Annotated in this window: 50 protein-coding genes and 1 pseudogene (2 of these 51 cut by a window edge); 21 read left to right on the top strand and 30 right to left on the bottom strand. The window is 66.9% G+C overall.

Features of this window, described 5'->3' with window-relative positions:
* On the bottom strand, nt 1-53 hold the beginning of the coding sequence (locus tag D9V34_RS18210) for an RNA polymerase sigma factor (RefSeq protein ID WP_245992067.1). The gene continues 1,255 nt to the left of window position 1, outside the view; only the first 53 of its 1,308 coding nucleotides appear in the window; the start codon lies at nt 51-53; its stop codon lies off the left edge, out of view.
* Between the two features lie 250 nt (nt 54-303).
* Here D9V34_RS18210 and D9V34_RS16655 point away from each other — a divergent pair, with 250 nt between their 5' ends.
* Entirely contained in the window at nt 304-3,618 is a 3,315-nt protein-coding gene (locus tag D9V34_RS16655; protein WP_147441720.1) for a DUF7507 domain-containing protein, read from the top strand.
* On the opposite strand, the gene D9V34_RS16650 is transcribed toward D9V34_RS16655, so the two are convergent.
* From D9V34_RS16650 to D9V34_RS16635, 4 genes are all read right to left on the bottom strand, one after another.
* Nucleotides 3,615-4,364, bottom strand: a complete 750-nt coding sequence (locus D9V34_RS16650) for an MBL fold metallo-hydrolase (protein WP_121689569.1) — start codon at nt 4,362-4,364, stop codon at nt 3,615-3,617. The genes D9V34_RS16655 and D9V34_RS16650 overlap by 4 nt on opposite strands.
* A gap of 59 nt (nt 4,365-4,423) precedes the next feature.
* On the bottom strand, nt 4,424-4,684 hold the full coding sequence (locus D9V34_RS16645) for a helix-turn-helix domain-containing protein (RefSeq protein ID WP_121689568.1): 261 nt from the start codon (nt 4,682-4,684) through the stop codon (nt 4,424-4,426).
* A 56-nt stretch (nt 4,685-4,740) separates the two neighbouring features.
* Nucleotides 4,741-5,475: a FadR/GntR family transcriptional regulator gene (locus tag D9V34_RS16640; protein ID WP_121689567.1), complete on the bottom strand. Its 735-nt coding sequence runs from the start codon at nt 5,473-5,475 to the stop codon at nt 4,741-4,743.
* A 128-nt stretch (nt 5,476-5,603) separates the two neighbouring features.
* Nucleotides 5,604-6,530, bottom strand: coding sequence for an NAD(P)-dependent oxidoreductase (locus D9V34_RS16635; protein WP_121689566.1), 927 nt, complete (start codon nt 6,528-6,530; stop codon nt 5,604-5,606).
* A 116-nt stretch (nt 6,531-6,646) separates the two neighbouring features.
* Between D9V34_RS16635 and D9V34_RS16630 the strand changes: the two genes are divergently transcribed.
* The gene (locus D9V34_RS16630) at nt 6,647-7,597 is read left to right on the top strand and encodes an aldo/keto reductase (protein WP_121689565.1); all 951 of its coding nucleotides are present in this window, start codon (nt 6,647-6,649) and stop codon (nt 7,595-7,597) included.
* Nucleotides 7,598-7,712: 115 nt separating this feature from the next.
* On the opposite strand, the gene D9V34_RS16625 is transcribed toward D9V34_RS16630, so the two are convergent.
* Both D9V34_RS16625 and D9V34_RS16620 read right to left on the bottom strand, forming a co-directional pair.
* Complete coding sequence (locus D9V34_RS16625) at nt 7,713-9,080, bottom strand: MFS transporter (protein ID WP_183092022.1); 1,368 nt, start codon at nt 9,078-9,080, stop codon at nt 7,713-7,715.
* A gap of 5 nt (nt 9,081-9,085) precedes the next feature.
* A complete protein-coding gene (locus D9V34_RS16620) occupies nt 9,086-9,511 on the bottom strand; it encodes a MarR family winged helix-turn-helix transcriptional regulator (RefSeq protein WP_030149344.1) in 426 nt (141 codons plus the stop codon).
* A gap of 78 nt (nt 9,512-9,589) precedes the next feature.
* Here D9V34_RS16620 and D9V34_RS16615 point away from each other — a divergent pair, with 78 nt between their 5' ends.
* Nucleotides 9,590-10,468 (top strand): alpha/beta hydrolase, encoded by an 879-nt coding sequence (locus tag D9V34_RS16615; protein WP_121689563.1) that lies wholly within the window; start codon nt 9,590-9,592, stop codon nt 10,466-10,468.
* Nucleotides 10,469-10,549: 81 nt separating this feature from the next.
* On the opposite strand, the gene D9V34_RS16610 is transcribed toward D9V34_RS16615, so the two are convergent.
* Genes D9V34_RS16610 through D9V34_RS16600 form a run of 3 tightly spaced genes read right to left on the bottom strand, consistent with a single transcriptional unit; the run spans nt 10,550 to nt 11,819 of the window.
* The gene (locus D9V34_RS16610; protein ID WP_030149346.1) at nt 10,550-10,855 is read right to left on the bottom strand and encodes a DUF427 domain-containing protein; all 306 of its coding nucleotides are present in this window, start codon (nt 10,853-10,855) and stop codon (nt 10,550-10,552) included.
* 20 nt (nt 10,856-10,875) lie between these two features.
* A complete protein-coding gene (locus tag D9V34_RS16605; RefSeq protein ID WP_121689562.1) occupies nt 10,876-11,199 on the bottom strand; it encodes a hypothetical protein in 324 nt (107 codons plus the stop codon).
* Nucleotides 11,196-11,819, bottom strand: a complete 624-nt coding sequence (locus tag D9V34_RS16600; RefSeq protein WP_121689561.1) for a histidine phosphatase family protein — start codon at nt 11,817-11,819, stop codon at nt 11,196-11,198. Before D9V34_RS16600 ends, D9V34_RS16605 begins: the two co-directional genes overlap by 4 nt.
* A 66-nt stretch (nt 11,820-11,885) precedes the next feature.
* Here D9V34_RS16600 and lplAB point away from each other — a divergent pair, with 66 nt between their 5' ends.
* The 5 genes and pseudogenes from lplAB (at nt 11,886) to D9V34_RS17915 (ending at nt 17,449) form a co-directional block, all read left to right on the top strand.
* On the top strand, nt 11,886-12,935 hold the full coding sequence (lplAB, locus tag D9V34_RS16595) for a lipoate-protein ligase LplAB (protein WP_121689560.1): 1,050 nt from the start codon (nt 11,886-11,888) through the stop codon (nt 12,933-12,935).
* Between the two features lie 2 nt (nt 12,936-12,937).
* Nucleotides 12,938-13,768, top strand: a pseudogene (locus D9V34_RS18205) (DNA-methyltransferase); the annotation flags it as partial.
* Nucleotides 13,769-14,514: 746 nt separating this feature from the next.
* Nucleotides 14,515-15,891, top strand: coding sequence for an LLM class flavin-dependent oxidoreductase (locus tag D9V34_RS16585; protein ID WP_030149350.1), 1,377 nt, complete (start codon nt 14,515-14,517; stop codon nt 15,889-15,891).
* A gap of 57 nt (nt 15,892-15,948) precedes the next feature.
* A complete protein-coding gene (locus D9V34_RS16580; protein ID WP_121689558.1) occupies nt 15,949-17,100 on the top strand; it encodes an acyl-CoA dehydrogenase family protein in 1,152 nt (383 codons plus the stop codon).
* Between the two features lie 196 nt (nt 17,101-17,296).
* Complete coding sequence (locus D9V34_RS17915) at nt 17,297-17,449, top strand: hypothetical protein (RefSeq protein WP_183092017.1); 153 nt, start codon at nt 17,297-17,299, stop codon at nt 17,447-17,449.
* Between the two features lie 71 nt (nt 17,450-17,520).
* Here D9V34_RS17915 and D9V34_RS16575 read toward each other — a convergent pair whose 3' ends face one another.
* From D9V34_RS16575 to D9V34_RS16560, 4 genes are all read right to left on the bottom strand, one after another.
* Entirely contained in the window at nt 17,521-18,615 is a 1,095-nt protein-coding gene (locus D9V34_RS16575; RefSeq protein ID WP_121689557.1) for an ABC transporter ATP-binding protein, read from the bottom strand.
* An 82-nt stretch (nt 18,616-18,697) separates the two neighbouring features.
* Nucleotides 18,698-19,537, bottom strand: a complete 840-nt coding sequence (locus tag D9V34_RS16570) for an ABC transporter permease subunit (RefSeq protein WP_121689556.1) — start codon at nt 19,535-19,537, stop codon at nt 18,698-18,700.
* Nucleotides 19,534-20,472, bottom strand: a complete 939-nt coding sequence (locus tag D9V34_RS16565) for an ABC transporter permease (protein ID WP_245992064.1) — start codon at nt 20,470-20,472, stop codon at nt 19,534-19,536. Before D9V34_RS16565 ends, D9V34_RS16570 begins: the two co-directional genes overlap by 4 nt.
* A gap of 4 nt (nt 20,473-20,476) precedes the next feature.
* Complete coding sequence (locus tag D9V34_RS16560; RefSeq protein WP_030149357.1) at nt 20,477-21,598, bottom strand: ABC transporter substrate-binding protein; 1,122 nt, start codon at nt 21,596-21,598, stop codon at nt 20,477-20,479.
* Between the two features lie 212 nt (nt 21,599-21,810).
* Here D9V34_RS16560 and D9V34_RS16555 point away from each other — a divergent pair, with 212 nt between their 5' ends.
* Complete coding sequence (locus D9V34_RS16555) at nt 21,811-22,113, top strand: hypothetical protein (protein WP_121689555.1); 303 nt, start codon at nt 21,811-21,813, stop codon at nt 22,111-22,113.
* A gap of 49 nt (nt 22,114-22,162) precedes the next feature.
* Here the strand turns inward: D9V34_RS16555 and D9V34_RS16550 are convergent, their stop codons facing one another.
* Together D9V34_RS16550 and D9V34_RS16545 are read right to left on the bottom strand one after the other, a co-directional pair.
* Nucleotides 22,163-23,824 carry an N-acyl-D-amino-acid deacylase family protein gene (locus D9V34_RS16550; protein WP_121689554.1) on the bottom strand — a complete coding sequence of 554 codons (1,662 nt, stop codon included), beginning with the start codon at nt 23,822-23,824 and terminating at the stop codon, nt 22,163-22,165.
* Nucleotides 23,825-23,832: 8 nt separating this feature from the next.
* The gene (locus D9V34_RS16545; protein WP_245992063.1) at nt 23,833-25,092 is read right to left on the bottom strand and encodes an alanine racemase; all 1,260 of its coding nucleotides are present in this window, start codon (nt 25,090-25,092) and stop codon (nt 23,833-23,835) included.
* Nucleotides 25,093-25,320: 228 nt separating this feature from the next.
* Between D9V34_RS16545 and D9V34_RS16540 the strand changes: the two genes are divergently transcribed.
* The 3 genes from D9V34_RS16540 to D9V34_RS16530 all read left to right on the top strand — a co-directional run bounded on the left by D9V34_RS16540 (nt 25,321) and on the right by D9V34_RS16530 (nt 27,874).
* Nucleotides 25,321-25,737, top strand: a complete 417-nt coding sequence (locus D9V34_RS16540; RefSeq protein ID WP_121689552.1) for a RidA family protein — start codon at nt 25,321-25,323, stop codon at nt 25,735-25,737.
* Nucleotides 25,738-25,973: 236 nt separating this feature from the next.
* Nucleotides 25,974-26,990 carry an SIS domain-containing protein gene (locus tag D9V34_RS16535; protein WP_121689551.1) on the top strand — a complete coding sequence of 339 codons (1,017 nt, stop codon included), beginning with the start codon at nt 25,974-25,976 and terminating at the stop codon, nt 26,988-26,990.
* Complete coding sequence (locus tag D9V34_RS16530; RefSeq protein ID WP_121689550.1) at nt 26,987-27,874, top strand: N-acetylglucosamine kinase; 888 nt, start codon at nt 26,987-26,989, stop codon at nt 27,872-27,874. The genes D9V34_RS16535 and D9V34_RS16530 overlap by 4 nt, the downstream gene beginning before the upstream one ends.
* Nucleotides 27,875-28,125: 251 nt before the next feature.
* Here D9V34_RS16530 and D9V34_RS16525 read toward each other — a convergent pair whose 3' ends face one another.
* Entirely contained in the window at nt 28,126-28,887 is a 762-nt protein-coding gene (locus tag D9V34_RS16525) for a GntR family transcriptional regulator (protein WP_121689549.1), read from the bottom strand.
* A 167-nt stretch (nt 28,888-29,054) separates the two neighbouring features.
* Between D9V34_RS16525 and D9V34_RS16520 the strand changes: the two genes are divergently transcribed.
* Nucleotides 29,055-30,911, top strand: a complete 1,857-nt coding sequence (locus tag D9V34_RS16520) for a glycoside hydrolase family 9 protein (RefSeq protein WP_220700615.1) — start codon at nt 29,055-29,057, stop codon at nt 30,909-30,911.
* A gap of 46 nt (nt 30,912-30,957) precedes the next feature.
* Here D9V34_RS16520 and D9V34_RS16515 read toward each other — a convergent pair whose 3' ends face one another.
* From D9V34_RS16515 to D9V34_RS16480, 8 genes are all read right to left on the bottom strand, one after another.
* The gene (locus D9V34_RS16515) at nt 30,958-31,440 is read right to left on the bottom strand and encodes a DUF4411 family protein (RefSeq protein WP_121689548.1); all 483 of its coding nucleotides are present in this window, start codon (nt 31,438-31,440) and stop codon (nt 30,958-30,960) included.
* Nucleotides 31,441-32,601: an ImmA/IrrE family metallo-endopeptidase gene (locus D9V34_RS16510; protein ID WP_121689547.1), complete on the bottom strand. Its 1,161-nt coding sequence runs from the start codon at nt 32,599-32,601 to the stop codon at nt 31,441-31,443. It abuts the gene before it with no gap.
* A 197-nt stretch (nt 32,602-32,798) separates the two neighbouring features.
* A complete protein-coding gene (locus tag D9V34_RS16505; RefSeq protein WP_121689546.1) occupies nt 32,799-34,565 on the bottom strand; it encodes a glycoside hydrolase family 9 protein in 1,767 nt (588 codons plus the stop codon).
* A 33-nt stretch (nt 34,566-34,598) separates the two neighbouring features.
* Nucleotides 34,599-35,504, bottom strand: coding sequence for a carbohydrate ABC transporter permease (locus D9V34_RS16500; protein ID WP_121689545.1), 906 nt, complete (start codon nt 35,502-35,504; stop codon nt 34,599-34,601).
* Complete coding sequence (locus D9V34_RS16495; protein ID WP_121689544.1) at nt 35,501-36,451, bottom strand: carbohydrate ABC transporter permease; 951 nt, start codon at nt 36,449-36,451, stop codon at nt 35,501-35,503. The genes D9V34_RS16500 and D9V34_RS16495 overlap by 4 nt, the downstream gene beginning before the upstream one ends.
* An 84-nt stretch (nt 36,452-36,535) precedes the next feature.
* A complete protein-coding gene (locus tag D9V34_RS16490) occupies nt 36,536-37,816 on the bottom strand; it encodes an ABC transporter substrate-binding protein (RefSeq protein WP_183092016.1) in 1,281 nt (426 codons plus the stop codon).
* A 244-nt stretch (nt 37,817-38,060) separates the two neighbouring features.
* Nucleotides 38,061-39,308 (bottom strand): acyl-CoA dehydrogenase family protein, encoded by a 1,248-nt coding sequence (locus tag D9V34_RS16485; protein ID WP_121689542.1) that lies wholly within the window; start codon nt 39,306-39,308, stop codon nt 38,061-38,063.
* Nucleotides 39,305-40,759: an LLM class flavin-dependent oxidoreductase gene (locus tag D9V34_RS16480; protein WP_121689541.1), complete on the bottom strand. Its 1,455-nt coding sequence runs from the start codon at nt 40,757-40,759 to the stop codon at nt 39,305-39,307. Before D9V34_RS16480 ends, D9V34_RS16485 begins: the two co-directional genes overlap by 4 nt.
* A 293-nt stretch (nt 40,760-41,052) precedes the next feature.
* Between D9V34_RS16480 and D9V34_RS16475 the strand changes: the two genes are divergently transcribed.
* From D9V34_RS16475 to D9V34_RS16465, 3 genes are read left to right on the top strand one after another with little or no spacing between them, the layout of a single operon-like run.
* Complete coding sequence (locus D9V34_RS16475; RefSeq protein WP_121689540.1) at nt 41,053-42,387, top strand: ABC transporter substrate-binding protein; 1,335 nt, start codon at nt 41,053-41,055, stop codon at nt 42,385-42,387.
* On the top strand, nt 42,377-43,513 hold the full coding sequence (locus D9V34_RS16470; protein WP_245992062.1) for a carbohydrate ABC transporter permease: 1,137 nt from the start codon (nt 42,377-42,379) through the stop codon (nt 43,511-43,513). Before D9V34_RS16475 ends, D9V34_RS16470 begins: the two co-directional genes overlap by 11 nt.
* The gene (locus tag D9V34_RS16465; protein WP_121689538.1) at nt 43,506-44,399 is read left to right on the top strand and encodes a carbohydrate ABC transporter permease; all 894 of its coding nucleotides are present in this window, start codon (nt 43,506-43,508) and stop codon (nt 44,397-44,399) included. Before D9V34_RS16470 ends, D9V34_RS16465 begins: the two co-directional genes overlap by 8 nt.
* Nucleotides 44,400-44,403: 4 nt before the next feature.
* Here the strand turns inward: D9V34_RS16465 and D9V34_RS16460 are convergent, their stop codons facing one another.
* On the bottom strand, nt 44,404-45,453 hold the full coding sequence (locus D9V34_RS16460) for a Gfo/Idh/MocA family protein (RefSeq protein ID WP_121689537.1): 1,050 nt from the start codon (nt 45,451-45,453) through the stop codon (nt 44,404-44,406).
* A gap of 148 nt (nt 45,454-45,601) precedes the next feature.
* On the opposite strand from D9V34_RS16460, the gene D9V34_RS16455 reads away from it, so the two are divergent.
* Both D9V34_RS16455 and D9V34_RS16450 read left to right on the top strand, forming a co-directional pair.
* Entirely contained in the window at nt 45,602-45,847 is a 246-nt protein-coding gene (locus D9V34_RS16455) for a type II toxin-antitoxin system Phd/YefM family antitoxin (RefSeq protein WP_121689604.1), read from the top strand.
* A 9-nt stretch (nt 45,848-45,856) separates the two neighbouring features.
* On the top strand, nt 45,857-46,120 hold the full coding sequence (locus tag D9V34_RS16450; protein ID WP_121689536.1) for a type II toxin-antitoxin system RelE family toxin: 264 nt from the start codon (nt 45,857-45,859) through the stop codon (nt 46,118-46,120).
* A 91-nt stretch (nt 46,121-46,211) separates the two neighbouring features.
* On the opposite strand, the gene D9V34_RS16445 is transcribed toward D9V34_RS16450, so the two are convergent.
* The 3 genes from D9V34_RS16445 to D9V34_RS16435 form a co-directional block, all read right to left on the bottom strand.
* The gene (locus D9V34_RS16445) at nt 46,212-46,649 is read right to left on the bottom strand and encodes a DoxX family protein (protein ID WP_121689535.1); all 438 of its coding nucleotides are present in this window, start codon (nt 46,647-46,649) and stop codon (nt 46,212-46,214) included.
* A 155-nt stretch (nt 46,650-46,804) separates the two neighbouring features.
* Nucleotides 46,805-47,257 carry a Fe-S cluster assembly sulfur transfer protein SufU gene (gene sufU / locus D9V34_RS16440; RefSeq protein ID WP_030149378.1) on the bottom strand — a complete coding sequence of 151 codons (453 nt, stop codon included), beginning with the start codon at nt 47,255-47,257 and terminating at the stop codon, nt 46,805-46,807.
* 45 nt (nt 47,258-47,302) lie between these two features.
* Complete coding sequence (locus D9V34_RS16435; protein ID WP_121689534.1) at nt 47,303-48,592, bottom strand: aminotransferase class V-fold PLP-dependent enzyme; 1,290 nt, start codon at nt 48,590-48,592, stop codon at nt 47,303-47,305.
* A gap of 252 nt (nt 48,593-48,844) precedes the next feature.
* Between D9V34_RS16435 and D9V34_RS16430 the strand changes: the two genes are divergently transcribed.
* Complete coding sequence (locus tag D9V34_RS16430; protein WP_121689533.1) at nt 48,845-49,762, top strand: amidase domain-containing protein; 918 nt, start codon at nt 48,845-48,847, stop codon at nt 49,760-49,762.
* Between the two features lie 241 nt (nt 49,763-50,003).
* Entirely contained in the window at nt 50,004-51,422 is a 1,419-nt protein-coding gene (gene thrC, locus D9V34_RS16425) for a threonine synthase (RefSeq protein WP_183092015.1), read from the top strand.
* A gap of 148 nt (nt 51,423-51,570) precedes the next feature.
* On the opposite strand, the gene D9V34_RS16420 is transcribed toward thrC, so the two are convergent.
* A complete protein-coding gene (locus tag D9V34_RS16420; protein WP_220700614.1) occupies nt 51,571-52,590 on the bottom strand; it encodes a LacI family DNA-binding transcriptional regulator in 1,020 nt (339 codons plus the stop codon).
* Between the two features lie 280 nt (nt 52,591-52,870).
* Here D9V34_RS16420 and D9V34_RS16415 point away from each other — a divergent pair, with 280 nt between their 5' ends.
* On the top strand, nt 52,871-56,900 hold the 5' portion of the coding sequence (locus D9V34_RS16415) for a GH92 family glycosyl hydrolase (RefSeq protein ID WP_121689602.1). It continues 1,916 nt past the right edge of the window; 4,030 of the gene's 5,946 nt are visible here — the first part of the coding sequence; its start codon is at nt 52,871-52,873; its stop codon lies beyond the right edge, outside the window.

Below are 56,900 nucleotides of genomic sequence, written 5' to 3'. Positions count from 1 at the left end.
CGTTCCCACTGGCGGGTGGCGCGAAGGAGGGCGGGGAAGTGGCGTCGATACAGTTCGTCGGTGGCTCCGCGGTCGCCGAGGCGCGCCTGCTCCAGCAGGTGCTGATCGGACGTGTCGAGAATCGCCGTTTCCCATCTAAGTCTGATGCCGGGTTCGACGCTGGCCGGCTCGCATGAGGGCGTCCCGCCTCGCTGAACTAATCATAAAGTATTTCATATTGTCGTCACGAAATCACGATCGCTCACTCTCACCGTGTGGAAGACAAAAATCCTAACCATCACACACGTTCTAGAGGACCGAAGCATGCCACTGCCGTCAGCCCCCATCACCGGCCACCGAAGGAGGCGATCCGCCCTTGCGGCGTTGATCACCACCCTCATGATGCTGGCCATCCTGATCACCGGAACCGCGCCTGCCCGCGCGGCCACCCCCGACTACACACTCGAAATCTCGGCCCCACAGACGGTGCCGGTGGGGAAGGCGTTTCGGTACACCGTCTCGATCCTGACCCCCACCGCCAACGCATCCTCTCCGGCCACCGGTATCAACCTGGCCATCGCGCTACCCGCCGGAGTGAAATTCGATGCCGTGCCCTTTGGCGGCACAAACATCGTGGCAACCGCACCCGCCTACGATGAGGGCACTAACACCGTGCACCTCTCTCTGCGCGACATTACCGAGGGCCTCAACGAGGTGGTCTTCACGGTGACGCAGGTCAACACCGCGGTCATGGACCCCACCACCACATTTATCGCCCACGTGACCGGGACCCCGAGCGACACGGGAACCGCCCCCACCGCCTCGGTGCTCACCCGGGTGGTGGGCAACCTCAACTATTCTCCGACCAAGAACTTCGCGACGATCCTCGGCGGCTCCAATCGCATCGTCGAGTACACGTTTGACGTGGCCACCAGGGACTCCGGTCCCGAGGGTGGCACCTTCACCACCTGGGGTCAGCGCCTCACCGATGTGCTGCCCTCCGGTGCCGTGATCACCAATACCTTCACCAGTATCGGCGGCACCTGGACCGTATCGGGCACTCCGGCAACCGGCCTACGGGCCGTCTGGGAACGCACCGGAACCGCCTACGGCCCCTCCACCGCGCCGATGGCCGGTGCCGGTGCGCAGCTCGGATTCACCGTCTCCTATCCCGAGGCCACCTTCCCCGACGGGACCCGGCCGCCCGAAAACGTGGTGGGGCTCGAGGTGAGCGATCACGGCGGCACCTGGAGTACCCGCCCCACCGCCAAGACCCAGGGGCCCGCCTTCATTCCCAGCACCATCGGTCATGCGGTGGCGATCGAAAAGACCGCCAACTTCTCCGGTGGACAGGACTCATTTGAGTGGGGCAACGGCCAGTGGCTCGCCCAGTACGGGGTGCGCGCCTCGTTCCTGAACTCGGTGGACACCGAGCAACTGGACACCATGACCATCGAGGACTCGGCGGGCATCGGCGCGGACAACGCCGCCTTTTTTGAACAGGGCGATCTGCGTCGCCTGGCCGTTCTCTTCAACGCGACGCTGCGCGCCGCGGATGTGCCCTACCGGCTGGAGTACACCACGAGCGGCGGTCCGGCATGGCATGGCGCCGGGTCCGGGCTGCGGACCGGAACCGACCTGCGAATGAGCTTTGTCGCGGACGGATCCACCGGCTGGGACAGCGACGGATACACCCAGGTGGAGAAGCTGCCCGCGGGACAGACGGTGACCGGCTGGCGGATTGTGCTCTCCCCGGAGGCCACGGACCCGGGGATTCCCGGCGGATCGCAGGCCCAGGTGGCCCCCTCGTACGTGCCGAGCCTCGCCGGTGCCGCGGGCGCGACCGAAACCTATACCAACACCGCGGTTGTCAACGGTGTGATGAGTGGCGGCGTCGTGCTGCCCGGCGCCGCGGACTCCGCCCGACTCGGCCTGGCCGATCGGGTGCCCGTCATCACCCAGGTGATCGGCGTACCCTCGACCCTGACCGTCGGGCAGGATGCCAGCTATCTGGTGAACATCGCCAACATGGATCCGGTGCGCGCCTACGCCGATGCCAAGATGCGCGTGGTGCTGCCGGTCGGCGTGTTCTATGACGATGCCGTTGGGGTCAGCCCCGCCTACGCCCAGACACCCACCGCCAACGTGCCGGTTCCCGTGCCGGGCAGTGGGTTGACGATCTCGACCGAGACGGTCACCGAGGCCGACGGGGAACATCAGGTGGTGGTGTTTGCCTTCGATACCCTGGCCAGCATCCGCCTCGCCGGCACCCCGCAGGAGCGCGCCGAAACCCAGGGATTCCGCTATACGATTCCGGTTCGGGTACTGCCGCAGGCCTATGCCGCCGATCAGGGCAGCGTGACAACGCGCAGCTTCGCCTCGGTGGATGACCCGGCCTTCGCCTCGGTTCCGATGGGCTTCTCACCGGCCTATGTCGGGGACGATACCTTCAACTTCAACCCCGCACTCCCCTCGATTGCGCGCTTTGCCAAGGACTCCCAGGTCGCGACTTCGGGTGGTTTGCTGATGGGCAAGCAGGTGCGCGCTCACGACACCGACGCCTGGGCACTCTCGGCTCCGGTATCCGGATCCGATCCGGCTCAGTGGAAGGTGTATGTCCGCAACGTACTGAGTGATGCGGTCACCAACCTGGTGGTGTTTGACCGGATGCCCACCCGCGGGGATGAGCGCGGATCGGCGTTTGGCGAACGGCTGGTAGGTCCGCTCTCGGGCGCCCCGGCCGGTGCCGTGATCGAATACTCGAACGACGCGACCTCCGCCACCACGGGAACCTGGAGCGCCGACCCCGCGGATGCGGCCGGGGCCACCGCCTTCCGTCTGACCACCGGTGAGCTGAACTCCGGCGAGGAGTTTGAGCTGCGCTTTGACACCACCGCCGATGATCCCGGGGCACGTTCTGGTGCGCGGGCGATCAACGATGTGAGCGCGACCGCGTCCTATCGGGGCAGCCCGCGATCCATCTCCTCGAATGAGGCGGACATCGTGATGGCCCCCGCCCCGGCGCTGAGCGTGCTGAAGAAAACCAACGGGGTCGAGTATTCGACGGCACCGGGGGCTACCGTGACATCGGGGTCCGAGGTGACCTGGAGCTATCTGGTGACCAACACCGGCAACACCCCGCTGGCCAACATCGAGGTGGTGGATGCCTACACCGACGGGCAGGGCGGGTCGGGAACCCAGTCGGTGGCCTCTGGGCCGGGCGAGGTGCTTGAACCCGGGGCGTCTCGCACGTTTGAGCTGACCAGCATCGCCGTGGAGGGGCAGTACCACAACGTTGCGACCGTGAGTGCGGCCGCGGTGGACGAGACCGGCACGGTCATCACCGCGCCGGTGGCCCCGGCCAGCGACGAGTCCTGGTATCTCGGTACGGCCGTGACCGACCCGGGAACACCCGGCGGCGGTGACGAGGGCACATCCGGCGACTCGGGCACTCCGGGTGGCGGGGATTCCAACACCTCGGGTCCCGGGCACACGGGGTCGGATGCCGACTCGGGTGGCCTGGCTTCGACCGGAAGTGATGCGGCCCCGCTCCTCGCCGGGGTCGTGCTCCTGCTCCTGGCTGGAGGCGGGCTGATGCTCATGCGCCGGCGCGCTCGCCAGGGCCGCTCGGTGCGCTAGCCGAGAATTACCGCGGTTGCCGGTTCCTCGGCGAAGGGATCGGTGGCCGCGGCGATTCGCGCGCTCGCCGCGTGGAGCACCGCCTCGCCGTGGCCAAACCCGGCAATGCTCGCCCCGGTAGCGGCGATCCGATTCGCCGAGCGGCGGGTTTCGGCGCGATTCACGTTGAACACTCCAAGGATCACCTCGCCGCCGAACTCGGCCACGGTGTCTCCGGTCAGGACGGTGTCGAGGGCGGGCAGGTGCAGTGCAATGCTGCCCTGGGTATGCCCCGGCGTGAGCAGGACGTGGGCGCCGCCGGCAATGTTGATCACCGAGCCGTCCACCACCGTGAGGTCCACCCTGCAGGCAGGCCCTGCGGGCGGGACAGTTGGCTGGGCGTGGATTGTGATTTCCGCGGGAGTCAACTGTGCCAGCGGGCCCGGCTCGTTGCCGCGGATCGCGGAGGCTTCGGGGGCTCCGGCGATCACCTGAATATCGCCCCACTCGGTGATCGCGGCGGCCGACCCCGCGTGGTCCTCATGAAAGTGGGTGAGGATGATGCGGGTCACGTCATTTCGGGTGCGGCCCAGGGCGTTTACCGCCGATTCGATCAGTGTGGCGCTGTCAGGCCACCCCGTATCGATCAGGCTGACTCCTGAATCCTCCACCAGGATGAAGCTGTTCAGTGCATGGGCGTGCTCGCCGGCGATCCGCAGCTGAAACAGCGAGGGGGAGATTTCCAGAAGATTTGGGGTATGAGCCATGCGCCCAAACTAGTGGATTAGCCGAGCTCGCGGAGTGAATTTCGTGCTGGGAAGAATCACTAGGCCGCCAGCGTGTAGCTGCCGCGCGCCTCATACTCGTGCGTATGGTGTCGGATCTCATCGAGGAGTTCACCGAGTCCGATGCCCAGCGCTCGGGAGATTGCCGCGATCACCTCTGAGGACGCCTCGGCAAGGCCGCGCTCAATTGCCGAGAGGTGCGCGAGCGAGACCCCGGCCGTCTCGGCAACCTCGCGCAGCGTCCGGCCCTGGGCCGTACGCAACTTCCGGATGCTGCGACCGATGAGATGACGTAAAAGCATGCCTCGATCCTGCCCGCCCGGCACCCGCGTGTCAATCGACTCGAGCGTGCTGAGACCTAGCGGGCCGCTGCCGGGACGCTCTCTCCGGAACGTTCGGCCAGGCCGGTCTCAACGTAGTAGTCGGTGATGTGATCGTGGATGACGGTGCGGGCCAGGTCCACGTTGCCGGCGGCGATCGCGTCGGTCAGCTCGCGGTGTTCATGGCGAAGGCGACTGGCCGTCGCCGGCCAGGACGCCAGTCCGGGCAGACCCGACTGAACGTACGCCTCGATTGAGCTGCGCAGGCCCGCCATCGTCGCCGTCAGCACGTGGTTCCCCAGCGCCTCGGTGAGGGAGAGGTGGAACTGGGCGTCGAGGGTCAAAAACTCCTCGGGGGTCAGGTTGGCCGAGTCCATCGCGCTGAGCAGGGTGCGCGGAACCGTGAGCGCACGGTTGTCGGGGTTCCCCGCGAGGCGGGAGACGGTTTCGGTTTCCAAAATCAGACGGGTCTGCACGATATCGTCCACGCTGAAGCCCTGCGCGGCCACCTGTAGGCGCATCAGGGCCGACATCCCACCGCCCGGAAGCGCCACGATGATCGCGCCGGAACGGGGACCGGATCCACTCGCCGTGCGGATCAGCCCGAGCACCTCGAGCACCCGCAGGGCTTCGCGCACGCTGGAGCGTCCGACGCCGAGATCGGCGGCCAGGGCGCGTTCGCCGGGGAGGTGATCCCCGGGCTGCAGCACGCCGGAGAGCAGATCTTGTTCGATCCGTTCCAGCACAATTTGCCATGCCCGCGCTTCAACCATTTCCGTGCCCCTCACGTTGTTCGCGCGCCATTGCGCTCGTATGTGGTCAGACCACAAAGAATAACATGAGCCCCGAGGTTGTGATGCATTCAATCAAAAAGGTTATCGGGCGGTTACCCGGCGGACACCTAGGAGCGGATGACCACGTTCTCCACCGGTTCGCCCGCGAGCAGGTGCCCGATCTGGCGGTGAACCAGGGCCGCCATCCGCGACATCATCGAGGTGGCGGCACCGCCCAGGTGTGGGGTGATCAGCACGTTCGGCAGCGTCCACAGCGGGTGATCGGCCGGCAACGGTTCGGGATCGGTCACATCCAGCGCAAAGCGCAGTCGTCCGGACTCCGCCTCGGCCAGGGCCGCCGCGGTGTTCAGGACCGGCCCGCGGGCAATGTTGACCACGAGCGCCTGATCGGGCAGTGCCGCCAGGAACGCGGCATCGGCGAGGTCGCGGGTGTCCTCGGTGAGGGGGACGGCCAGGATCACGATCTCGGCGGTCGGCAGCAGCCCCGGCAGATCGGCCAGGGCGTGCACCGGTCCATACGCGGATTCGCGGGCCGAGCGGGCCACCCGGGTGATGTGCGTTTCGAAGCCGGTCAGGCGTGCCTCGATCGCCGCCCCGACCCCGCCATAGCCGACGATCAGAACGTTCCGATCCGCGACGCTCGGGGTGGTCGATCCCTGCCACAGCCCGGTCTGGGCGTTGAGCACCGACCGGGGAATGTCACGCTGGGCGGCCAGCAGTAGGGCCAGGGTCAGCTCGGCGGTCGCGGTCTCGTGCACGGTGGCCGCATTCGCATAGACACGGCCGGGGGGCAGCGTGCCCTCGACACCGTCGTAGCCGATGGACTGGCTCTGGATCAGCGTGGTGGTTACATCATCGATCCCGGGAAACTTCACGTTCGGCGCGATGTAGGGGGCTACCAGCAGATCAATGTGCGCGGCCGGTGCCGGGGACTTGAGGTCCCAGACATGCACGTCAACCCCGTCGGGCACCTCACCAATCGCCTTGAGCAGGGTCTTTCCGGGCACGGTAACGGTGAGGGAGGGGGAAGTCATGCATCCACCCTAGGGGTGTCGGCCGCGGAATGAAACGTCATGTTTGCCCGTTTGTTATTTTGCGGGGTTAGGGTCAAGGAAATACCTGAAAACCAGCATCCCGCGGGAGGAAAACCATGACGGCAGAGCACGTAAACATTGGTCATTCGAATCTCAGCATCGCCCCGATCACCCTCGGCGGCAACGTGTTTGGGTGGACCGCGGATGAGCCCACCTCGCACCGAATCCTCGACGCATTTGTGGCCGGCGGCGGCAACTTCATCGATACCGCCGACGGCTATTCGGCCTGGGTTCCCGGGCACACCGGCGGGGAATCCGAATCCGTGATCGGCAGCTGGCTGGCCGCGCGCGGTCGTCGCGACGACGTGGTCATCGCGACCAAGGTCAGCACCAAGCCCGACCGGAAGGGCCTCGCCCCCGACAACATTCGCCTGGCCGCCGATGAGTCCCTCGCCCGTCTGGGCACCGATCACATCGACCTCTACTACGCACACTTTGACGACGAGAGCGTGCCGCTGGCCGACACCGTCGGCGCGCTGTCCGAGCTGGTGGATGCGGGCAAGGTGCGCACCATCGGCATCTCGAACTACTCGGCCGATCGGATCGATGAGTGGCTGGATATCGTGGCCGCGAACGGCCTGCACGCGCCGGTCGCGCTGCAGCCGCACTACAACCTGGTGGAGCGCGATTTTGAGGGTGCGCTGCGCGAGCGGGCCGAGAAGTATGGTCTCTCGGTGTTCCCGTACTTCGCGCTGGCTCGGGGATTCCTGAGCGGCAAGTACCGTCCGGGTGTTGAGATCGACAGCCCGCGCGCGGGCGACGCCGTCAAGTACCTCGACGAGCGTGGACTGCGCGTGCTTGAGGCGCTGGACGCGATCTCCGCCACTCACGACACCTCGGTGGCCGCCGTTTCGCTCGCCTGGCTGCGCCAGCAGCCCACGGTGGGTGCGCCGATCGCCAGCGCTCGTTCGCTCGAGCAGCTGCCCCCGATCACCGATTCGCTGAAGATCGAGCTGAGCGGCGAGGAACTCTCCCTGCTCGACACCGCGAGTACCCCGGCCTCCTAGGCTTCGCCACATACGCCAAACGGGCACCCGGAAGCCGGGTGCCCGTTTGATGTGTGCGGCCCCGTATGTGGCGTCCGCGGGGAGCCTCGGCCGGGTATCCATCTAGTGGGAGGAGCTAGTCCCGGCGCTCGCCGCGCTCGCTGCGTTCGCTGCGTTCGCGGGGGAGCTTGGGCAGGGTGATCGGGGAGGTGGCGGCCAGCTCGTCGGAGAACTCGACCGATTCCGGTTCCCCGGGGCTGCTGAGGTGGGTGACCTGCAGACGCCAGGTGTAATCGGGGTGGCGATGGATGCGCAGGTTGCGGGCAAATACCATCCAGGCGAGCCCGATCAGCGAGGCCAGGACCGAGACGCTTCCGGCCACGAGCAGTGCCAGCCGCGGACCCCAGGCGTTGGCGATGGCGCCGATGATCGGTGCCCCCACCGGCGTTCCACCCATCAGGATCGCCATATAGAGCGCCATGACCCGGCCGCGCATTCCCGCGTCGGTGGTGGTCTGGACGTAGCCGTTGGCGGTGGTGAGCATGCTCACCGAGGAAAAGCCCATCAGGATTGTCGCCGCTGCGAACGCCGGATAGCTGGGCATTGCCGCACACAGCGCCGCCGAGAGCCCGAATCCGCCGGCCGCCAGGATCACGACCCGCATTCGGGCGCGTGGACGACGGGCCGCGAGGAGCGCACCGGTGAGCGAGCCGATCGCCAGGATCGAGGACAGCAGGCCGTACTCACCCGCGCCCTCACCAAATTCCACCGCCATCGTGGAGGCAAAGATCGGGAAGTTCAGGCCGAACGCGCCCACCAGGAGCACGATCACAAAGATCACCACGAGGTCCGGGCGACCCTTCACATAGCGGAAACCGGCACCGAGCTGTCCGCCGCGGGAGGCACGCTTGGGACGCTTGCGCAGCTCGTTCAGGCGCAGCTTATTCAGAACCAGGATCATCGCCAGGAACGTGAAGGCGTTGATCACAAACACCCAGCCCGAGCCGACCGCGACGATCAGCAGACCGGCCACGGCCGGACCGAGCATCCGGGCCGCGTTGAACGAGGCGGCGTTCAGGGCCACCGCGTTGGACATGTTGTGCTCGTCCACCAGATCGGACACAAAGGTCTGGCGTGCGGGGGCGTCGATCGCGTTGACCAGACCCAGCAGGAGGGCGAAGAGGTAGAGGTGCCACAGCTGCGGGTGGCCAAGGATCAGCAGCAGGCCGAGGGAGAGACCCAGCAGCGCCAGCGCGCTCTGGGTGCACAGCAGGATCTTGCGCCGATCGAACCGGTCGGCAATCCAGCCGCTCACCGGCACCAGCAGGAGCTGCGGACCGAACTGGAGCGACATTGTCACGCCCACCGCCACGGCATCGTTATGGGTCAGATCGGTCAGCACCACCCAGTTTTGGGTGGTGGACTGCATCCAGGTGCCAACATTGGACACCAGGGCTCCGATAAACCACAGCCGATAGTTGTATCCGGACAGGGAGCGAAACATTGCACTCACGCGGTCGCGAGCCTCCTCATGATCTCGGCGGCGCGGGTCAGGGTTTCGCGTTCCTCAGGGGAGAGGTCGCGCAGCCGGGTGTCGATCCAGGCGTCGCGCTGGACCACCGTGCGCGCGACCATGTCATGACCCTCGGGGGTCAGGCTGATCAGCACGCGTCGGCCATCTGTCGGATCCGCCGCGCGCTCCACATAGCCGCTGCCCTCCAGGCAGTTGACCGTGCGATTCATCGACGGCGGGGAGACCCGTTCGTGTTCGGCAAGGCCGCCCAGGGTGTGTGCGCCATGCCGGTAGAGGCAGGCAAGCACCGAGAACTGGCCGTCGCTGAGTTCGTTATCGGCCTTCTCCGCGCGCAGTCGGCGGGAGAGGTGGAGAACGCCCTGGCGGATCTGAGTCGCATCCAGGTTCGGGTCAATCGTCATAGATCGTTAGCATAACTCATTAGTCTTGCTAAAGAAATGAGGGTGGAGGCATTCACAGCGAATCACTAGTCTGAGGGAATGAGCAGCGCGGAGCAGGACAGCCCAATCGACCCCACCGGTGCGCGTGTGGGGACCCTCACCGATGCCGACGGTATTGTCGTCTACACCTATACCTGGGCGGCGAAGAATCCGCGCGCCATCATCCACCTCGCCCACGGGGTCGGCGAACATGCGCGCCGGTATGCGGCGCTCGCCGAGGAGCTGGTGGCTGCCGGCTATACGGTGGTGGCCGACGACCACCGCGGACACGGCCGGACCGGCCTGGAAGCGGGTGGACTCGCGGATCTGGGACCCGGGGCGGTGCGCGGGGCGATCCGCTCGCTGCGCAGCGTGGGGGAGTCCATCGCCCGCGAGTATCCGGGGATCCCGCTGGTTTTGTTGGGGCACAGTTGGGGCTCGCTGATGGCTCAGAAACTGGTTAACACCACCACCATCTACGACGCCGTGGTGCTCTCGGGATCGAGCCTCGCGGTGCCCGGGGTGCTGAACTCCGGGGACCTGAACAAGCCCTGGCGCGGACCGGAATCCACCGGGCTGGAATGGCTCAATCGCGATCCCGAAGCCGGGGCTGCGTTCCGAGCGGACCCCCTGAACTTCGACATCGCCGAGAAGCCCGCCTGGAACCTCTTCCAGGCGATCGGGCTGCTTGGGCGGCCGCCGCGCCGGATGCCGCGGGACATTCCGATGCTGATCCAGGGCGGCTCGGCCGACTCCCTGGGCGGGGAGCGCGGCCTCACCAAGCTGGATGCCGCCTACCGCAATCGCGCCAAGCTGAGCGATGTGACCCTGCACGTTTATCCCGACGCCCGGCATGAGATCTACAACGAGCTCAACCGCGAGGAGATCATCGCCGACCTGGTTCGCTGGCTGGATGCGCACGTGCCGGTGGCGGGTTAGCCGGCCACGGGGCGTCCCGGAGAGGCGGTGGCCCGCCGGCAGCATCAATCTGCGCGGCGGGGCCTGGTAGCCGGGCCGGGGCTAGTCCGTGAAGGTCGCGCCCGGGGCGAAGGCCACGAAGTTGGCGAAGGCGTGGCCCACGCGCTCCTCGGCACCGTCATAGGGGTTGGGGTAGCTCCAGGCACCGTCGCTGATGCGGGTTCCGTCGGGGGTTACCACGTCGAAGTACTGGCACACACCCTTCCACGGGCAGGTGTAGGGGGTGGGGCTCTTCTCGAGCGTGCCCGCGGCAATCGAGGCGGGCGGGAAGTAGCGGTTTCCCTCGATCAGGACGATGTCTTCGGGGGCGGCGTCGGCAATGACGGCACCGTTCACGAGAGCCTGCATGGTGTTCTCCTTCGTGTGTATTAGTGGACCGGGTGCGCGAAACGCTCCCGGAGTGCGGTGACCAGCTGCGCCCGCGAGGGGGCTGGGGCGATGCCCGACTCGGTGGGGTAGACGCGGCAGGCGAGGTCTTCGGTGCGACCATCCGAGGGGAACAGGTCGGCGCCGTCGGCGAGGATCGTGGGGGATCCGGCAAAGGCAAACGCGCGGGCGTCCGCTGCATCACGAATGGTGATCTGCTCGATTGCCAGCTCGTCGCGGCCGAGTTCGCCCAGTGCCGCGCGGGTGTTCTCGGTGGCCGCGGTCAGGCTCGGGCAGCCCTCGATCGCGAGTATCTGGATGTTCACGACGAGCTCCCCGGGGTGTAGCTAGGCACGTTGAAGCCCTGCAGCGCGACGCCGCGGTCGGTGATTTCCAGGGTGGTGCGGCCGCAGTTGAGCATCTCGGGCATTAGATCACGGTAGCGGTTGGGTTCGATGCCGATCAGCTCGCTGACCGCCAGTCGGATCGCGGTACCGTGGCCCACAACCAGCACACGGCCGGCCGGGTAGCGCTCACGCAGCTTGTCGAGCACACCGAGGTAGCGGGTAATCGCGTGGCGTCCCACCTCGCCGCCGGGCAGCGGGGAATCCGCCGGAGCCGCCTCAAACGCGGCCACCTCGTCGGGGTAGTCGGGGCGCAGCTCGGAGATGGTTTTGCCCTCACCCACACCGAAATCGACCTCGACCAGGTCGGGATCGATGTGCAGAGGCATGCCCAGGGCGATGGCCGAGGGGCGCGCGGTGTTGACCGCGCGGATCAACGGGGAAACCACGATCGCATCCAGCTGGGCCCCGACGGCCCACTCGGCCAGGGCGTCGGCGGCGCGCTGTCCCTCGGCGTCGAGAGGGATATCGCTCATGCCCGCATACCGGTGTCCGGTGTGCCAGATCGTTTCGCCGTGTCGAACCAGGATAAACGTCGTCATGAGAACATTGTGCCCCGGTTTGGGCCGACACGGCAGGGATTGCCATGGAATCGGTAGGCTGGGACCATGCACGGTGAATATAAGGTGCCCGGTGGCAAGCTCGTGGTGGTTGACCTCGACGTGGTGGACGGGGTGTTTGCGGACTTCCGGCTCGCCGGAGACTTCTTCCTCGAACCCGATGAGGCCATTGAGGACATCAACGCCGCGGTGAACGGTCTGGATGCGCGCAGCGACGCCACCACCATTGCCGCGGCGATCCAGGCGGCCCTGCCCGAGGGCGCGCAGCTGCTCGGATTCACCCCGGATTCGGTGGCCACGGCGATCCGTCGCTCGGTGACCTCCGCCGCCGACTGGCGTGATTTTGACTGGCAGATCATCCACTCCCAGGCGGTGCCCCCGCGCACCCACCTGGCCCTGGACGAGGTGCTGACCAGCGAGGTGGGACTTGGGCACCGCGGCCCGACCCTGCGTATTTGGGAGTGGGACGAGTCGGCCGTGGTGATCGGGTCGTTCCAGTCACTCAAGAACGAGGTGGATCTCGACGCCGCCAAGGCCGCGGGGTTTGACGTGGTGCGCCGGATCTCCGGCGGTGGCGCAATGCTGATGGCCAAGGGCGCGATCATCACCTATTCGCTGTATGTGCCGGCCGAGCTGGTGCAGGGTATGACCTTTGCCGAGAGCTACGCCTACCTCGATGACTGGGTGCTCACCGCGCTGCGCGAGCTCGGCATCGAGGCCGTGTACAAGCCGCTGAACGACATCACCTCCCCGGCCGGCAAGATCGGCGGGGCGGCGCAGAAGCGCCTGGGCAGCGGCGGCGTGCTGCACCACGTGACCATGAGCTACGACATGGACGGCGACCAGATGGCGCGCGTCCTGCGCATCGGCCGGGAGAAGCTCTCGGATAAGGGCACTACCTCCGCCGCCAAGCGCGTCGATCCGCTGCGCAGCCAGACCGGGCGCAGCCGGAGCGAAATCATCGAGGCCATGAAGGCGACCTTTGTGACCCTCACCGGTGCGGTTCCCGGCGAGATTACGCCGGACGAGTATGCCCAGGCGGAGACCCTCGTGCGCGAGAAGTTCTCCACCGACGCCTGGCTGAATCGGGTTCCCTAACCGTGGCGCGTGATTTCCCGCAGTCCAGCGAAATCTGGCACGGCGACAACCTCGAGTTGCTCGCCGAACTGCCCGATGAGTCCTTTACCGTTATCTACATCGACCCGCCCTTTAACACCGGGCGCAGCCAGGCGCGTCATGTGACCACCGCGGTGCGCTCCGAGCCCGGGGTGAGTGGGAGCGTGGGGTTTAAGGGCAAGAGCTATCAGCGGATCCGCGGGGAACTGCGCACCTACGATGACACCTTTGACGACTACTGGACCTTCCTCGAACCGCGTCTGCTGGAGGCCTGGCGACTGCTCGGGCCCGAGGGCACGCTGTATGTGCACCTGGACTATCGCGAGGCACACTATGCGAAGGTCATGCTGGATGCGATCTTTGGACGCGACAGCTTCCTCAACGAGCTGATCTGGGCCTATGACTACGGGGCGAAGGCGACCCGTCGGTGGCCCACCAAGCACGATACGATCCTGGTCTACGTGAAGGATCCCGCCCAGTACCACTTCGATTCGACCGCCGTGGACCGTGAGCCCTATATGGCACCGGGTCTGGTGACCCCGCAGAAGGCCGCGCGCGGCAAGCTGCCCACCGACGTCTGGTGGCACACCATCGTGTCGCCCACCGGTAAGGAAAAGACCGGGTATCCCACCCAGAAGCCGCTGGGGATTCTGCGCCGGATCATCCAGGCCTCCAGCCGCGAGGGCGACTGGATTCTTGACTTCTTCGCCGGCAGCGGCACCACCGGGGCCGCGGCGCGCGAGCTCGGCCGGAACTTTGTGCTGATCGATCAGAACCCGCAGGCGATCGAGGTCATGCGGCGACGCTTCGGGATGGACCCGGATGCGGACTCCGCGGACACCGTGGTGCCCCCGCTCGAGGACACCCCGGCCACCCGGGCGGCGGCAAAACCCAAGACACCCAAGGCCCCGGCAAAGCCGCGGGCGAAGGCTGCCGCGAAGAGCACGACCGTGAAGGCATCCTCGGCGGCGGCAAAGGCGAAGACCGCGGCGAAGGCGAAGGCTGCTCCGGGGGCGAAGGGCTCGGACGCGTCGACGACGGTCGCAGCCAAGGCTCCGACAAAGGGTTCGACTAAGACCGCGGCGAAGGCCGCAACGGTCACGAAGCCGCGCGCTGCTCGTACTCGGGTCACCGCGCCGGAAACCTCGGTCGAATCGGAGGCACCGATCATTGCCGAGCCGGCCGCCGCCAACCTGGCCGCAGCCGAGACGGCCGTCATCGCCGTCACCGAATCCGTCTCCGTCGAGGTGCCGGAAACCCAGGTCGCCCCGCGCCCGAGGCCCGTTCCTGGGCCGGGTCTGCGTCGGGTGGTTCCCCTGCCGGAGACGGCGCTCGCCGACTAGTTCGCTCCCTGACAAGCCCCCGCGCGGGGGTGGCCGTCATGCTTCGTCACACAACTGCGGTGTGGCGCGGATGCTGGGCCAGAATGTGATGCGTGTGGTGGTCCGCAGATCCCCCCAATTTTGGACCGCCATCGCATCCCCAACGGTGACGTTTCCGGTGCGCCGCAGGCCGGCGCGCGACTCGGTGCGCCACCTCCTGAGCACCAAGGATTTCCCCGATGAGTCGTCCCCCCGCGCCGCGGCGTCCCCTGATTCTGAACGCCTTTGAAGGCAACACCGTTGGTAATGTGCAGCAGGGCATGTGGGCGCACCCCCGCGATGATCGCCTGGGTTTTGGCAGCCTCAAGCACTGGCTGGACCGTGCCCGCCGCTACGAGGACGCCCGCTTTGACGCGGTGTTCTTCGCCGACGTGCTCGGCCTCTACGACACCTACCGCGGGTCCTCCGCCCCGGCGATCGAGAACGCGGTGGAGTTCCCCGCCCACGATCCGCTGACCCTGATCCCGGCGATGGCCGCGGTCACCGAAAACCTCGGCTTTGTGGTCACCGCCTCTACGAGTTACGAACACCCGTTTGCTAACGCGCGGCGCTGGTCGAGCCTGGATCACCTGACCGGTGGCCGGGTCGGCTGGAACATCGTGACCTCCTACCTGCCCTCGGCGGCTCGCAACTTCGGCCTGACCGAGCAGTGGAGTCACGATGACCGCTACGACCGCGCCGAGGAGTTTCTGGAGATCTCCTACAAGCTGTGGGAGAAGAGCTGGGATGAGGACGCGGTCGTCGCGGACATCCAGCGCAGCGTGTACGCCGAGGCTGACCGCATCCATGCGATCAACCACGTGGGGCGCACCTGGTCGGTGGCCGGTCCGCACCTGGTCGAGCCGAGCGCTCAGCGCACCCCGCTGCTGTTCCAGGCGGGAACCTCGGGCCGGGGCGTGCAGTTCGCCGGGAAGCACGCCGAGGTGGTGTTCCTGGGAACGAACGAAGTGGCTGGGCAGCTGAAGGCCCGCGAAAACATTGAGGCCGCCGCCGTGGCCGCGGGTCGTAACCCCGAGGACGTGCGTCTCCTGGGTGGCCTGCAGGTCGTCGTGGGCAAGACCCATGAGCAGGCGCAGGCGCGCCTGGAGGAGTACCAGAACTACCTCTCCCGTGAGGGCGCGCTCGCGCACTGGTGCGGCGTGAGTGGCCGGGATCTTGACCACTATGACGAGGACACCGTCTTCGAAAAGGGCGACACCGATCACGTCCAGACCCAGGCCAAGCGCTTCTCGGTGGAGGGTGGCAATGCCCGCACCGTCGGTCAGCTGAAGCAGCACTTCGGGACCCTGGGATCCTACGTGCAGCCCATCGTGGGTACCCCCGAGGAGGTCGTGGACGAGATTGAGCGTCGCGCCACCGAGGGCCGAATCGACGGGTTCAACGTGCAGCCGATCGTGCAGCCGGAGACCTTCGACGACTTCATCGAGCACATTCTGCCCCGCCTGCGTGAGCGTGGTCTGGCCCGGGAGAGCTACGGCACCTCGGGTCTGCGCGAGCGCGTTTTTGGATCGCCGCGTCTGCCTGCGACCCACCCCGCGCACCAGGTTTCGATCTAGTCGCCCCACCCATTTTTCGGGTTCGCCGCGGCGACCCCTCGCTGTAAAGGATGTGCCATGTCCCACACCATCAACCCCGAGTTCATCGCCCTGGCCGAGGCCACCCGGGATGCGCTCGCAAACATCGCGCTGGATGGCGACGAGTCGGGCGAGTACGCCGCGGCCCGCGAGATCTTGGAGAACTCCGGCCTGCTCGCGCTGCGTATTCCTGCGGCGCTCGGCGGTCCGGGTGCCAGCCAGGTCGAGATCACCGAGGTGTTCCGGATTCTGGCGCAGGCGGATCCGGGCATCGCCCAGCTCCTCCAGCCGCACTATGGCTTCACCGACGCCGTGGTGATGCTCGGCTCGGATGAGGCGCGCGAGCGCCTCTACGCCGATATTCGCGCGGGCAAGCGGATCGCCAACGCCGCGGCCGAGCGCGGAGGCCGTCACGCGGCCGACTTCTCGACCGTGTTCACCCGTCAGGAGGACGGCTCCTACCTGGCCTCGGGCCAGAAGTTCTACGCGACCGGTTCGCTGGGTGCCGCCTGGATCACCGTGATGGCCGTGGACGGCGAGGGCAGCGTCATCATGTCCTTCATCCCGACCGACGCCCCGGGCCTGGAAATCATCGACGACTGGAGCGGCATGGGCCAGCGCGGCAGCGGCAGCGGCACCCTGCGCCTGAGCGAGGTGGCCGTGCCCGCCGACTTTGTGTTTGCCTGGAGCCCGGCGACCCGCCCCACGGCCTGGGCCGAGGCCGGACGCCTCGCGCACGCGGCGATCGACGTGGGCATCGCCGAGGGCGCGCTGCGCTTTGGCGTGGCCTCGGTGCGCGCGAGCAACCGCGTGCCCTTCGAGCTGGCGCAGTATGCGAGCCTTGTGGAGGATCCGATCCTGCGTTTCCAGGTGGGTAAGGAGTCGGCCGCCGTGCGCGCCGTTGCCGCGCTGCTGCGCGAAACCGCCGCGGTGATCGACCGGGCCGAGGCCACCCCCGACGCCCCGGAATCCCTGCTCACCGAGGTGCGCGAGGGTCTGCTGGCCACCAAGGCGCTCTCCGCCGACGTCTCCAACCGAGTTGCTACCGAGCTGTTCTCCTGGACCGGCGCCCGCACCGCCGACCGCTCGCTCCGCGCCGACCGCTTCTGGCGCAACGCCCGCACCCACACCCTGCACGACCCGGTGCGCCTGCGCTATGCGGACCTTGGCCAGATCGAGCTGAACCGCTAGGTTCCGCGCGCGAAGGCCCCGTCCGGCATGTCCGGGTCGGGGCCTTTTCGTTGCGGGCTGCGGCGCAGTGGCCTAGCGTTAAGAACAACATTCGAACCCACCCGCTGCCAGCCGGGTGGGTTCTGTGTTCCAACTCAGCAATCGAGTAGGTGGATTCTCGTGGCGCACGAGCGCGACCAATCAGAGGTCAACGTCGATGAATACATCGATTTCGCTCGAAAAGATTCAACAGATCGGTGGGCATCTTCCCGATGCAGATGCGCTGGGGCGCGCCCGCAGAATCTTGATGGGTGAACTTACCGAAGCTGAAGCCTGCGCGGAGCTGAATGCGAAGTTTCTGCAGCAATGAGACAGGGGATAGCCGCAACGCCGAGCCGTCGGGTTTAACTGGGCAGTGTGAATACTCCGCCTTAGAGCTCGCTACGCAGCGACCACCCGCGTGACCGCCAGCGCCTGCACGCGCACCTCGTTGCCGATGGCCAGGGCCTCGGTGGCGGCGTGCTGGATGCGCAGGAGTGAGCCGTCCGGGAGGGTGACGAGGGTGTGCCGGAAGGAGCCGAGGAATGAGGATTCGACCACGGTTGCAGAGACGCCGGATCCGGCAATGGAATCAGCACCAGCATCCACCACCAACCGCAGATTCTCCGGCCGCACGTACGCGACGAGCTCGCCCGCGGAAGCGTCCGCCGCCGGCACCTCCGCCACCGGCAGCACGCTGCCCAGGACGCGCACGGTGCCGTCGCCCAGGTTCTCGGCGGGGATGCGGTTGGTGACGCCCACGAACTCGGCCACGAAGGCGCTGGCCGGGCGGAGGTAGAGGTCCTCGGGGGTGCCGACCTGCTCGATCCGGCCGTCCTTCATGACCGCGACCCGGTCGGCGATTGAGAGCGCCTCCTCCTGGTCGTGGGTCACAAAGATCGTGGTGATGCCCAGGCGCAGCTGGAGCTGGCGGATCTCCTCGCGCAGTTGCACGCGCACCTTCGCATCCAGCGCGGACAGCGACTCATCCAGCAACAGCACCTTCGGCCGGGTGACCAGCGCGCGGGCGAGGGCCACGCGCTGCTGCTGTCCACCGCTGAGCTCATGCGGATAGCGGTCGGCCAGGTCGCCGAGGCCCACCAGATCAAGCCCCGCCTGCGCCGCCGTGCGACGGGCAGCCTTCGGCTGGCGCCGGTTCCGCAGCCCATATTCGGTGTTTTCCAGCGCGGTCAGGTGCGGGAACAGCGAGTACGACTGGAACACCATGCCCAGGTCCCGCCTATTGGTGGGGACGCCGGTGATGTCGCCGTCATCCACCAGGATTCGACCCGAGGATGCGGCCTCCAGGCCCGCTAGCGCCCGCAGTGCCGTCGTCTTGCCCGAGCCCGAGGGGCCGAGCAGCGCGACAAACTCACCGGGTGCTATATCCAGCGAGAACTCATCCAGCGCCAGGGTGCTGCCAAACTTCAGCGACACCGACTCGAAGGACACCGGGGTGCCCACGATGCCGGGCAGAACGGAGGAGGAAGTGGTCATCGGGTGCCTCGCAGGGGAGTGATCGGGAAGAAGAAACGGGGTTCGGGGAGCGGACCCGGCGTGGGAGCCCCCGTGCGAGCGGTCAATACACGACCTTCGAGGAAGAGCGCCGCCGTGCCCGGCGCACGCCCACGCGGCCCAGGCCGCTGACGGCCAGGAGCAGGAGGAACACCGCGATCAGCGAAACCAGCGAGATCGCCACGGACACAAACGGGTTCTGCCAGTTGATGATGTTCAGCGCGGTCTGCAGGTTGGTGCGGTTCAGCAGCGAGGCGAGCGTGAACTCACCAAAGACCACGGCCACGGTGATCAGCACCGCCGCCGAAATCCCGCTGCGCAGGTTCGGCACGGCCACGCGCCGGAGGAATCCGAACCAGGAATCCCCGAGGGTACGTCCGGCCTCGCTGAGCACCCGGATGCCGATCGCGTCGAGGTTCGACTTGATCGCCCGGTGCGCAAACGGCAGCACGATGATCCCGTAGGCAAAGCCCAGGGACCACACATCCGTCCCCACAATCCGGCCGATGAACTGGTACACGGGCACATATCCCACCACCAGCACGATCGCCGGCAGCGAGAGCGGGATCAGGCAGATAAACTCCAACACCCGTGACAGCCGGGGGAATTCGACCTCGACATAGACCATCGTGGGCACCAGGATCAGCAGCACCACCGCGACCGCGAAGGCCGAGAGCAGCAGCGAGTTGCCAATTCCCGTCCAGACCACCTCATAGGTGCTCGCGGCATCCGGGGCGAACAGGCCCGCCCAGTTATCCAGCGTGTGACCGCCGGTCTTGGGATCACGCAGCGTGAACTCCACCATCGAGGCGATCGGCACCGCAAACAGCGCCCCGATCACGGCCAGGATGATGATCCGGGTGGCTCGGGCGGGGGCCAGCGGATGACGGACCTTCGCACTCATAGTCGCCACCTCGCCGCCCGCTTTTGCACCAGCGCATACAGCGCCATTGCCACGGACATAATGACCATCATTGCCAGGGCGAGCACCCCGGCGACGTTCTCCCGACCCAGCACGGTTTCGCTGCTGAGCGCGAGTCGGATCTGGAGCGGCACAATTGGGGAAGCCTGGTTGATCAGCGCGGCCGCGGTTGAATAGGCCGAGAAGCCGTTGGTGAACAGCAGCAGGAAGCTTCCGACAAACGAGGGCAGCAGCAGCGGGAATCCGATCCGGGTCCAGAAGGTCAGTCGGGTGCCGCCGAGGGTCAGGTTCGCCTCGGCCCACTGCACCTTGAGGGTCTTCATCGCGGGGAGGAACACGATCACCATCAGCGGAACCTGGAAGTAGAGGTAGGGCAGGATCAGCCCGGGCAGCTCGTACAGCCAGACGCCGTTCTTGTAGATGTCGATGCCCAGATCACCGCGCAGGAACACGGTGATCGCGCCCTGGATACCGATCGTCGCGATAAACGCGAAGGCCAGCATCACACCGCCAAACTGGGCGAGGACGCTGGAAATGGAGGTCACGATGCGCGAGAGCAGCCGGTTCTCATCCAGCCCCATCATCGCGAAGCACACCAGGGCACCGATGATCGCGCCGAGCAGGGAGGTCAGCGCGGCCAGCCACAGCGAGCTGCCGATCGTGCGCAGGATGGTGGGATCGGTCAGGGCCGAGAGGTTGTCGAGGGTGAGGTTGCCGTCGCCATCCTGGAAGCCGCTGACCAGGGCGATGACCGTGGGGATCGCCAGGAACAGCAGCACATAGACGGTAAAGGGCAGCAGGCCCACACCGCGGCCGGCCGCCAGGGCGATGCGATGGCGGGGCCGCGCCGCCGCCCGGGAGCCCGAACGCCGGGTACCGGAGGATCCGGTACCCGGCGGGGTAACAAGTGAGGTCACGGACTTAGCCGACCGCGGGTGCCCAGTTGGTCGCCACCAGCTCGCCAGCCTTCTTGGACTGCTCGATGGTCGGGATCACATACTTGGCCGGGGCGGCGGGCAGACCCGCGAGGGCCGCCTTGTCCACGGTGCCGGCCTTGACCAGGGCGGCCTCGATCGGGCTGCGGGCGCCGCTCTTGATCCACTGGTTCTGCTGGTCGGCCTGGTACAGGAACTCCTGCCAGAGGCGCGCGGCCGCGGGGTGCGGGGCGTCCTTGTTGATGGCCTGGTAGAGGAAGCTGCCGTAGCCGGTGCCCTCGGGGATGGTGACCTTCCAGGTGGGCAGGTCGCGGCCGTAGGCCACGTTGGAGTAGTCGTAGGAGATGATCAGCTTGGTCTCACCGGACACCACGGTCGCCGAGCTCGGCTGCACGCTGATCAGGTTGCCCGCCTTGTTGAGCTTGCCAAAGAAGTCGATCCCGGGCTGGAAGTTGTCCAGGGTGCCACCCTCCTGCAGGGTGGCCAGGCCGACGGCCGCAAGACCCGGGGCGTTCTTGGTCGGGTCGCCGGAGATAGCGAGGCCCTTATAGTCGGATCCGAGCAGATCGTTGAAGGTCTTGGGTTCGGGAACCTTGGCCGAGTCGTACCCGATCGAGAGGAATCCGCCCTCGCCGGCGATGAAGTGACCGTCGGCATCCTTGAGGCTCGGGTCCACCTCGTCCCACGCCTGGTTGCGGTACACGGCGAGGTACTTCTCGCTGCTGTTGGCGATGGTGTCACCGATGTTGAACACGTCGGGGGCGGTGTCGAGGCCCTTATTGTTCTTGGCGGCGGCGATCTCATCGGCGCTGGACCCGTTGGGCTGCAGCTCGTTGACCTTGATGCCGTACTTCTTGCTGAACGCGTCGATGATGTTGCCGTAGTTGGCCCAGTCACGAGGCAGCGCGATGACGTTGAGTTTGCCCTCGGCCTTGGCCGCGGCTGCCAGCTCATCGAGGGTGCCGAAGTCCTTGAGGCTCTCGGCCTTGGAAGCCTTGGCGCTCGCCGCGTTATCGGATGAGGATGCGCTGGCCGAGCAACCGGCAAGACCGAGGCCGGCAACGGTGAGCAGCGCAATCGCGCTCACCAAACGAATCGAACGAGACATGGGTGTTTCCTCCGGGGGAAAAGGAGTGGGGCGTGGGGATCGCCGGAAATGAGGGAAGGGAATCTCTCATCGTCATCTTCCCGCCCGTTTGGGGGACACCGCAAAGCGCGATGACACGGTGCGTAACACGGGATCGTGGTGGGGTGATTCGCTAGGTTGGAATCCGAACACTTCGGCCGTGCGGCCGACTCGAGGCGGACGGAAAACCTACGATGAATACGGACGCCGTGTGTCTTGTCCTGCTGAGCTTTTTCCTCGCGTTTTGGATCCCGCTGGGACGTACCGCAAAGCCTGCCCACACCGGTAAGCGTTGGATACTGCCTCTGCTCTTTGTGGTGATGACGGTGGGGATGGGTCTTCGCCTGGTGAGCGCACCCGTCATTGAGCCGCTCTGGTTGCAGTTTGTGCTGCTCGCCGCGGTGCCGATCGCGGCGGTGATTATCCTGCGACTCGTCTTGCGGCGCCATGCGGCAGCGGATCCCGAGCCGCTTGGTGCCCCGGATACGGGCGCGTGATTCGGGGTTATGAACCGGCGCGGTAATGCCTCTTCGCGTCGGATCGTGGCTAGCGGATGCCGTCCCAAGCCGGGCCGCGCAGCGCTCGTCCGGGCAGTGCCTCGGTGCGCTCGCCCTCGGCGATGACCGGGACCCCGGCCACAATCACCCAGGAGATTCCGGCGGCCTGCTGCCGAGGCTCGGCGAAGGTGGCCCGGTCGGCGATGGTGTCGGGATCGAAGACCACCAGGTCGGCCACCGCGCCCGCACGCAGGACACCGCGGTCATTCAGGCCGAGGACCGCGGCCGGACGCGAGGTGAAGTGGGCGACCGCATCCTCGAGGCTCAGCACACCCTCGTCACGGACATAGTGGCCGAGGAAGCGGGGGAAGGTACCCCAGCCGCGCGGGTGCGGTTTGTCGCCGATCAGGATGCCGTCGCTCCCGCCGGTGTGCAGCGGGTGGTTCATCATCGTGCGCACGTTGGCCTCATCGCCCACGTGTTGCAGGATGCTGGTGGCCAACTCATCCTGCTGCAGGAGCGCAAAAAAGACGCCGGTGGGATCATCGGTGGGCCACTCGGCGGCGATCTCCGGCGACACCAGCGAGCGGGTTCCCCCGCGCACACTCTCCGCCAGCCGCTGGATGGTTGAGCCGACGATGCCGGTGAGCGCGGGGTTGGCGACACCGGCGATCTCGATCGTGGACCAGTCGGTCACCACCCCGTGACAGCCATCGGATCCGGTGACTTCGAGCTCGTGTCGGATCCGCTCCCGCGTCTCGGGATCACGCAGCCGGGCCAGGGTCTGATCGGGACCGCCCGCCGCCGCCCAGCCGGGAAGCAGCGCCGAAAGAGTCGTGGATCCCGGTAGGTAGGGGTAGGTGTCAAATGAGATGCGCACTCCGTCGGCGGCGGCCGCATCGATCAACGCCACCAACTCGTGTGCGCGCCCGGCGTTCACCCCGAAGTTCATCGTCGCGTGGGTCAGGTGCAGGGCGACGCCCGAGCGCCGGGCCACCTCCACCATCTCCGCATAGGCCTCAAGTGCGCCGCGCCCGTAGGAGCGCTGGTGCGGTGCAAAGATGCCGCCGTGCTCGGCCACCACCCGGCAGAGCTCAACCAGCTCATCCGTGTCGGCGAACATCCCGGGGACATAGGTCAGCCCCGAGGACATTCCAAATGCCCCCTGACGCAACCCGACCTCCACCAGGTCCCGCATCGCGGCGATATCGGACGGGCTCGCGGGCCGGTCTTCGGTCCCGATGACCGCCATCCGGAGATTGCCCTGCGGCACCAGATAGGCCACGTTGAGGGCCGCCCCGCGGTCGATGAGGTCCAGGTATTCGCCGACGCTGCGCCAGTCGAACTTGATGCCCGCGGGCTCGCCGTTCCAGCCGCCGATCTGCCGGCGCAGAATCGCCATGGTTGCGTCGGTCGTGGGCGCATAGGAGAGCCCGTCCTGCCCGAGCACCTCGGTGGTGATGCCCTGGGAGACCTTGGCGAGGTGCTCATGATCGTGCAGGACCGCGAGATCCGAGTGCGCGTGCATGTCGATAAACCCGGGCGCGACCACCTGCCCGGCCACGTCGATTTCCAGGTGGGGTCCGGGCGGGATCGTGATCCACTCGCCCAGCGCGGCGATCCTGCCCTCGATGATCAGCACGTCGCCGGGCCGGCTCGGGGCACCGGTGCCGTCGATGATGCGGGCGTGGCGCAGCAGGATGGTCTGCATCGTCGCGCCTAACCGAACTCGGTGTACAGCACGTCGGTCGCCAGCGGGTGCTCGGCGCGCACATCGTCGATCACGATCAGCGCCCGCCACTTATCGAAGGTGGTGCAGGGGTGGGACAGGCCCAGGCGGACGACGTCGCCCACGCGGAGCGTGCTGTCCGCGGGCAGGGCGAGGAAGGTGTGCTGATCGTTCATCGCGGTGACGCTCGCGCCGGGCAGCTCCTCCAGGGTTTCCTGGCCGAATCGGCGCACCCCCTGAACCTCGGGCAGGCCCTCGTCGAAGGGGAGGTCGCGCTTGCCGCCGTCGAGCAGGGCGATCCCGGGCTCGGGACGCGAGACCACGGTGGACCAGCCGTGAATGGCCGAGCGGAAATTCGCCTCACCGGACCGTCCGAGCGGCGTGATTCCGCGGTAAAAACCGTCATCGTGAGAGATATATGCCCCGGAACGCATAAGTACCTCGCGGCCCTCTGCTGGGGCGTGGCGCGGGGACAGAACCTCGGCCACCACATCGAAGTAGGCGCTGCCGCCGGCGGTCACGATGACGGATTCGATCCGCGGATCGTAGGAGTCGCGCAGGGCATCGTCGAGGTCCGCGAGCCGGTTGAGGTAGCCCCGAATAATCGCCAGCGAAGCCTCATCTCCGTGGTGGGCCAGCGCACCCTCGTAGCCGGCAACACCGGCCAGGGCGAGGGCCGGCGAGGCACTGATTGCGGAGGCGATCGCGATCGCCTCCTCGTGTGTGCGGGCACCGGTGCGCCCGCCGTGCTGGCCGAGCTCCACCAGGACCTCGAGCGGGCGTGCGGTCCCGGCTGCTTCGGCTGCCTCGGGCCTGCCTGCCTCGGCTCCGAGGGCAGCGTTCTCGGCCCCAGAAGCCTCGCGCAGCACCGCATCCATGATCTCCACCGCGCGCAGCGAATCCGCCCACACCACAATCCGGGTGTCGGTGTCGGTGTCGCGCAGCGCGTCGGATACCAAGCGCAGATAGGCGGGCTGGACGAGTGCGTTCGCCAGCATGATCCGGGGGATCCGCCAGCCCAGCGCAACACTCAGCTGCCAGGGGGTGGCCACGGTGATGCCCCAGGCACCGGCGTCGAGCTGCCGCTGCCAGAGTACCCGGTTCATGGTGGTCTTGCCGTGCGGTGCGAGGCCCACCCCGGCACGCTCGCACCAGGCGCGCATGGTTTCGATGTTGTGGGCGATTGCCGACTCATCCACGGTCACCAGGGGGGTGGTGAGGTCGCGCAGCGCGGGCCGTCGAGTCCGCACATCGCCGGGGGTGATCCCGTCCGGTACCGGGGGAAAAGCCTTGAGTGGGCCTGAAAAATTCGGACTCGTTGCCGAGTCGGTCGTGCCCAACATCAAAACCCCTGACTAGTCGTGAGGGCGGCGTCGCCCTTGGCAGTGTGGATGCGCTCTTGGTTGCGTCCGTCGCTAGGTACGTTCTAGCATCGGGGACCAGACACCGTCAACAGGTTGCCGTCCCGAAAGGACCCCATGTCACAACGTATCGCCATCTCCACCACCAACGCGCCCGCACCGGCGCACACCTTCTCGCAGGGTGTGCGGAAGGGGCCGTTTGTGCAGGTGTCTGGCCAGGGACCGGTTCACCCCGAGACCAATGAGTACCTGTTCCCCGGCGACGTCGCCGCGCAGACCACCCGCACCCTGCAGAACGTCGAGGCGATCCTGGCCGCCGCCGGTGCCACCTTCGATGACGTCATGATGCTGCGGGTCTACCTCACCAAGCGCGAGGACTTCCCGATCATGAACGATGCCTATGGCGAATTCGTCTCGGCCCGCGTGACCTCGGGTGTCCTGCCCGCGCGCACCACCGTGTTCACCGGGTTGCCGCGCGAGGAGATGCTGGTGGAGATCGACGCCATCGCGCTGACCGACGCCCCCGCCGTCTAACACGGGGCCGACTGCGGAACCGCCGAGCCCGACCGATCGGGATCGGCGCCGCAAACCTCGGGGCCGGATGTTGCACTTGCGACATCCGGCCCCGTTTTGTTTGTGGTCGCAGCGGAACGCCCTGTACCCAAGAGGTATTAGGAGGTATGGTTAGGTACTAGATTGTCTTAGGGCGGGATTCCGTCATCGTTTTGAGTCTTCGCCCCCGCGGCGAAGCGCCACAGAAAAGGAGCACCGTGGACGGTTACATTACGTTCGCCGCGGCCACCGCGGACCAGGCCCAGGAGCTCACCGCGCTGGTGCCGCGACTGCGCGCGCACTTTGAGCGTCTCGCCCAGGCCGGAAACCTGCGGGGACGCGGTCCCGTGCTGATGGGCATCGGCGCCAGCTACGCCGCCGCGGCCGCCGCCGTCTGGCACCTGCGTAAGCGCGGTATCGAGGCGGCCCGGCTCGACCCGGGCGAGAGCCCGATGCCGATCGTGGTGGGCGAAAGTCCGGTCTTTGCGATCTCGCAGAGTGGGCGCAGCACCGAAACCCTGGCCGCGCTGGAGAGCGTGGTGCCCGAGCGCCGATTTGGCATCGTCAACGTGACCCCCTCGCCGCTGAGTGCGCTGGCCACCGACACCATCGACCTCGGCAACATCGACGATAGCTACGCCTCTACGATCGGCTACACCGCCACCGTGAGCGCACTGGGCATGCTGGCCGAGGCTTGGGATGGGGGCGATATCGCCGCCGACTGGGACGCCCTGGGCGCCCGCTTTGCCGCCGCCGAACGCGACCTGGCCCCCGCCATCACCGCCGCTGCGGCGCTCTTTGAGAACGCCCCCAGCGCCGACTTCGTGGGCTCGGCAACCTCGGTCGGATCCGCCGAGGCCGGTGCGCTACTCTTCCGTGAGGTTGCGCGCATCCCCTCCACCGCGATGAGTACGCGGCAGTACCTGCACGGTGCGATGGAGTCCGCGGGTGCCGGCGTCCACGTGCTGTTTGGGACCGCGCGTGAGCGCAAGGCGGCGCGGATGCTCTCGGCTGCCGGACACCCGGTCATCCTGATCACCGATGACGGAAGCGATCCGCTGCCCCTGGTCACCACGATCGTGATCCCCACCCTCAGCGACACCCAGCGCGGCGTGATCGAGGCCCTGGTGATGCAGCAGCTGGTGCGCGAGGTTGCCGAAAACCGCGGCATCGCGATTGAGGAGTTTGTCTTCGAAAACGACGATACCAAGGCCCCCTCGCAGGTGGGCGCGTGAGTACGCTGCACATCGGCCTGGACATCGGCGGCACGAAGACGGCGCTGCGCGCGGTGGATGAGCACGGCGTCCTGGTGCACAACACGGTGGTGTCCTCGGGGGAGTGGGACGCCGAACCGGCGGATCCCGCGGCCGAGCTGATCCTCGCCGTGCTGAGCGGAATCGGGGTGTCCGCCGCCGAGGTTTCGGGGCTCGGTGTCGGCGCTCAGGGGCTCGACAATCCGCAGGTGGCCGCGGATCTGGAGCATGCCCTGCGCGCCCGTGGCCTCGCCCGCGTGCACTGCGTCAACGACGCGGCCCTGCTGATTCCCGCCGCCGGGGTGGACGCGGGGATCGGTCTGATCGCCGGTACCGGTGCCATCGGGGTGGGCACGCTCGCCGATGGCACCGCGGTGAGTGCGGGCGGCTGGGGCTGGGTGATCGGGGATGAGGCCGGCGGCTCGGGCATCGTCCGCGAGGCCACCCGGGCGGCCCTGCTCGCCCATGATGACGGCCTTCCCGACGACGGCCTGCTGGGCGCGCTGCTGGCGAGCTTTGGGGTGGCCGACGCCGAACGCTTGGCTCGCGCGGTCAACGACGAGCCCACGATGGCGAACTGGTCCCCGCACGCACCCGCCGTCTTTGCGGCTGCGGATGCGGGCTCGGGCCTCGCCGCGGATGTGATCGACGGTGCCGTCGCGCACCTCGCCCGCCTCGTGGATCAGCTGGTGCGCCGCGGCGCCGTCGGCGCGCACGTGGTGGCCGCGGGCAGCGTTATCCTGGGGCAGCCGAGGCTCGCCGAGGGCGTGAGGGAGCGTGTGGCAACCGCGCATCCGGGACTGGAATTCCATCTACTGGAGGATGATCCGGTGGCCGGGGCGCTGGCGCTGGCCCGCGCGCTCTGAGCGGGTTTCGGGAGCTGTGGATGTGGGGGCGTGCGCGGTGTCTGTGGGGTGCGGGCGTGCGCGGTACCTGATGTCGGCCTCGATGCTCCGCTTGTGCCCTGATGGCACCCCGTGTCAATACGTCGCCCGTCCGTCCTGACGATATTCCGTGTTCGGGCGGCGTACCCGCGACAGGAAAGGGGACCGACGTTTTTTGCGTCGGGCCCCTTCCTCGTGTGGCCGGTGGCCGGTGGCTGGTGGCTAGCGGCTGGCTAGTGTGCGCCGCGGGCAAAGCCCGTGCGCAGGCGGTAGCGGTCGCCCGCGTAGCGAATGCGGGACATGGAGACCTTGCGGTCATCGGCGGCGTAGGCGATCTGGTGCATTTCCAGGATCGGCTCGCCCTCCTGCATCCGCAGGCTCTCGGCGAGCGAGGCGTCGGCGGCGCGTGCCTGAATCGTGGATTCGGCGCGTTCGGGAGCCAACCCGGCATCGGCCAGGATGGAGAACAGTGAGGCCGTTTCGAAGTCCACGCCGGTGATATCCGGCATCAGCGCGGCGGGCACCAGGGTCTCATCGCGTGCGATCGGGACATCGGCGAGCAGGCGCACCCGGTCCAGGTGGAACAGCGGGGTGCCGGGGGCGACACCGAGGGACTCGGCCTCGTCGAGGGAGGCCGGACGCTCCTCAACGGTGACCACTTCGGAGGAGGGTTCCAGGCCCATCCGCTTCGCGGTTTCCGAGAAGGATTCCAGGTCGTTGGACCAGTCGCGGTCCTGATTCGCGGTGCCCACATACCAGCCGCGTCCGTGCGAGGGTGCGAGCACACCGTCCTCCACGAGCTGGGTGAGGGCCTTGCGCAGGGTCACGCGGCTGATGCCGAGCTGCTGGCACAGTTCGCGCTCTGGAGGAAGTCGCATGCCTTCGGCGAGGCTGCCGGAGTTGATCTGATCGCGGATCAGTCGCACGGCCTGGATCCACAGCGGATCCGGATAGTCCACGCGGATCGGCGGCTCGAATTCACCGGGGTTCGCCATTGCTGTTCCTTTCACGCGCCGGGGCGGGCTCGCCCCCACGCCGTACGGTACACGACTGGGCTCGAAGAAAATATCACCGCGGTTCTTCCATTATGGTACAAGATAGATACCAATAAATACCACTTATGCGTGAACGGTGACGAGGCCGTGGCGCGGAAGGGCTAACCGTGCGCATCCACACCTCCCACCTGGGATATGACATCGGCGCGTTCAAGCGCGCGGTGATTGGCGAGCTTGCCGTCGGGGAACGGCCGCACGTCCGGCTGGTGAGAGTCGACGCCGATGTCGTGGCCGACTATTCTGACGCCAGAGTCGCCGCTAGTGCCCAGGTCGTCGCGAGCGCCATTGACGCAGATGCCGGCGTTGATGCCGCTATCGTCACGGTGGACGCCGCGGCCACGGGCGGGATCATCGAGGCGCGCGTGACCCCGGCGACCGAGGTAGACCACTGGGCGGGTGGCGCCTATGCGGCCGTTGATTTCTCCGAGGCGGATGTTCCCGGTACGTACCTCATCGAGGCCACTAGCGGGGGTGGGACCCAGCGCTCCGAACCGTTTGAGATTGGGATCGAGCGCACCCACGCGCAGGGTATGTCCGACGTGCTGTTTGCGTTCAAGGCCGTGCGCTCAAGCGGCGAAATCGAGCGCAAGGACGCGGCCGCCGCGCTCTGGGGCGCGGAACCGGATGCCCCCACGGTGGATGCCCGCGGTGGCTGGCTTGATGCCTCGGGCGACACCAGCAAGTTCCTCTCCCACCTCACCTACTCACCCACGATGAGCCCGCAGCAGATTCCGCTGTGTGCCTGGGCGTTCCTGGAGGCACGCGATGGTCTGACCCGGTTCCACCCGCGGTTCTCTCGTGTACTTGGGGCGCGGCTGCGCGATGAGGCGCTGTTCGGGGCCGATTTTCTGATCCGATTCCGCGATCCCCGGGGCCGCTTCTACTCGGGCATCTTTGACGGGCTAACCAAGAGCCTGCCCGAGCGGATCATCAACGCCCCGCTGCCCGAGTGTGTGCGCACCGACCGGTATATCGCCTCGTACCGGGGTGGCGGAGGCTTGGCGATTGCGGCGTTGGCTCGGGCATCCCGGGAGACCGAGCACGGCGAGTTTGACCAGGTAGCGTACCTGTCGGCGGCGCGCACGGCGTTCCTGGACCTAGAAGCCCACAACGATGAGTATCTGTTTGGCCTGGACCTCGCCTCGAGGGAGCTGACGCCGAGTTCGGAGTCCATAGTGGACGACTACTGCGCGCTGCTTGCGGCGACCGAGCTGCACGCGGCGGATCCGCGACCCGAATATGCGGAGGCCGCGGGGAAGCGGCTCGCGAACATCGAGGGCTGCTATCGGGCGGGCTCGCCGGGCTGGTTTGAGGCCTGGGAGGACGGGCGTCCGCACTTCAGCCCGGTTGAGCCCGGCCTCCTCCCGATCGCGCTGCTGCGTGCGGCCGAGGTCTTCGAGGAGGACGAAATCGCCGAACGCGCCCGTGCCCTCGCGGTGACCACGATGTCCGACCTGATCGCGCGCACCGACGCGGTCCCCAACCCGTTCGGGTATCCGCGCCAGCGGGTGCAGCCGCGCGGTGGGGAGGCGCGTGATGCCTTTTTCTTCCCGCACGAGAATGACACCGGCTACTGGTGGCAGGGCGAGAACGCGGCGCTGGGGTCGCTGAGTCACGCGGCGGCGCGGGTCGCGGAGCTCCCCGGAGCGCCCGAGAGCCTGCGTGAGCGACTGCACCGGTTCGCGGTGGATCAGGTGCACTGGATGGTGGGCCGCAACCCGTTCGACGTGTGCATGCTGCAGGGCCGCGGCCGCAATAACGCCGAGTACACCCCGGATTTCCCGAACCTCCCAGGCGGCATCGTCAACGGCATCACCAGCGGCCTGGACGACGAAAACGGCATCGACTTCCGCACCGGCACCGCCGCGGGCCACGACTCCTGGCGCTGGACCGAACAGTGGATCCCCCACTCGGCCTGGTACCTGCTGGCCCTGTCCACTCTGCCCACCGCGGCGGCGGACTAGGGCGCTGGACGGAGGAAGTACCTCCCGAGGTGTTGAGCTGTGCCGCTCAGTTCAACCCGAGCTGGACGCCGTGGGCTCGAAGCATGGTGAATGTTGTGCAGTACTCCACGTCCAGGGCGGCGCAGGCACTGGGGATAGGGATCCTCCTGGTCGCGGCGGGGGCGGGCTGCTCATGGGTAACGAGGACCAGCCCGTGGGCGGCGGCATAGGCAACCAGCGTGTAGTCGGCGATGCTGAGAAACTCGGCGACTGCGGCCTCGCTGTAATTCCCCAAGCGGGCCCAGGTGGATAGCTCGCGCATCGTGGTGATGGTGGGCGCATCGATCGGCCGAAACAGCGTCGAGGAATTCCGAGCCCACGTTGCCAACTCGTCCTCGCCTCGAATGAGCTCGGACTTCACACCTTCGGTGCTCAGAATCAGATTGGACTCTTCTGCTTCCGCCAGCCAGTCCCAAAAGCCCGGCGCCAGGTCGAACGCGTAGTAGCGATTCTTCGCTTCGATAAAAACGTTGGTGTCGAGGAGATACATCTAGCTGACCCCGAGCCGCGTGGCCAATTCGTCAAATGTTGCGGCCTTTGATGTGCCCAGTAGTCGATACGCATCCCCGTAGAGGGTCCCGCCCTGCAGGGTGTCCCGCGCCACGGCCGTCGCAAAGCGGCGACTCAGGCGGATGGGGTGGGTGAGGTAAAACGAACCTCCGGACGATCTTTTCTCGCGCGCTCGTAGCGCGAATTCGATGACCCGGGACTCCTCGGCCGCATAGATCTCGCGATACTCCTCCCAGTCGAGTGCCCCGGTTTCGTGGAGACGTTTGATCAGGACGAGGGTGCTGACCCTGAAAATGCGAGCGATGCGATCTAAAGCTTCCCGAGAATGATCGCCGTGGAAAGCATCCCTGAGTTCGGCCTCGGGAACGAGGACCTCGCCGGCCACCTGGTTGCACCACAGCTCATTGCGGTTGGTGGATCGCTGAGCCTTTAGTGGATCGGAGAGCGCGCTTTCGCCGGCCCAGATGTGGGCGAGCTCATGAATGATGGTAAAAATCTGCGCGGCCCGAGTGTCCGCGGCGTTAACAAAAATCAGGGGTGCGAAGCTATCGGACATCGCAAAGCCGCCAAACTCGTCCGGGTCGAGCGGGCGGTTATTGTTCCCCTTCACCACGCTGCTGATTGGGACCAGTACCCCGATGGCCTCGATCATGTCGATGAGTCCGCGCAGCATCTCCTCGGAGTTGCCGAAGGAGCGCCGCTTTTGCGCGTCCAGCCCGATTGCCAACCGAATCTGGGCAGCGACGGTCCGAGGACCCGCTGTATGGCTCACGGAACCAACAAAACCCAGGGGCTCCGCGCCGGAGCGAATGGCATAGGCTCGATACCATTCCTGTTTGATCTCGCAGTCGTAGATCGTCTCGCGCAGCTCGGCGGAAAATGAGGACAGCTGTGTATTTCCACGCGTCCGGAAATCCGGCAGGGGCACCGGCTCAACCGGTGGTTCTTCAAGAAACAGATACCCGAGCGGCACGTGTGTGGACTGAGCAAAATGCTCAATCTGCTTATACGTGGGCAGTGTCTTTCCGTCGATCCACTCCTGGATCTTGGGGAAACGATCGTGGGCCGTGTGTGCGCTGAGGCCGGCGCGTTCCAAGGCCCAGGTCAAGATCTCGGGCGCGACGGGGATGCGAACGGTCATCGACGTCTCCCCTCTGTGCCCGAGCCGGCTGTGCTCTTCCCCTCACGGTATAGGACCGGGGCGATGATTATAAGAGAATTCGACCCCCGAGTTTGTGGGAGGGCGCAGAGAGATGGATTGCGCAGTGAAACAGACGCGCGTACAGAAAACGGCTGTGGCCGCGAGCGGTATGCTCGCGGCCACAGCCGTTCGGCTCGCTACCGCGCGGCCGCGAGGGCCAGGGTCAGCCAGCCCGCGTGTGGGATCCACTGTTCGCCCCAGCGCCAGGTACGGCCCTCCTCGGCGTTGCCGGGGAGCAGGGCGAGGTCTTCCTCGTCGTCGATGCCGCCGGTGATGCCGTTGACCACGCCGCCCAGCAGGTTGGGCCACTCCACCCGGTAGAAGGGGTTGTTGCGGCCGCGGCCGGTGACCATGCAGGCGTCGAACGGGTTGCGGCCGAGGACCCAGGCGATCTGATCGGCGGCGAAACGGGCGACGCGCTCCGTGTGTTCGGCCGGGATGATGCCCGCGCTCAGGGCCAGGCTGGCGGCGGTGGAGAGCGAGGCGACGCTGGCGTTTTCGCCCTGCCACCAGTAGCCGGTCTCGTTTTCGTGTGGGAAGAAGAAGGACTCGCGCGCCTCGCCGCCGACCGCCTGCACGCGGTGCCGCGGATAGCCGAAGGGGTTGGGGACCGCGTCGGCGCGGGCCATCAGATCCAGCAGGATCCGCGCCGCACACGAGCGCGCAGCCTCGGCATCCGGGCCCTCGGGCAGTGCCTCGGCAAAGCGCAGCAGCGCGATCACCGGAAGCCCGGCCTCGGCGGCGCTGAAGAAGGGACGCCCCTCGAAGTCGCCCACCAGGTAACCCCCGTCGGTGGTGACATAGCGACCGATCAGCGACGCCGCCCGGGCACGAGCCGCGGGCTCGGCCGAGGGCACTCCGGCCGCCACCAGCTCGGCTGCGGCGAGCAGTGCGCAGTAGTCATCCAGGACCGATTCGATCCCGTCAAACAGGTACTCGGTGTTGTGCGCCTCGAGGTGCCAGAACCCCTCGGTGGCCGCCCGCAGATAGGTCGCGGAATCGAATTCCCCGGCCACATCCTGCGTGGAGGCGCGGGCGAGCGCGGCAATTGCCAGCCCGCCGCCGTGCCGATATGCCGCCTGATAGCGGTCGGTGCGCACGGACTCGGGCAGCGGGGCATTGATGACCCGCTCGTTCAGATCCTTGGTCAGCGCATCAAAGATCCCGGTATAGAAGTAGCCTTCGGGGGAGCGGAATCGCACCAGGAAATCGGCACCGAACAGGCCCTCATCACGCAGGTGTGCGGTGAACATTTCGGCCACCTCGGGGTGCCGGCGCACAATCTCGTCCCGTGCGGCGAAGAACGCCCAGGCGCACAGCGGAATCTGCTGCGGGCTCATCATCCGGGTGTAGGTGAGGTGGCTCATGAACTTGCTGAAGTCGCCGCTGGCATCCAGCCAGGCACCGCGAGCATCGACGGTGAATCCCGAATCATCACCGTAGAGCTGAGCGGCGGCGTCCTTGCGGTCGATCTCCCCGCTTGAACGCTGCGCCCGGAAATAGGACAGCAGATCCGGCAGCACCGAGCGCTGCAGCAGGTCCGGCTCCACCACAAACGCCGGCGAAGACACCAGGGCGCCCGAGGCATCGACGCACTCGATCACATAGGTGCCGGTGGCCAGCACGGGCAGCGGCACCCGGGCAAACGGGCCGATGTGCCAGCGGGCGACCCGCTCGACCGGGCCCACGGAGAGGTCTCGCGGCTCGCCGAGGGACGCATCGGCCAGAACCTCGCGGATGGTGACCGAGCGCGGCGGCAGCCCATCCGGCAGCCCGAGGACCGCGGCGGACGGGGACCCGGGGTCGTATCCGATGTGATTGATGATGACCTGGGATGTGGCGGGAACAGCCTCGGCCTGCCCCACCGAAAACTCGGTGGCGGGACGGGGAATCTCGACCGGCATGGAAAAGCCTCTCGTAGGGTGAAGGTGGAAAAACTAGCCCTTGAGGGCGCCGGCAAGCACGGCACCCTCCATCTTCTCGGCGAAGATCGCGTACACGATGTAGACGGGGATCAGGGTGATCACGATGCCCGCGGCCAGCACGCCGTACTGCGCCGCATTGGTCATCGACAGCGTGGGGAGCGCGACCTGGGCGGTGCGCAGTGCGGGGTCGGGGCCGATGATCACCAGCGAGAAGAAGTACTCGTTCCAGAAGCCCAGGAAGTTCAGGATGATGACCGTGATCGTCGTGGGCATCGTGACCGGCAGGAACACCGCCCACAGCACCCGCATCTGGCTGGCACCGTCCAGCACCGCCGATTCCTCAAGCTCCGCCGGTACCGTGCGCATCGCCTGGGTCAGCAGAATCACCGAGAGCGGCATCGCGCCGGCGGGGAGGAAGAGGATCAGGAACTCGCGGGTGTGGAACAGGTTCATCGAGATCGCGAGCATCACCGTGGGCACCAGCGCGGCAAACGCCGGCACCAGGAAGCCCACCTGGAAGATGCGCTCGACGATGCCGCCAAGCTTGCCCTTGGAGCGGGCCAGCGCGTAAGAGGCGGGGATCGCGAGCAGCAGCGTGAGTACGCTCGCGCCCACCGTCAGGTACGCCTGATTCAGCAGCGCCGGACCCAGCGTCGCCTGCTCCCAGGCCTTGCCGAAGTTGTCCAGCACCAGGCCGGCAAACGGGTTGAAGGGCTCGTTGAGGATCGCGGTATTGGTCTTGAAGGCCGAGATCACCAGGTAGTAGATCGGGACCAGCAGCAGGAGCACGTAGAGCCAGATCGCGCCGTGCGACAGATAGGTCAGGAAGGCGGAGATGCCGCGCGAACCGCGGGAGGAGGATGCGCGAACCGGCGCAGCCTGGGCGCGGGTCTTGAGCGGGGATGCGGTGGTGGTCATGGCTTGCTCCGGAACAGTCGTCGGATGCCGATCAGACCGAGCACTCCGAGCACAAACAGGATGACGGCGATCGCCTGGGCGTAGCCCACCTTCGACTTATTGAACGCGTAGTCGTAGACCAGGAAGGACAGGTTGATCGTCGAGGTGCCGGGTCCGCCGCGGGTCAGCAGCAGCACCACGGCGGCGGAGGTGAACAGGGTCCAGAGGAACTGCAGGGTCGTGATGACGCCCACAAATCCCTTGGCCATCGGAAACGCGATCAGCCACATGCGACGCCAGTGTCCGCAGCCGTCGAGCTCGGCGGCCTCAAACACCTCGGTGGGCAGCGAGTTCATGGCCGAGGCGAGCATCACCGCCGACACCGAAACCGAGGCCCAGAGGATCACGATGATGATTGCGATGAAGGCGCTGTCACCGTTGGCAAGCCAGGGCTTGGCGATATGGCCGAGCCCGATCGTGTCGAGGAAGCCGTTGACCAGACCGGTCGGGGCAAACACCCCGAGGAAGACCAGCGCGAGCGCGGGGGCCGAGAGCAGCACCGGGGTAAACAGGACGGCGCGGATAAAGCGGTGACCGCGCGGACGCAGGTTCACGTAGTACGCGGTCATGAACGCTCCACACACCACGATCGGCACGGTGATGACCAGCTGGATCAGCGTGTTCAGCGCCGCCTGGTGCAGGACCGGATCGGCGAAGAGCTTGGTGAAGTTGTCGAGACCCACGAAGGTGCGCGGGGCGATCAGGCCGCGCCAGTTGGTCATCGAGAAGTAGAACAGGCTGAACAGGGGCCCGATCGTGAAGACCAGGAACCAGACCAGTGCGGGAAGGGCGAAGGTCAGCCCGGCGTTGCGCTTCCAGACCGAGCGTCGGCGCGGGGCGGAGAGCGGGGGTGACGCGTGGCGTGCGGCGCTGCTCACCTCGGTGGGCGCCGCGTCAATGACAGCCATGGTGGCTCCGAACGTTGAGGGTTGAATCGTTGTGTGGGGCGAGAACCGGTGGCGCCGGATTTCCCGACGCCACCGGTGTGCGGCTTAGCCCGCGGCGGCGTAGACGTTATCGACGGCCGCGCAGATGGCCTGGGCGTCGTTGCCCTTGGTGTAGGCCACCGAGGTGGCGCGATACATGGGGTTGGAGACGTCCCCGGGCACGTGCCCATCGGGCATGACCGCCCAGTCCACCGAGTCCAGCAGCGGGCCGTTGGCCTGGGCGATGATCGGAGAGTCGATGTGGGAGGTGTCCACCTTGGTGCTGGTGGCCATCACAATGCCGGCATCGGCCATGATCTGAATGGTCGAGGGCTTGTACATGAACTCGACCAGCTTCTTCAGCGCGGCCTCCTTCTTCTGGCCGTTGGGGGTGACCCACCAGCCGGCCGAGGTGTCGCCGCGGTAGGCGTTCGGCTTGGTGAAGGTGCCGCCCGAGGCGACCGGGAAACCGCCGAGTTCGGTGGCGGAGGCGACGGGCTCCTCGGCGTGCAGGTACGCCCAGCTGCCCATCGGCCCGATCGCGGCCTTCCCGGACATGTAGAGCGCCTGGGCCTGGTCGGCGGTGAGTCCCTCGACGCCGTCCACGAAGACGCCGGCATCGCGCAGCTCGGTGAACAGCTCGACACCCTTCATTGCGTTGGGGGACTTGCACAGTCCACCCTTTTCGAAGACCTGGATGGTCTCCTTCTCGTCCATATAGGTCTGCAGGATCTGCAGGAAGATCTTCTGACCGGACCAGTCATTACCACCGGTAGCCACCGGACCCACGCCGCTGGCGCGCAGCGCGGCGGCCGTGGCCTTGAGCTCGTCGATGGTCTTGGGGACCTCGGTGCCGGCCTTTTTCAGCAGGTCGGTGTTGTACCACCAGGGCCAGGTGAAGCCGGTGTAGGGGAACCCGCGGACGTTGTCCTCATCGTCGGTCCAGGCCTCGACCGCGGCCTGGGGGATCGCGTCGCCGAGATCCCAGTCCTTGAGGTAGTCGTTGACCGGGATGACCGCGCCGTTCTTGGCCCAGTCGAGCTGCTTTTCCAGGAGTCCCACCAGCAGCACGTCGGCCTCATCGCCGGCGAGCAGGGAGGTTTCGTAGACCTGGTTGAGGTCCTCGCCGTTTTCCAGGATCTTGACCTTGATCCCACTCTCGGCGGTGAACTCCTTGATGGCGTCGCGCAGGGCGGTGCCCTGGCTATTACCACTGGTCCAAATGGTCTGCAGGGTAATGCTGTCGGCGTCGCCGCCCCCGGCGGAGGCGCCGCCGCTGGAGCAGGCGGTGAGCGCGAGGCCGGTGGTGACGAGAACGGCGAGTCCTGCTTGTCTGAAGCGATGCATCGGTGGATCCTTCCTGACGGTTACGGCGGTGCTGCCGTAAATCGAACGGTCGGGTTGGGGGCCGAACCGTTGGCCCAACAATAGCCTGTGGTTTCTAACTTGGCAAGAGTGGTATTGATGTGGTCTGTACCGAGTGGAAACCCGCATCCGGGGGTCAAATTCCCCAAATTCCGCGACCAGGCACAACAAAAAGCCCTCGTCCTCGGGAAAAACCCGAGGACGAGGGCCGGTGCTGCCGGGTGGTCTACGTGTAGAGCGAAACCGGCTGGAACTCACCGTTAATGTGGTGTGCACCCACCTCAAGCTTCTTATAGTCCACCGGATCGTGCAGCGAGTGCGTGCGCACGTTGCGCCAGTGCAGATCGAGCCCGACCCGCTGGTTGGCCGAGGACGAACCGGTGACCTCGAAGATTCGGTGGGTCACCTCGAGGGCCACGGCATCGGTCACCACCTTGAGCTTGGCCACCGCGATGGCCAGCTCGCCGCGCTCCTCCCAGGTGAGGTCGCCGCCGCGATCGGCCGCCCGGTCGAAGTGGATGCCCACCCGCTCGGCGAGGGCGTCGGCCGCCTCGATCTGCGCCACAAATTCGCCCACCGTGCGCTGCACAAACGGGTCGTGGCGGTAGGTGTCGGCCCCCGAGAGGAACCAGGCGTTGGGGCGGTTGCGTAGGATCTGCGTGCCCTGAGCCAGCGCCCCCTCGGCGATGCCCAGGTACAGGTTGCCAAACGCGAGCTGGATGCCCGGGGTCAGCAGGCTGGCGAAGGCTTCGGGGGAGTCCAGCCCCAGAACGTCGGCTGCCTCGACCCGGACGTTGTTAAAGCGCACCGACCCGCTGGCGGACAGCCGCTGGCCGAGCGCGTTCCAGTCGCCCAGGTATTCCACGCCCTCGCGGTCGTGATCCAGGACCGCGTAGAGGAAGCGGTCGGCGTCCTCGCCCGCGGTGATGCGGGCATTGAGCAGGACCACATCGCCGACACTGGCACCGGTCGAGAAGCGCTTGAGCCCGTTCAGTCGGTAGCCATCACCCTCGCGAACCACCTCGAGGGCCGGATCCACCGGGTTGACCGAGTCGCCCCACACCCAGTTGCCCTCGATGCTTGCCCGGAACCACGCCTCCTGGGCCTCGGGGGCAGCCGAAAACACGATGTTCGAGGCGTTGATGTAGTGGTAGGCGAGCACCTGGGCGACCGAGGCGTCGGTGCGCGCCAGCACCCGCACCACGTGCAGTGCGGTGGACCAGTGCGCCCCGCCGCCGCCGAACTCGGCCGGGTGCAGCAGGTTGATCAGTCCGGCCTCGCGCAGCAGATTCAGCTCGGCATGCGGGTCGAGGTTGGCCCGGTCGCGTTCGAGCGCGTCGGTACCCAGGCGTGCGCCGACCTCGGCGGCGACGGCCTCCCAGTGGGCGCGCTCGGCGGCATCGGCGACGCCGTGCCAGGGCGAGAGCGCGGCGGCCGCGGTTGTGGTTTCGGGTGATTCTGCGGTGGTGGTCATGCTGCGTCCTTCGGGGTATCGCGGAGCGAATCGATATGCGGGATGACCCGCGAGGCGTCGCCATCGGCGGCGGACCGGGCGCCGGTGAAGGCCCCACGGTAGGCGGCACCCGGGTGGGTGCTGGGGAGGTGGGGGCCGGCGCCGCCGAGGCGTTCGCGCAGGGTGCCCTCGGGGTACTCGTTCCAGACTCGGCCGCGCTTTTGCAGCTCGGGGACGATCAGGTCCACGATGTCCTCGAAGCTGCCCGGGGTGACCGCATAGGCGAGGTTGAATCCGTCCACATCGGCCACCTCGATCCAGCGCTCCAGCTCGTCGGCCACGGTGGTGGGCGAGCCCACGATCACCGGGCCGATGCCGCCGATGCCCAGGTACTCGGCGATGTCCCGCGGGGTCCAGCGGCGCTCGGGATCGGTGATGGTGAAGATCGCCAGGGCCGAGCGGGCGGCATCGGTGTCCACGTATTCCAGCGGCACATCGGGATCGTAGCCCGAGAGGTCGAGACCCGACCAGCCACCGTAGAGCGCCAGGGCGCCCTCGACGCTGGTGTACGAGCGGTACTCGTCGTACTTGGCCTGGGCGAGCTCGTCGGTTTCGGCGGTGATGATCGTGGCCAGCACGATGATCTTGACCTCGTTGCGGTCGCGTCCGGCGGCCTCGGTCTGGTCGCGAATATCGTCGACGTTTTTGCGGGTAATCTCGGGCCGCACCCCGTTGAGGAACACGGCCTCGGCGTGCCGGGCGGAGAAGGACTTTCCGCTCTTCGAGGTGCCGGCCTGGAAGATCACCGGGCTGCGCTGCGGCGAGGGTTCGGCCAGGTGGATGCCCGGCACCGAGAAGTGCTCGCCGCGGTGATCGATCGGGTGCACCCTGGTGGGATCGGTGAAGACGCCGGATTCGCGGTCGCGCACCACCGCGCCATCCTCCCAGGAGCCCTCCCACAGCTTGTAGGTCACGTCGAGGAATTCCTCGGCCAGCTGATAGCGCTGATCGTGGCTGAGCTGCTTTTCCAGGCCCAGGTTGGTCGCCGCGGAGTTGAGGTAGCTGGTGACCACGTTCCAGCCGATCCGGCCGCCGGTCAGGTGATCCAGCGAGGAGAACGTGCGAGCCAGGCTGTAGGGCTGCTCATAGGTGAGCGCCACGGTGACCCCGAAACCGAGGTGGGTGGTGACCGCGGCCATCGCGGTGATCGGCAGCACCGGGTTGATCATCGGCACCTGTGCCGCATCGATCAGGGCGGGGGCGACCGAGTCGCGGTAGACATCGTAGACACCCAGCACATCGGCCAGGAAGACCGCGTCAAACTTGCCGCGCTCCAGGAGCCGGGCGAGGTTGGTCCAGTATTCCAGGGTGTTGTAGGTGTCGGCCCGGTTGTCCGGGTGCCGCCAGAGGCCCGGGGCCTGGTGCGTGACGCAGCCCATATCGAAGGCGTTGAGGATGATGCGCTTGGACACGGTGGATCCTTTGATCGGTGGGGAGAAAAACTGCCGTGGGGGAACGCTAACAGCGCGGCCGGGGTGGGCGCCCGGCTTTCGTAACACGGGGACATTCACGCGCGCTCCCGCGTTCCCGCGCGCGCGAAATGAGCGACGCGCGTCGCTTACATAACGCAGTGTTACCGGCCGCGTCGGAACATGACGCGGGTGGGCGCGGCCCAGGGAGGGCCGATGCTAGCGTGACGCAACGCAACTCAGAGGCCCCGAATCGGGTTGCCACAATCCCCGCCATCCCCGCCCAAAGGAACCCCATGTCATTCTTCTCCACCCCACGCCGCCGCCTCGGCCGCGTCACCGGTCTCGTGGCCGGCCTGAGCGTCGCCGCCCTCGCGCTGAGCGGGTGCGCGGCCGGTGCAAGTGCCGACGATAACTCGCAGGCCGGCGATAAGTCGCTCACGGTCCTGCTGATCTCCTCGCATAAGGGTGCCGCCGAGTGGCTGAAGACCGAGTATGAGAAGGAGACCGGGGTCAAGATCAACCCGGTCATCGTGCCCTATGACGAGATCGGGTCCAAGCTCGCCCTCGACCAGCAGTCGGGGGCCAACACGATCGACGCCGCCGCCCCCTGGTACGTTTCGCTGGGCTCGCTCGCCCAGGACGGGGCGATCAAGGACCTCACCGGCGTGATCAAGGACCGTGCCGACGAGATCAAGCCCGACGACTTCATCCCCTCGATCTATGACCCCTACTCCCTGGTGGATGGCAAGCGCTACGGTCTGCCCTTTGACGGCGACACCCACGTGCTCTTCTACAACAAGGACATCCTGGCTCGCAACAACATCACCGAGCCCCCCGCCACCTGGGACGAGTACCTCGAAGACGTGAAGACCATCACGGCCAACGAGGGCAAGTCGGGCACCTACGGGGCCGCGGTCTTCGGTCAGAAGTCGCCGCTGATCCTCGGTGCCAGCTTCGCCAACCGTCTCGCCGGCTTCGGCGGGGAGTTCCTGGACAAGGACGGCAAACCGGTCATCAACTCGCCCGAGGCCGTGAAGGCAGCCCAGGCCCTGGTGGACGTCAACAACTTCGCCCTGCCGACCCCGGCCGAAACCGACTTCGGCGCCGGCAACAACGCCTGGTACTCGGGCAAGGTGGGCTTCATTGAGAACTGGACCGATACCGGTGTGAACTCCCAGAACACCCCGGCGATCGCCGATAAGTGGGGCGTGACCTTCCTGCCCACCGAGAAGGCCGGCGAGAAGTCGCGCGCCTCGCTGGTGGCCGGCTTCAGCTGGGTTGTGGCCGCCAACACCAAGAAGACCAAGCTCGCCGAAGACTTCATCATCTGGGCCTCCTCGGAGAAGGTCAACGCCGCGCTGCTGACCGCGATCCCCACCACCGGGATCGACCCCAACCGCAAGTCCTCGCTCGAGGATGCCACCTACGGCGAGAAGTACCCGGAGATCCAGCGCGTCAACCGCGCGACCCTCGACGGTGCCCTCGCCTGGCCCACCGGCCCCAAGGCCACCGAGCTTGCGCAGACCCTGACCGATGAGCTGGCCAAGCTGCTCGCCGGCACCGGGGGCACCGCCAAGGAAACCCTTGACCGAGTGCAGACCAAGTGGGAGTCCCTCCTTGGGAAGTAACATCCCCACGCTGGACGCCGTCGACCCGGAAACCGGGTCGGCGGCTTCCGCCGTTGCTGATGCGGACACCAACACGGAGTCCGCCCGCGCCGGGACGGCCGCGGGGCCGGTCCCCGGAGTCGCCGGTTCCGTGACCGACGGTCCCCGGGGTGCCGGAGCCCGGATCGCCTCCCCGCGTCGCTCGGGTCGGCCCGCCCGCGACCGTCGACCCACCCGCGACCGTCGTCCGGCCCGCCCGCGTCTGCCCGGTGACGGTCCGCGTGCCCGCCTGGTGCGAGCGGGACTGGTGGCCCCGGCGAGTCTCGCGGTGATCGTGCTGGGCGCGTTCCCGCTGGTGTTTATCCTGCTCGCCGCGTTTAGCCGATCCTCACTCGGGCGTCCGTTCCAGGAGTTTGTGGGCGGCGACAACGTGGTGCAGGCCCTCACCGATCACGATGTGATCGGCTCGCTGATCCGCTCGGTCGGCTACGCGCTGGCCGTCGCTGTGCTCAGCGTGGTGTTCGGCGTGATCGTGGCCCTGGCACTCGCCGGGGCCGTGCGTGCCGGATCGCTGGTGCGCACCCTGCTGCTCCTGCCGCTGATCACCCCGCCGGTGGTGGTCGGGATCCTGTGGAAGCTGATCTTTAGCCCCTCGGGCGGCCTGATCGATACCCTGCTGCGGACCTTTGGCTACCGGGGCGAACCACTCTCGATCCTCGCCAATCCCGACCTGGCGCTCGCCGGGGTGGGCATCGCGGACATCTGGGAGTGGACGCCGCTGATCGCGCTGCTGGTTTTCGCCGCGCTGCTCGGTCGGGATCCCGAGGTATCCGAGGCCGCCGCTCTCGATGGGGCGCACGGCTGGCGGCTGTTCCGGGAGATCACCCTGCCGGCAATCGCCGCGACCATCGCCGCCGCATTCCTGGTGCGCCTGGTGTTGGCCTTCAAGGTCTTTGACCTGATCTATGTGATGACCTCGGGCGGGCCCGGCCAGGCCACCACGATGCCCGCGTATCAGATCTACCAGGCGGCCCTGCAGCACTCGGATGTGGGCCAGGCGGCCGCCCTGACGCTGATCCTGGCCGTGGTCATCACCGTGATCACGACCCCGATCATCCTGATTTCCCGGAGGTTTGGCAATGACTAGCACGACACTCACCCGCGTGCCCGATGCCGCTCCCGTGGGCACCCCCGCGCGCCGCCGGACCTCTGGCCGCCGGACATCAGGCCGCCGCTTCCCGGTGGCGAAGACCGTGCTGGGCATCAGCCTGGCGCTGACCCTGATCCCCCTGCTGTATCTCCTCTCGCTCTCGTTTATGGGGCGCGCGGATGTGGCCGCCGGACACCTGCTGCCCTCGGCCCCGGCCTGGGGCAACTGGGAGGCCGCGCTGACCACCTCGGGGCTGCCGCGGGCGATCCTCAACTCGGTGATCGCCGCGGGCTTCGGGGCACTGATCACGCTGGCGTTCGCGCTGCCGGCGGCCTGGGCGATGGTGCGACACCAGACCGGGGGAAAGACTCTGACCGCGAGCATCCTGGCACCCTGGCTGCTGCCGCCGATCGTCGCGGTGATTCCGCTGTTCACGCTGCTGCGCATCCTCGGGCTCAACAACACGCTGGTGGGGCTGGCGGTCGTCTACGCGCTGGCCAATACGGGCCTGGCAGTGTTCCTGCTGCAGGGGTTTGTGAAGAAGGTTCCGTTGGAGATCGAGGAGGCCGCGGCGCTTGATGGAGCGGGCACGCTGCGCATCCTGTTCCGGGTGGTGCTGCCGCTGCTGACCCCGGCGCTGATCGCCGTGGGCGTGGTGGTCGCGGTGCTCAACTACAACGAGTTCCTGCTGGCGCTGTTCCTCACCCAGGGACCGGACTCGCAGACGGTTCCGGTGATCCTCTCGCTGCTGCTCGGCGATAAGGTCCAGGACTTCGGCCAGCTCGCCGCTGCCTCCCTGGTGGGGGTTGCGCCGGTCTTTGCCGCCGCGGTGTTCCTACAGCGCGGCCTGGTGGCCGGGCTGACCTCGGGCGCGGTGAAGTAGCGGGTTAGACCCGCGCGCCCACGGGGTCGCCCGGGCGCGGGGCGAGTCCGGCTGCTCGGTAGGCGGCGTCGATCAGGGCGAGGGTGCGCACGGATTCAGCCACGCTCACCGGGAAGGCCGCATGCCCGCGCACGGCCGCCCGGAAGGCGCTCAGCTGATAGTCGAAGGAGGGGACAGTGCCCAGGTGCTCGGTGCGCGGGTCATCCAGCGGGCCGATCAGCAGGCGATCATCCAGCTGCGGCAGCACAAAGTCGGGAGCCTCCAGGACTCCGGCGCTGCCGACGATGCGCAGCGAGAACTCCATGTCCGCGGCGTCCATTGAGGAGGTGATGCGCATCGGGGTGCCGTCGGGGAAGGTGAGGTTGGCGGTGAGCGAGCGATCCACCTCGGCATCCTCGGGGCGACCCAGTGCGGTCGCGGCGATCAGGCGCGGGGAGCCACCAAAGTGTGAACCCAGATTTTCGGCGGCGTGCAGGGCGTAGCAGCCCACGTCCATGACGCTGCCACCGGCGAGGTCCAGGCTCCAGCGCGGGTCGGCGTCGTCGGGGGCGGGGATCTCCGAGCGGATCGTGACACTCTGAATCCGGCCCAGTTCGCCCGAGGCCAGCACCTCGTGCACGCGTAGCCAGAGCGGGTGCATCGCATAGTGGAACGCCTCGGCCAGGACCAGGCCCGATCCGGAGGCTCGTGCGGCGAGGGATTCCAGCTGGGCGGAGTTGGCGGCGATCGGCTTCTCCACCAGCACGTGCTTGCCCGCGTCGAGGGCTCGGGCCGCCCATTCGGCGTGCTCGGAGTTCACCAGCGGGACGTAGATGGCCTCGATGTCTGGGGAGCGCAGCAGCGCCGCATAGTCGTTTTCGGCGCGGAGGAACCCGTGTTCGGCCGCATAGTCGCGGGCGCGCTGGGGGTTGCGGGCGGCCACGGCGACCAGCACATCGCCGGCGGCCTGTGCGGCGGGGATCAGCGAGCGGGAGGCGATCCGTGCGGCACCCAGGACGCCCAAACGCAGCGGGCGACGCGGAATCGGGTTCGGACGGGTAAGGGGAGAGGACATCGTTGGTCTCCGAAACGTGAAGCGGGGAATGCGGCGGCCTGGCCGCGACGAACCCCACCACTCTACTCGGGTGCCGCGGTGGTGAGACTCATCCGTGAAGGGCCAGGTCAGCATTGTGACTTACTTGTACAAGATGTACGTTTGGGGTATGAACTCAGTCAGCCTCAGTACGTTTCGCGCTAACCAGAGCGCGGTGATCGACGCTGCGCAGAACCAGCCGGTGGAAATCCTCAGCCGGGGGAGCCGGCGTCGTGCCGTAGTCGTCTCGCCCGATTTTTTCGACCGTGCCGTTGCGGCTCTTGAAAATCAAGCCGATGTCGAGGCGGCGGCGCAGGCTCGACGGGAATCTGGGCGGGTTTCTCACGAAGACCTGATGGCCGAACTCGGCCTCTAGCCTCTGATCATGGCCGTGTACCGGATTTCCTATGCCTCGTCCGCGGCGAAGGCATTTCGTGGAATCCATCCCCGGGATCGTCAACCCATTAGAGATGCCATCGAGCGTCTCGCCGAAGATCCGCGGCCGGTGGGGTCGATCAAGCTGGTTGGTGGCGCGGGTGAGCGGCGTGTTCGAGTGGGGAACTATCGTGTCGTCTACGACGTGGACGACGGTGTGCTGGTCGTTCTGATTCTGAGGATCGGGAACCGGCGGGATGTGTATCGAATGTGAACCTTCGGTACGGCGTCCATACGATTTTCGGGGGCCGAACAGCGTCGCCCTCGATGCCCGTGTGGGCATCGAGGGCGACGAGTGGGCGTGGCTAGGCCGTCGCGGCAGTTGAGCGGCCGCGGCGGAGGCCGCGCACCAGGTGGTCGGCCGAGAAGGTGCCGGGGCCGGTCAGGGCGAGGGCGGCGGCACCGGCGGCGAGGGCGAGGACCAGCTCAAAGCCGCCCGCGTCCACGAAGATACCCGCCGAAGCGTGCACCAGGAACAGGGCACCGAGCATGTCGAGCACCAGGAGTCCGGCGACGATCCGGGTCGCCAGGCCGAGGATCAGCGCGGCACCCCCAACAATCTCCAGGATTGCCACGGCCGGGCCCACCAGTTCGGGCAGCGGCACCCCCATGCCGCGGAACGCTTCGGTGGTGCCGGCGAGGGTGAACTCGGTGAGTTTCTGCCAGCCGTGGGCGAAAAAGACGACACCGAGCGCAACGCGCAGCAGTGCCAGGCCAAGGGACGAGGTGGTCGACGGGGTCAAAACGGGCTCCTTCGATCGGAAATAGATTGTCGCTACAACTATTTCCGGGATCGGGCCCGGATGGGGGAAATGCCGCACGCCTCCCAGGGCATTGCCAGGTCGAAACCACCTGCGTCAGGCATCAGCCGCTGCGGACCGCCGGGCGCACGCTCCGCCTACTTGGCGGCGCTCTCCATCATCGCGCCCTCGAGCGCGGTCCAGGCGAGCATCGCGCACTTCACCCGGGCGATATAGCGTGAGACACCCTCGAGAGCGGCGGCGTCCCCGAGGGGTTCGTCGTCCTCGATCCCGGCACCCTTGGACTGCATCAGCTCGCGGAACAGGCCGATCCGCTCGGGCAGTTCGGCCACCGGCAGTCCCGCGGTCAGGTCGGTCAGCAGCGAGGCCGAGGCCATCGAAATCGAGCAGCCCTGGCCTTCCCAGGCGAGCTTCTCCACGGTTTCTCCCGAGGCGTCGGTGACCAGCTGCAGGGTGATCTCATCCCCACAAGTGGGGTTTAGCTGGTGGTTGCTGGGGTGATCCTCGGGGCGCAGGCCAAAGCCATGCTTCTGCTTGGATGCCTCCAGGATGACCTGCTGGTAGAGGGAAGCGAGTTCGGGTGAGCCCATGATGGCAGCTCCAGTTTCTAAATCTGAGTGGGGAGTACAGCGGGATTAGTCGGCGAGGCCGAAGTAGGCGCGGACCTCGCCCAGGGCCTCGATCACCGCGTCAATCTCGGCGGTGGTGTTGTAGAAGTACGGGCTGATCCGGGTCGAGGCGGTCACACCCAGACGGCGGTGTAGCGGCTGGGCGCAGTGGTGGCCGACGCGGATCGCGATGCCGCGGTCATCCAGATACTGGCCCACATCGTGCGCGTGCACCCCCTCGACATCCAGCGCAACCACGCCCGAACGCAGCGCGGCCTCGCTCGGGCCGAGGACCCGGATGCCCGGGATCGCCGCGGCCCCGCGGTACATGCGTGCGCCCAGCTCGGCCTCGCGCTCGTGGATCCGATCCAGGCCCACGGCATCCAGATAGTCGATCGCGGCGGCCAGCCCGATCGCCTGCGCGACCTGCTGGGTTCCCGCCTCAAAGCGCTGCGGGGCGGGCAGATACTCGGCCTTTTCCAGGGTTACGGTGGTGATCATCGAGCCGCCGGTGAGGAACGGCGGCAGGGCGTTGAGCAGCTCGGAGCGACCATAGAGCACACCGATGCCGGTGGGGCCGAGCATCTTGTGGCCCGAGAACGCGGCAAAGTCCACGTCCAGCTCGCGGACGTTCACACCCATGTGCGGCACCGACTGGCAGGCATCCAGTACCACCAGGGCGTCCGCCGCGCGGGCCAGGGCAACCAGCTCGGAAACCGGGTTGATCACCGCAGAAACGTTGGACACATGGGTGAACGCAACCAGCTTGACCTCGGGGGTGATCAGCGCGGCTGCCGCCTCCATGTCGAGGGTGGCATCATCGAGGATCGGGATGACGCGCAGCGTCGCGCCGGTGCGGGCGGCCAGCTCCTGCCAGGGAATGAGGTTGGCGTGGTGCTCACCCTCGGTGGTGACGATCACGTCTCCGGCACCGATCGCGAAGCGCTTTGCAGCCTCGCCGCCGAGGCCCGCGCTGGCGTTGGAGATGCCGTAGGCGATCAGGTTCAGCGCCTCGGTGGCACCGCTGGTCCACACCACCTCGTCGATATCGGCCCCGATAAATCCGGCAACCTTGGCCCGCGCATCCTCGAACCGCTCGGTCGCCAGGGCGGCCAGGGTGTGGGCGCCGCGGTGCACGGCGGCGTTGTGATGCTCGTAGAAGTCGCGCTCGGCATCGAGTACCGCGCTGGGTTTTTGCGAGGTCGCGCCGGAGTCCAGATACGCCAGGCGGTGACCGTTCACCTCCTGATCCAGGGCCGGGAAGTCGGCAGCGAGGCGGGCGGCCTCGGCATCGTCGATCGGGTGGTTCAGGGTCATGGGAGACGGCTTCCTCTGCCCAAAACGGGCACTTGTCGTACGGGGTGTGCTGTGAAGGATCAACAGCAAACGGGGAAACGGAATTCCCCACGCCCCCATTCTCTCGCGTGTGTGCCGCCCGGGCTACCCGGCGGGGTCATCGCGCCGTAACCTGCGATCCCGGCCCGCCGATTTTTGTGCCGATTTCCCAGGCACGCGCGCTTAGGATGAGGTCTCGACATATTGTCTGTATTTGTGTTTTGGAAGGTCCCCGTGCGCACTCGTCTCCCCGCCCTCGTCCTGAGCGGCCTGCTCGCCGCCACCCTCGCCGGGTGCGCCGCATCGGAACCCTCCACCGGTGGCTCCGCCGCCCCCAGCAGCAACACCAGCGCCGACGCCGGCACCGGTAAGCCCACGCTGACCAAGCTCTCCAGCACCGAAGGTGGTCTCTCCGGTGGCACCACGCTGACCCTGACCGGTGAAAACCTCAAGGGCGTCACCAACGTGCACTTCGGTACCGTGGACGCCGGCGACATCACCGTCAAAAACGACACCACCATCGAGGTCACCGTGCCCTCCTCGTTCAACTATGTAGAGGGTCAGGTTCCGGTCACCGCGCTTATTGGGCAGACCCCGGCCGCCGGCAGCGCCGAGTACACCTACGCGGTGAAGACCGATGTGGACCGCCAGATGGCCTACCTCTTCAAGCACTGGAACAACTACAACACCGCGCAGTGGGGCGACATGAACGCCGGCGGTGGAGACTGCGCCAACTTCACCAGCCAGGGCCTGATCGCCCGCGGCTGGAAGCAGAACCCGCAGTGGAACAGCCCCGGCGTCAACGTGGCCTCCTCGACCGAGTCTTGGCGCTTTGTGCCCACCATGGACAAGTGGCTCACCAACGACGCCTCGACCCTGGGCCTTACCAAGCTGACCCTCGCCGACCGCGACAAGCTCAAGGTCGGCGACATCGGCGTGTTCCTGTGGACCGGCGAGGGCCGCCCCGACCACGTGATGACCGTGTCCAGCGTCAAGAAGGTGAACGGCCACACCGAGGTCGCGTTTGTGTCGCACAACCTCGACGGCGACTACCGCGACCTGGACCAGCTGATCAAGGACAAGAACGCCGCCAACAAGCCCGGCCAGGAGATGCAGGCCTGGTTCTACTCGATTCCCGACGCCAAGGCGTAACTCCGGCCTGCCTGGTCGGTATCTGTGCATCCCCGACGCCAAGGCGTAAGGACACAAGTATTCGCCTTCACATATAATCGAGATGAAAGCCCCGGAACGATCCCTGCTCTGAAAGATTGAGCACATCGCCGGGGCTGCAGATCCTTGTGGGCGCACCAATGTGCACGGGATGCTGTGTTTTTCTCACCGGCGCGCCCGGTAGGCTGGATTTCTCATGATCCCCGAGGAGAAAGGCGCGGAATTGCAGTACATCTCGACGCGCGGCCACGTCATTGGCCAGTATTCCGACGTTCTGGTTGAGGGCCTGGCCCCGGATGGCGGCCTCGCCGTCCCCGAAACCGTGCCCACCGTTTCTCCCGAGACGCTGGAGAGCTGGCGCGGCCTCGGCTACGCCGACCTGGCCACCGAGGTGATCGGGCTGTTCGCCACCGACATTCCCCGCGAAGACCTGTCCCGGCTGACCCACGCGGCCTACGCTGCCGATAAGTTTGAGGCCGCCGAGATCGTCCCGCTGACCGACCTGGGCCGCGGCATGACGCTGGTGGGCCTGTCCGAGGGGCCGACGCTGGCCTTCAAAGACATGGCGATGCAGTTCCTCGGCGAAGCCATGGAATATGTGCTCGCCAAGACCACCAGCAGCCTGAACATCCTCGGGGCCACCTCGGGCGACACCGGATCCGCCGCCGAATACGCGTTCCGCGGGCGCGAGCGGATCTCGATTTTCATGCTCTCCCCGCTGGGCCGGATGAGCGCCTTCCAGCGGGCCCAGATGTACTCGCTGCAGGACGCCAACGTGCACAACCTCGCCGTGGCCGGCGTCTTTGACGACTGCCAGCACCTGGTGAAGACCCTCTCCGAGGACCTCGACTTCAAGCGCGCCCACAACCTGGGCGCGGTCAACTCGATCAACTTTGGTCGGATTTCCGCCCAGATCGTCTACTACGTGTGGGCCTGGCTGCGCGCCACCGACGCCGTGGACGCCGAGAAGCGTGCGGGCTTCGAGGTATCGGTAGCGGTGCCCTCGGGCAACTTCGGCAACATCCTCTCGGGCTACTACGCCAAGCTGCTCGGCGTGCCGATCCGCAAGCTGGTGCTCGCCTCGAACGAGAACAACGTCCTGGACGACTTCTTCCGCACCGGCATCTACCGCCCGCGCACCTCGGCCGAAACCCTGGCCACGTCGAGCCCCTCGATGGACGTCTCCAAGGCGTCCAACCTGGAGCGCTTCATCTTTGACTTCTTCGGTCGCGACCCCGAGCGCACCGCCGGTGCGTGGAAGGACCTCGCCGCCAACGGATTCTTCGACCTCAGCGGCGAGCAGGCCCGCTTCGAAGCCGAATATGGTTTCGTGAGTGGCACCTCGACCCACGCCGACCGGATCGACACCATCCGCTCGTTTGCCGAGTCTTCGGGCATCACCCTGGATCCGCACACCGCCGATGGCGCGAAGGTTGCGCTGCCGCACGTGGAGGAGGGTATCCCGATGCTTGTGCTGGAGACCGCCAAGCCGCGTAAGTTCCCCGAGATCGTGGCCGAGGCGCTGGGCTCCGCCCCCGAGCAGTCGGCCGAGACGAAGGCGCTGATGGAGGCTCCGCAGCGGGTCGAGGAGATCCCCTGCGACGCCGACTTCCTGCGCACCTACATCGCCGAGCGCATCTAGATTACGTTCGTACACGCAGAATGGCCGGACCCCTCGGGGCCCGGCCATTCTGCATGCGTGCCTGCCTGCGGTGCGTGCGCTTCGGCCGAGGGCGCACCACCGGGAACGGAGAGCGCGGACGGGTGCCGCGGTTTCGGGTGCGACGCACCTAGCGCGGGGCGCGCTCCCCGCTGCCGCGCGGGATCAGGGTGGCGCCGAGCTGAATGTGCTGACGCGGTCCGGTGTCCCCGGCGAGTCGGCTAAAGAGCAGTTCGGCCGCCAGTCGCCCCACCGCCGCGGGGTCCTGCGCGACCACACTGACCGGCGGTTCCAGGGCATCGGCGAGCTCGAAGTCATCGAATCCGACCAGGGCGACCCCGATGCCGCGCTGGCGCAGCAGGCGCACCACGCGGACGCTCCACCGGTTGTTTCCGGCGAGGATCGCGGTGGGGGGATCGGCCTGATCCAGCAGTGCCAAAAACGCCTCCCCGGACTCGGGGGCCGCGGGATTGGCCATCAGTACCAGGTTGTCATCGCGCTCGATCCCGGCGGTTTCCAACGCTTCCAGGTAGCCGATCCGGCGCTCCTGGGCGGTGTAGAGGCTCGCGGTGTCGCCGACAAATGCGATCCGGCGGTGACCCCCGGCGAGCAGGTGACGGACCCCGGCGGCGGTCCCGCCGCGGTTATCCACTAGGACCGTATCGGCGTCCACATCCACGCTCGGCCGGTCCACAAACACCAGCGAGCAGCCGGCCTCGCCCTCGGCCGCCAGCACGCGCGGATCCATGCCCTCGGCGGGGGTGATGATCAGCCCGTCGATCCCGCGCCCGCTGAGCGAGCGCACCAGTTCCTCGGCCCGGCGCGGATCCTCGGCGGAGGAGGACACCAGCAGCGCGTGATGGTGCGCGTGAGCCACCTCCTCGACGGCTCGGGCGAGGGTGGAGTAGAACGGGTCCGCGAGGTCCTCGATGATCAGCCCAATCGTGGCCGTGGTGCCCTGGCGGAGTTGCCGTGCCTGTTCGTTTCGACGGAACCCGAGTTCCCGGATGGCCGCCTCGACCCGCACCGCCTTGGCCGCGCTCACACTCTCGGTTCCGTTGACCACGCGAGACACGGTTTTCAGGCTCACATCCGCCAGTTTGGCCACGTCGTTCATGGTGGGGCGGGTGCTGCGGGGGAGCGGCGTCATGGATGTCCTCGGGGGTCGGTCGCGGAATCCGCGACGCTGTGTCAACGATGTCAGATCCTAGCAACACAGCCCGGCAAATTCCGGTGGTATCCCAAGATTAATCTCCGAACCGGGGAATTAATACCCCGTAATCACGGGGATTTTCGCCGGGTCCCCCAAAAGACAACGTTGACATTTTTTGGACCGGCGCGATAGATTCGGCGCAACCCGTGCCACGCAATGATGCAGTGCGCATGATGCGGGTTCCTCCCAACCGGTCCTTCAATGACGAAAGGCAAGCATGTCGGAGCAGTCCCATCCCCTCGCGCCTCCGGCGCACGGGCGCACCCCCGCGCCCGATCGAGGTCATGTTAGTCACCCCCTCGGTGCGGAACGATCCGCACGCCCCCGCCCCCGCCCCCTGCGCCGCCTCGGCGCGCTGGGGGTAGGCACCGCGCTGGTACTGGGCGGATTCTCGCCGGTGCTCTTCGCGGCCCCCGCCAGCGCGGCCCCCGCCGAAGCCAACTTCGCCAGCTCGTTTGAGGCCACCGATCCGGCCGCGCTCTCCAACACCGTCGAGCAGCGCGACGGCAAGCCGTGGCAGCAAAACGTGCAGGGTGTTGGCCTGCCCGACCTGATGAAGGCCCTGGGTTCGGTTTCCGCGAGCGCCGAGAACGCGCCGAATGAGGCCGCAAAGTTCGCCGCCGACGGCGACGCCGGAACCAAGTGGCTCGCCTTCACCACCGCCGCCACCCTGGACTACACCTTCACCACCGCGCAGACCGCGGTCACCTACAAGCTGGTCTCCGGCAACGATGCCCCCGAGCGCGATCCGCGCACCTGGCGCATCCTCGGCTCCAATAACGGCACCGACTGGACCGAGCTGGATTCCCAGACCGACCAGTCCTGGAAGTCCTCCGAGCGCGGCGTCGCCAAGGAGTTCACCCTCAAGACCACCGGAACCTTCAGCAAGTACCGCCTCGACATCGCCTCGAACCAGAGCGGCGGGCTGATCCAGCTGGCCGACTTCCTGCTGGCCGGGGCGATCCCGGAAAACCCGGTCGCGACCCCGATTAACACCGAGGTGGGCTCGGGCCCCTCCGACGGGTTCAACATCAAGGCCCGCGTCGGCTTCACCGGCGTGCGCGCCCTCAAGTACTCGGGTGCCCACACGGCCGAGGGCCGCGGCTATGCGTCCAACGTGATCTACAAGGACGTCTCGATCCCGGTCACCGACACCAGCCGACTGAGCTACCTGCTCTTCCCCGAACTCACCGGTGGCGACCTGCAGTACCCCTCGACCCACACCGCGGTCGACCTGCACTTCACCGACGGCACCTACCTGTCTGACCTGTCCGCCAAGGACCAGTATGGATATGCGGCCACCGCGCAGGGTCAGGGCACCGGCAACATTCTTTACCCCAAGCAGTGGAACTCGGTCCGGGTGGACCTCGGCCGGGTGGCCCAGGGCAAAACCATCGACCGCTTCCTGCTCTCCTATGACAACCCCGGAGCCACCGCGAGCACCGCGTTCTCGGGTTGGCTGGATGACCTGAAGATCGAGGCCACCCCGGCCACCATCGACGGCAGCAGCCTCACCCACTACGTGGACACCCGTCGGGGTACCAACTCCTCGGGCAGCTTCTCGCGTGGATCCAACGAGGCCATCACCTCGGTGCCCAACGGCTTCAACTTCCTGGTTCCGGTGACCAACGCGCGGGCAACCTCGCGCACCTACCAGTACCAGCAGGGCAATGACGCGCAGAACCGCACGCCGTTCCAGGGCCTGGCGATCTCGCACCAGCCGAGCCCGTGGATGGGTGACCGCAACCAGTTCTCGGTCATGCCGGTGCCCGGCGCGGGTGCCCCCAGCGGCAACCCGGGCCAGCGCTCGACCACCCTCAAGCACGAGAACGAGACCGCTCAGCCCGACTACTACGGCGTGAAACTCGACAATAAGGTTTCCGCCGAGATGACCCCGTCCGATCACGGCATGGTCATGCGCTTCACCTTCGACGGCAACGACGGCAACGTGGTGTTTGACTCGCCCAAGGCCGATCAGAAGTTCACCATCGCCGCCGATGGCACCGTCACCGGCTGGGTGGATAACGGCTCGGGCTTCCGGGTCGGCCAGTCGCGCATGTTCATTTCGGGCAAGTTTGACCAGACCCCGCGCAGCCTGGGAACCCCGTCGGGTGCCCAGGGATCCACGATGTTCGCGGCCTTCGACACCTCCCAGGCCAAGACCGTAACCCTGCGCATGGCCACCTCGCTGATCAGCCTCGATCAGGCCACCAAGAACCTCGGCCTAGAGATCGGCAACCAGTCCTTCGACCAGGTGCGTGCCTCGGCTCAGAAGATCTGGAATGACCGCCTGAGCGCGATCACCGTGGAGGGTGCCTCGGAGACCGAACTGGTTTCGCTGTACTCCAACCTCTACCGCCTGAACGTGTATCCCAACGTGCAGCATGAGAACACCGGCACCGCCGATCAGCCCGTGTACAAGTACGCGAGCCCGGTCAACACCAAGACCGGCACCGCCACCGACACCAAAACCGACGCGCAGATCCGCGACGGCAAGATGTATGTGAACAACGGCTTCTGGGACACCTACCGCACCGTATGGCCCGCCTATGCGATGCTCTACCCTGATGTGGCCGCGGACCTCGTGGACGGATTCGTGGAGCAGTACCGTGCCGGCGGCTGGGTTGCCCGCTGGTCCTCGCCCGGATACGCGGACATCATGACCGGCACCAGCTCGGACGTCGCGTTTGCCGACGCCTACCTGCGCGGTGTCAAGCTGGATGATCCGCTGGGCACCTACGACGCCGCGGTCAAGAACGCGACCGTGGTCTCCACGAGCTCCAACGCGACCGGACGTAAGTCCATCGGTACCTCGACCTTCCTGGGATACACCCCGGCCAGCGAGCACGAGAGTGTTTCCTGGGGTCTTGAGGGCATGATCAACGACTATGGCATCGGCAACATGGCCGCCGCCCTGGCCGAGGATCCCGCCACTCCGGAGGACCGTCGCGCCCAGCTGCGCGAGGAGGCCGAGTACTTCACCGACCGCGCCACCACCTATGTCAACATGTTTGACCCGGCCATCAACTTCTTCCAGGCCCGCAACGCCGATGGCAGCTTCCAGGTGGCACCGGAGAACTACGACCCGACCACCTGGTGGGGCCCCTACACCGAGACCAACGGCTGGAACTTCGCGTTCCACGCGCCGCAGGATCCGGCTGGGCTCGCCGCCCTCTACGGTGGCCGTGCGGGACTGGAAAAGAAGCTGGATGACTTCTTCTCGATCCCCGAGACCTCGGCCGGACCGATCCACGAGGAGATCGAGGCTCGCGATGCCCGCTTCGGTCAGTGGGGAATCTCCAACCAGGTCTCGCACCACATTCCGTTCCTCTACAACGCGGTGGGTGCCCCGGCCAAGGCTCAGGCGATCACCCGCGAGGCGATCAAGCGCAGTTTCGCCGGTTCGGAAATCGGTCAGGGCTACCCCGGGGACGAGGACAACGGCGAAATGTCGACCTGGTACCTCTTCAGCGCCCTGGGCCTGTACCCGCTGCAGGTGGGATCGAGTGAGCTGACCATCGGCTCGCCGCTCTACACCAAGGCGACCGTCAAGCTCGGCGACAAGACCCTGGTTATCAACGCGCCGAACAACTCTGACGAGAACACCTACGTTCAGTCGCTCAGGGTAAATGGGAAGGCGTACTCGAGCACCTCGATCGACTCCAACCTGCTCGCCCAGGGTGGCACGCTGGACTTTGTGATGGGTGCCAAGCCTTCGGCCTGGGGCACCGCCGAGGCGGATGCTCCGCCCTCGCTGAGCACCGGGGAGCACCCGGCTTCGCCGCTGCTGGACTCGGCCGATCCCAAGATCGCCCGCGTCACCAGCCGCGACGGGGAGAACACCGCCAACCTGGTGGACAACAACGCCGCCAGCCAGGTGTCCTTCGCCTCGAAGACCCCGCAGATCACCGTGGCCTACCAGGGGCCGGCCCAGTCGCCGACCTTCTACACGCTGACCTCGGGTACCTCCACGGCCACCGCCCCGACCGGGTGGACCCTGGAGGGCAGCAACGACGGCAAAACCTGGAGCGTGGTGGATACCCGCCAGAACCAGAAGTTCGACTCCGCACTGCAGACCCGGCCGTTCAAGATTGCCCAGCCGGGCAGCTTTGCACAGTTCCGTCTGAACGTGACCTCGGGTGGTGACAGCGTGGCCCTGGGCGAGCTGGAACTGCTCGCTCACGCCTCGGATGCGTCGGGATCGCAGCTGACAGTTTCCCCGGCACAGGCACTGGGTGCCCGCTCCG

The organism is Mycetocola lacteus (genome assembly GCF_003667575.1).
Lineage (GTDB): Bacteria > Actinomycetota > Actinomycetes > Actinomycetales > Microbacteriaceae > Mycetocola > Mycetocola lacteus.
The sequence above is the reverse complement of the archived record's forward strand: the minus strand, read 5'-3'. Positions and strand labels throughout refer to the sequence as shown.

What these genes read in the sequence shown, in the direction of transcription:
- D9V34_RS16540 (WP_121689552.1), top strand. Translation starts at nt 25,321, where the DNA reads ATGTCACAACGTATCGCCATCTCCACCACCAACGCGCCCGCACCGGCG.
- D9V34_RS16455 (WP_121689604.1), top strand. Translation starts at nt 45,602, where the DNA reads ATGAACTCAGTCAGCCTCAGTACGTTTCGCGCTAACCAGAGCGCGGTG.
- D9V34_RS16630 (WP_121689565.1), top strand. Translation starts at nt 6,647, where the DNA reads ATGACGGCAGAGCACGTAAACATTGGTCATTCGAATCTCAGCATCGCC.
- D9V34_RS17915 (WP_183092017.1), top strand. Translation starts at nt 17,297, where the DNA reads ATGAATACATCGATTTCGCTCGAAAAGATTCAACAGATCGGTGGGCAT.
- D9V34_RS16635 (WP_121689566.1), bottom strand. Translation starts at nt 6,530, where the DNA reads ATGACTTCCCCCTCCCTCACCGTTACCGTGCCCGGAAAGACCCTGCTC.
- D9V34_RS16525 (WP_121689549.1), bottom strand. Translation starts at nt 28,887, where the DNA reads ATGGCGAACCCCGGTGAATTCGAGCCGCCGATCCGCGTGGACTATCCG.
- D9V34_RS16505 (WP_121689546.1), bottom strand. Translation starts at nt 34,565, where the DNA reads ATGCCGGTCGAGATTCCCCGTCCCGCCACCGAGTTTTCGGTGGGGCAG.
- D9V34_RS16610 (WP_030149346.1), bottom strand. Translation starts at nt 10,855, where the DNA reads ATGCAGGCTCTCGTGAACGGTGCCGTCATTGCCGACGCCGCCCCCGAA.
- D9V34_RS16625 (WP_183092022.1), bottom strand. Translation starts at nt 9,080, where the DNA reads ATGTTTCGCTCCCTGTCCGGATACAACTATCGGCTGTGGTTTATCGGA.
- D9V34_RS16435 (WP_121689534.1), bottom strand. Translation starts at nt 48,592, where the DNA reads ATGACCCTGAACCACCCGATCGACGATGCCGAGGCCGCCCGCCTCGCT.
- sufU (WP_030149378.1), bottom strand. Translation starts at nt 47,257, where the DNA reads ATGGGCTCACCCGAACTCGCTTCCCTCTACCAGCAGGTCATCCTGGAG.
- D9V34_RS16495 (WP_121689544.1), bottom strand. Translation starts at nt 36,451, where the DNA reads ATGGCTGTCATTGACGCGGCGCCCACCGAGGTGAGCAGCGCCGCACGC.
- D9V34_RS16575 (WP_121689557.1), bottom strand. Translation starts at nt 18,615, where the DNA reads ATGACCACTTCCTCCTCCGTTCTGCCCGGCATCGTGGGCACCCCGGTG.
- D9V34_RS16500 (WP_121689545.1), bottom strand. Translation starts at nt 35,504, where the DNA reads ATGACCACCACCGCATCCCCGCTCAAGACCCGCGCCCAGGCTGCGCCG.
- D9V34_RS16655 (WP_147441720.1), top strand. Translation starts at nt 304, where the DNA reads ATGCCACTGCCGTCAGCCCCCATCACCGGCCACCGAAGGAGGCGATCC.
- D9V34_RS16645 (WP_121689568.1), bottom strand. Translation starts at nt 4,684, where the DNA reads ATGCTTTTACGTCATCTCATCGGTCGCAGCATCCGGAAGTTGCGTACG.
- D9V34_RS16515 (WP_121689548.1), bottom strand. Translation starts at nt 31,440, where the DNA reads ATGTATCTCCTCGACACCAACGTTTTTATCGAAGCGAAGAATCGCTAC.
- D9V34_RS16465 (WP_121689538.1), top strand. Translation starts at nt 43,506, where the DNA reads ATGACTAGCACGACACTCACCCGCGTGCCCGATGCCGCTCCCGTGGGC.
- D9V34_RS16450 (WP_121689536.1), top strand. Translation starts at nt 45,857, where the DNA reads ATGGCCGTGTACCGGATTTCCTATGCCTCGTCCGCGGCGAAGGCATTT.
- D9V34_RS16510 (WP_121689547.1), bottom strand. Translation starts at nt 32,601, where the DNA reads ATGACCGTTCGCATCCCCGTCGCGCCCGAGATCTTGACCTGGGCCTTG.
- D9V34_RS16475 (WP_121689540.1), top strand. Translation starts at nt 41,053, where the DNA reads ATGTCATTCTTCTCCACCCCACGCCGCCGCCTCGGCCGCGTCACCGGT.
- D9V34_RS16580 (WP_121689558.1), top strand. Translation starts at nt 15,949, where the DNA reads ATGTCCCACACCATCAACCCCGAGTTCATCGCCCTGGCCGAGGCCACC.
- D9V34_RS16420 (WP_220700614.1), bottom strand. Translation starts at nt 52,590, where the DNA reads ATGACGCCGCTCCCCCGCAGCACCCGCCCCACCATGAACGACGTGGCC.
- D9V34_RS16585 (WP_030149350.1), top strand. Translation starts at nt 14,515, where the DNA reads ATGAGTCGTCCCCCCGCGCCGCGGCGTCCCCTGATTCTGAACGCCTTT.
- D9V34_RS16640 (WP_121689567.1), bottom strand. Translation starts at nt 5,475, where the DNA reads ATGGTTGAAGCGCGGGCATGGCAAATTGTGCTGGAACGGATCGAACAA.
- D9V34_RS16555 (WP_121689555.1), top strand. Translation starts at nt 21,811, where the DNA reads ATGAATACGGACGCCGTGTGTCTTGTCCTGCTGAGCTTTTTCCTCGCG.
- D9V34_RS16570 (WP_121689556.1), bottom strand. Translation starts at nt 19,537, where the DNA reads ATGAGTGCGAAGGTCCGTCATCCGCTGGCCCCCGCCCGAGCCACCCGG.
- D9V34_RS16560 (WP_030149357.1), bottom strand. Translation starts at nt 21,598, where the DNA reads ATGTCTCGTTCGATTCGTTTGGTGAGCGCGATTGCGCTGCTCACCGTT.
- D9V34_RS16600 (WP_121689561.1), bottom strand. Translation starts at nt 11,819, where the DNA reads ATGACGACGTTTATCCTGGTTCGACACGGCGAAACGATCTGGCACACC.
- D9V34_RS16615 (WP_121689563.1), top strand. Translation starts at nt 9,590, where the DNA reads ATGAGCAGCGCGGAGCAGGACAGCCCAATCGACCCCACCGGTGCGCGT.
- D9V34_RS16460 (WP_121689537.1), bottom strand. Translation starts at nt 45,453, where the DNA reads ATGTCCTCTCCCCTTACCCGTCCGAACCCGATTCCGCGTCGCCCGCTG.
- D9V34_RS16485 (WP_121689542.1), bottom strand. Translation starts at nt 39,308, where the DNA reads ATGACCACCACCGCAGAATCACCCGAAACCACAACCGCGGCCGCCGCG.
- D9V34_RS16490 (WP_183092016.1), bottom strand. Translation starts at nt 37,816, where the DNA reads ATGCATCGCTTCAGACAAGCAGGACTCGCCGTTCTCGTCACCACCGGC.
- D9V34_RS16650 (WP_121689569.1), bottom strand. Translation starts at nt 4,364, where the DNA reads ATGGCTCATACCCCAAATCTTCTGGAAATCTCCCCCTCGCTGTTTCAG.
- lplAB (WP_121689560.1), top strand. Translation starts at nt 11,886, where the DNA reads ATGCACGGTGAATATAAGGTGCCCGGTGGCAAGCTCGTGGTGGTTGAC.
- D9V34_RS16550 (WP_121689554.1), bottom strand. Translation starts at nt 23,824, where the DNA reads ATGCAGACCATCCTGCTGCGCCACGCCCGCATCATCGACGGCACCGGT.
- D9V34_RS16620 (WP_030149344.1), bottom strand. Translation starts at nt 9,511, where the DNA reads ATGACGATTGACCCGAACCTGGATGCGACTCAGATCCGCCAGGGCGTT.